Origin of the sequence: Paenibacillus sp. FSL P4-0081 (genome assembly GCF_000758565.1) — a bacterium.
GTDB lineage: Bacteria > Bacillota > Bacilli > Paenibacillales > Paenibacillaceae > Paenibacillus_AQ > Paenibacillus_AQ phytohabitans.
Window position 1 is genome coordinate 1,441,790 of sequence record NZ_CP009280.1, and the last position, 57,671, is coordinate 1,499,460.

At 53.6% G+C, this 57,671-nt stretch carries 51 protein-coding genes (1 of these 51 cut by a window edge); 31 read left to right on the forward strand and 20 right to left on the reverse strand.

The window, feature by feature from the left end:
* The 6 genes from P40081_RS06165 to P40081_RS06195 all read right to left on the reverse strand — a co-directional run.
* Window positions 1-442 carry the beginning of a helix-turn-helix transcriptional regulator gene (locus P40081_RS06165; RefSeq protein WP_042134118.1) on the reverse strand. The gene continues 521 nt to the left of window position 1, outside the view, so 442 of the gene's 963 nt are visible here — the first part of the coding sequence; it begins with the start codon at window positions 440-442; the stop codon falls past the left edge of the window.
* Between the two features lie 113 nt (window positions 443-555).
* A complete protein-coding gene (locus P40081_RS06170) occupies window positions 556-1,653 on the reverse strand; it encodes a GerAB/ArcD/ProY family transporter (RefSeq protein WP_042140797.1) in 1,098 nt (365 codons plus the stop codon).
* Between the two features lie 255 nt (window positions 1,654-1,908).
* A complete protein-coding gene (locus P40081_RS06180) occupies window positions 1,909-3,141 on the reverse strand; it encodes a Ger(x)C family spore germination protein (protein ID WP_042134122.1) in 1,233 nt (410 codons plus the stop codon).
* On the reverse strand, window positions 3,138-4,241 hold the full coding sequence (locus P40081_RS06185) for a GerAB/ArcD/ProY family transporter (RefSeq protein ID WP_042134124.1): 1,104 nt from the start codon (window positions 4,239-4,241) through the stop codon (window positions 3,138-3,140). Before P40081_RS06185 ends, P40081_RS06180 begins: the two co-directional genes overlap by 4 nt.
* The gene (locus tag P40081_RS06190; protein WP_081969842.1) at window positions 4,238-5,860 is read right to left on the reverse strand and encodes a spore germination protein; all 1,623 of its coding nucleotides are present in this window, start codon (window positions 5,858-5,860) and stop codon (window positions 4,238-4,240) included. Before P40081_RS06190 ends, P40081_RS06185 begins: the two co-directional genes overlap by 4 nt.
* A 186-nt stretch (window positions 5,861-6,046) precedes the next feature.
* Window positions 6,047-7,198 carry a phosphodiester glycosidase family protein gene (locus P40081_RS06195; RefSeq protein ID WP_042134127.1) on the reverse strand — a complete coding sequence of 384 codons (1,152 nt, stop codon included), beginning with the start codon at window positions 7,196-7,198 and terminating at the stop codon, window positions 6,047-6,049.
* A gap of 192 nt (window positions 7,199-7,390) precedes the next feature.
* Between P40081_RS06195 and P40081_RS06200 the strand changes: the two genes are divergently transcribed.
* Window positions 7,391-7,972: a histidine phosphatase family protein gene (locus tag P40081_RS06200; RefSeq protein WP_331281707.1), complete on the forward strand. Its 582-nt coding sequence runs from the start codon at window positions 7,391-7,393 to the stop codon at window positions 7,970-7,972.
* A gap of 234 nt (window positions 7,973-8,206) precedes the next feature.
* Window positions 8,207-9,058 (forward strand): GGDEF domain-containing protein, encoded by an 852-nt coding sequence (locus tag P40081_RS06205; RefSeq protein WP_052421692.1) that lies wholly within the window; start codon window positions 8,207-8,209, stop codon window positions 9,056-9,058.
* Between the two features lie 409 nt (window positions 9,059-9,467).
* Here the strand turns inward: P40081_RS06205 and P40081_RS06210 are convergent, their stop codons facing one another.
* Window positions 9,468-10,202: a glycerophosphodiester phosphodiesterase gene (locus tag P40081_RS06210; protein ID WP_042134129.1), complete on the reverse strand. Its 735-nt coding sequence runs from the start codon at window positions 10,200-10,202 to the stop codon at window positions 9,468-9,470.
* Window positions 10,203-10,354: 152 nt separating this feature from the next.
* Window positions 10,355-11,524, reverse strand: a complete 1,170-nt coding sequence (locus tag P40081_RS06215; RefSeq protein WP_042134131.1) for an amidohydrolase — start codon at window positions 11,522-11,524, stop codon at window positions 10,355-10,357.
* 284 nt (window positions 11,525-11,808) lie between these two features.
* Here P40081_RS06215 and P40081_RS06220 point away from each other — a divergent pair, with 284 nt between their 5' ends.
* The 5 genes from P40081_RS06220 (at window position 11,809) to P40081_RS06240 (ending at window position 15,984) form a co-directional block, all read left to right on the forward strand.
* Window positions 11,809-12,876 (forward strand): uroporphyrinogen decarboxylase family protein, encoded by a 1,068-nt coding sequence (locus P40081_RS06220; protein ID WP_042134132.1) that lies wholly within the window; start codon window positions 11,809-11,811, stop codon window positions 12,874-12,876.
* Window positions 12,854-13,696 carry a MetQ/NlpA family ABC transporter substrate-binding protein gene (locus P40081_RS06225; protein WP_042134134.1) on the forward strand — a complete coding sequence of 281 codons (843 nt, stop codon included), beginning with the start codon at window positions 12,854-12,856 and terminating at the stop codon, window positions 13,694-13,696. Before P40081_RS06220 ends, P40081_RS06225 begins: the two co-directional genes overlap by 23 nt.
* Window position 13,697: 1 nt before the next feature.
* On the forward strand, window positions 13,698-14,513 hold the full coding sequence (locus P40081_RS06230; protein WP_042134136.1) for a pyrroline-5-carboxylate reductase family protein: 816 nt from the start codon (window positions 13,698-13,700) through the stop codon (window positions 14,511-14,513).
* Complete coding sequence (locus P40081_RS06235; RefSeq protein WP_042134138.1) at window positions 14,510-15,298, forward strand: VOC family protein; 789 nt, start codon at window positions 14,510-14,512, stop codon at window positions 15,296-15,298. The genes P40081_RS06230 and P40081_RS06235 overlap by 4 nt, the downstream gene beginning before the upstream one ends.
* Before the next feature lie 158 nt (window positions 15,299-15,456).
* On the forward strand, window positions 15,457-15,984 hold the full coding sequence (locus P40081_RS06240) for an NAD(+) diphosphatase (protein WP_042134141.1): 528 nt from the start codon (window positions 15,457-15,459) through the stop codon (window positions 15,982-15,984).
* Between the two features lie 8 nt (window positions 15,985-15,992).
* Here the strand turns inward: P40081_RS06240 and P40081_RS06245 are convergent, their stop codons facing one another.
* Window positions 15,993-16,595 carry a hypothetical protein gene (locus P40081_RS06245; RefSeq protein ID WP_042134142.1) on the reverse strand — a complete coding sequence of 201 codons (603 nt, stop codon included), beginning with the start codon at window positions 16,593-16,595 and terminating at the stop codon, window positions 15,993-15,995.
* A 145-nt stretch (window positions 16,596-16,740) separates the two neighbouring features.
* Between P40081_RS06245 and P40081_RS06250 the strand changes: the two genes are divergently transcribed.
* Together P40081_RS06250 and P40081_RS06255 are read left to right on the forward strand one after the other, a co-directional pair.
* Window positions 16,741-17,193, forward strand: a complete 453-nt coding sequence (locus tag P40081_RS06250; protein WP_042134145.1) for a NanQ anomerase/TabA/YiaL family protein — start codon at window positions 16,741-16,743, stop codon at window positions 17,191-17,193.
* Window positions 17,194-17,402: 209 nt separating this feature from the next.
* Window positions 17,403-18,269 (forward strand): GNAT family N-acetyltransferase, encoded by an 867-nt coding sequence (locus P40081_RS06255; RefSeq protein ID WP_042134147.1) that lies wholly within the window; start codon window positions 17,403-17,405, stop codon window positions 18,267-18,269.
* Window positions 18,270-18,391: 122 nt separating this feature from the next.
* Here the strand turns inward: P40081_RS06255 and P40081_RS06260 are convergent, their stop codons facing one another.
* Window positions 18,392-19,057, reverse strand: a complete 666-nt coding sequence (locus P40081_RS06260) for a sensor domain-containing protein (RefSeq protein ID WP_081969844.1) — start codon at window positions 19,055-19,057, stop codon at window positions 18,392-18,394.
* A 200-nt stretch (window positions 19,058-19,257) separates the two neighbouring features.
* Here P40081_RS06260 and P40081_RS06265 point away from each other — a divergent pair, with 200 nt between their 5' ends.
* The 11 genes from P40081_RS06265 to P40081_RS06315 all read left to right on the forward strand — a co-directional run bounded on the left by P40081_RS06265 (window position 19,258) and on the right by P40081_RS06315 (window position 32,125).
* A complete protein-coding gene (locus tag P40081_RS06265; protein ID WP_042134152.1) occupies window positions 19,258-20,136 on the forward strand; it encodes an AraC family transcriptional regulator in 879 nt (292 codons plus the stop codon).
* 113 nt (window positions 20,137-20,249) lie between these two features.
* Entirely contained in the window at window positions 20,250-20,981 is a 732-nt protein-coding gene (locus P40081_RS06270) for a ThuA domain-containing protein (RefSeq protein WP_042134154.1), read from the forward strand.
* 641 nt (window positions 20,982-21,622) lie between these two features.
* A complete protein-coding gene (locus tag P40081_RS06275; RefSeq protein ID WP_052421693.1) occupies window positions 21,623-23,473 on the forward strand; it encodes a cache domain-containing sensor histidine kinase in 1,851 nt (616 codons plus the stop codon).
* Window positions 23,474-23,476: 3 nt separating this feature from the next.
* Window positions 23,477-24,673, forward strand: coding sequence for a response regulator (locus P40081_RS06280; RefSeq protein ID WP_042134155.1), 1,197 nt, complete (start codon window positions 23,477-23,479; stop codon window positions 24,671-24,673).
* Window positions 24,674-24,855: 182 nt separating this feature from the next.
* Window positions 24,856-26,151: an ABC transporter substrate-binding protein gene (locus P40081_RS06285; protein ID WP_042134157.1), complete on the forward strand. Its 1,296-nt coding sequence runs from the start codon at window positions 24,856-24,858 to the stop codon at window positions 26,149-26,151.
* 350 nt (window positions 26,152-26,501) lie between these two features.
* Window positions 26,502-27,383: a carbohydrate ABC transporter permease gene (locus P40081_RS06290; RefSeq protein WP_039309670.1), complete on the forward strand. Its 882-nt coding sequence runs from the start codon at window positions 26,502-26,504 to the stop codon at window positions 27,381-27,383.
* Entirely contained in the window at window positions 27,380-28,198 is an 819-nt protein-coding gene (locus tag P40081_RS06295; protein ID WP_042134160.1) for a carbohydrate ABC transporter permease, read from the forward strand. The genes P40081_RS06290 and P40081_RS06295 overlap by 4 nt, the downstream gene beginning before the upstream one ends.
* A 93-nt stretch (window positions 28,199-28,291) precedes the next feature.
* Window positions 28,292-29,008, forward strand: a complete 717-nt coding sequence (locus P40081_RS06300) for an N-acetylmannosamine-6-phosphate 2-epimerase (protein WP_042134161.1) — start codon at window positions 28,292-28,294, stop codon at window positions 29,006-29,008.
* A complete protein-coding gene (locus P40081_RS06305; RefSeq protein ID WP_042134164.1) occupies window positions 29,005-29,904 on the forward strand; it encodes an ROK family protein in 900 nt (299 codons plus the stop codon). Before P40081_RS06300 ends, P40081_RS06305 begins: the two co-directional genes overlap by 4 nt.
* Before the next feature lie 8 nt (window positions 29,905-29,912).
* Complete coding sequence (locus tag P40081_RS06310; protein ID WP_042134166.1) at window positions 29,913-30,605, forward strand: copper homeostasis protein CutC; 693 nt, start codon at window positions 29,913-29,915, stop codon at window positions 30,603-30,605.
* 14 nt (window positions 30,606-30,619) lie between these two features.
* A complete protein-coding gene (locus P40081_RS06315) occupies window positions 30,620-32,125 on the forward strand; it encodes an alpha-L-fucosidase (protein WP_042134168.1) in 1,506 nt (501 codons plus the stop codon).
* 803 nt (window positions 32,126-32,928) lie between these two features.
* On the opposite strand, the gene P40081_RS06320 is transcribed toward P40081_RS06315, so the two are convergent.
* Window positions 32,929-34,641, reverse strand: a complete 1,713-nt coding sequence (locus P40081_RS06320; protein ID WP_231575296.1) for a helix-turn-helix domain-containing protein — start codon at window positions 34,639-34,641, stop codon at window positions 32,929-32,931.
* Window positions 34,642-34,785: 144 nt separating this feature from the next.
* A complete protein-coding gene (locus P40081_RS06325; protein ID WP_042134170.1) occupies window positions 34,786-35,793 on the reverse strand; it encodes an ABC transporter substrate-binding protein in 1,008 nt (335 codons plus the stop codon).
* 442 nt (window positions 35,794-36,235) lie between these two features.
* On the opposite strand from P40081_RS06325, the gene P40081_RS06330 reads away from it, so the two are divergent.
* The 3 genes from P40081_RS06330 (at window position 36,236) to P40081_RS06340 (ending at window position 42,002) form a co-directional block, all read left to right on the forward strand.
* Window positions 36,236-39,595, forward strand: coding sequence for an Ig-like domain-containing protein (locus tag P40081_RS06330; protein WP_052421694.1), 3,360 nt, complete (start codon window positions 36,236-36,238; stop codon window positions 39,593-39,595).
* 347 nt (window positions 39,596-39,942) lie between these two features.
* Complete coding sequence (locus tag P40081_RS06335) at window positions 39,943-40,998, forward strand: SPFH domain-containing protein (RefSeq protein WP_042134172.1); 1,056 nt, start codon at window positions 39,943-39,945, stop codon at window positions 40,996-40,998.
* The gene (locus P40081_RS06340; RefSeq protein ID WP_042134174.1) at window positions 40,995-42,002 is read left to right on the forward strand and encodes a diacylglycerol kinase catalytic domain-containing protein; all 1,008 of its coding nucleotides are present in this window, start codon (window positions 40,995-40,997) and stop codon (window positions 42,000-42,002) included. The genes P40081_RS06335 and P40081_RS06340 overlap by 4 nt, the downstream gene beginning before the upstream one ends.
* 119 nt (window positions 42,003-42,121) lie before the next feature.
* Here the strand turns inward: P40081_RS06340 and P40081_RS38920 are convergent, their stop codons facing one another.
* Window positions 42,122-42,685 (reverse strand): hypothetical protein, encoded by a 564-nt coding sequence (locus P40081_RS38920; RefSeq protein ID WP_063779782.1) that lies wholly within the window; start codon window positions 42,683-42,685, stop codon window positions 42,122-42,124.
* A gap of 256 nt (window positions 42,686-42,941) precedes the next feature.
* On the opposite strand from P40081_RS38920, the gene P40081_RS06350 reads away from it, so the two are divergent.
* Window positions 42,942-43,850, forward strand: coding sequence for a L,D-transpeptidase family protein (locus P40081_RS06350; RefSeq protein WP_052421695.1), 909 nt, complete (start codon window positions 42,942-42,944; stop codon window positions 43,848-43,850).
* A 64-nt stretch (window positions 43,851-43,914) separates the two neighbouring features.
* Here the strand turns inward: P40081_RS06350 and P40081_RS06355 are convergent, their stop codons facing one another.
* The gene (locus tag P40081_RS06355) at window positions 43,915-44,895 is read right to left on the reverse strand and encodes an N-acetylglucosamine kinase (protein ID WP_042134177.1); all 981 of its coding nucleotides are present in this window, start codon (window positions 44,893-44,895) and stop codon (window positions 43,915-43,917) included.
* Window positions 44,896-45,096: 201 nt separating this feature from the next.
* On the opposite strand from P40081_RS06355, the gene P40081_RS06360 reads away from it, so the two are divergent.
* Complete coding sequence (locus P40081_RS06360) at window positions 45,097-45,405, forward strand: hypothetical protein (protein WP_042134179.1); 309 nt, start codon at window positions 45,097-45,099, stop codon at window positions 45,403-45,405.
* Here the strand turns inward: P40081_RS06360 and P40081_RS06365 are convergent, their stop codons facing one another.
* Window positions 45,406-46,317: a copper amine oxidase N-terminal domain-containing protein gene (locus P40081_RS06365; RefSeq protein ID WP_042134180.1), complete on the reverse strand. Its 912-nt coding sequence runs from the start codon at window positions 46,315-46,317 to the stop codon at window positions 45,406-45,408.
* Between the two features lie 137 nt (window positions 46,318-46,454).
* Between P40081_RS06365 and P40081_RS06370 the strand changes: the two genes are divergently transcribed.
* The gene (locus tag P40081_RS06370; RefSeq protein ID WP_042134182.1) at window positions 46,455-46,940 is read left to right on the forward strand and encodes a hypothetical protein; all 486 of its coding nucleotides are present in this window, start codon (window positions 46,455-46,457) and stop codon (window positions 46,938-46,940) included.
* Between the two features lie 20 nt (window positions 46,941-46,960).
* Window positions 46,961-47,512: an RDD family protein gene (locus P40081_RS06375; protein ID WP_042134184.1), complete on the forward strand. Its 552-nt coding sequence runs from the start codon at window positions 46,961-46,963 to the stop codon at window positions 47,510-47,512.
* Window positions 47,513-47,605: 93 nt separating this feature from the next.
* On the opposite strand, the gene P40081_RS06380 is transcribed toward P40081_RS06375, so the two are convergent.
* From P40081_RS06380 to P40081_RS06390, 3 genes are read right to left on the reverse strand one after another with little or no spacing between them, the layout of a single operon-like run.
* Window positions 47,606-49,969, reverse strand: a complete 2,364-nt coding sequence (locus tag P40081_RS06380; protein WP_042134186.1) for a carboxypeptidase-like regulatory domain-containing protein — start codon at window positions 49,967-49,969, stop codon at window positions 47,606-47,608.
* Entirely contained in the window at window positions 49,959-50,303 is a 345-nt protein-coding gene (locus tag P40081_RS06385) for a hypothetical protein (RefSeq protein WP_042134188.1), read from the reverse strand. Before P40081_RS06385 ends, P40081_RS06380 begins: the two co-directional genes overlap by 11 nt.
* Entirely contained in the window at window positions 50,300-50,776 is a 477-nt protein-coding gene (locus P40081_RS06390; protein WP_231575297.1) for an RNA polymerase sigma factor, read from the reverse strand. The genes P40081_RS06385 and P40081_RS06390 overlap by 4 nt, the downstream gene beginning before the upstream one ends.
* 464 nt (window positions 50,777-51,240) lie before the next feature.
* On the opposite strand from P40081_RS06390, the gene P40081_RS38270 reads away from it, so the two are divergent.
* The 4 genes from P40081_RS38270 to P40081_RS06410 all read left to right on the forward strand — a co-directional run bounded on the left by P40081_RS38270 (window position 51,241) and on the right by P40081_RS06410 (window position 55,345).
* Entirely contained in the window at window positions 51,241-51,924 is a 684-nt protein-coding gene (locus tag P40081_RS38270) for a YjgB family protein (protein WP_042134192.1), read from the forward strand.
* 233 nt (window positions 51,925-52,157) lie between these two features.
* Window positions 52,158-53,312 (forward strand): winged helix-turn-helix domain-containing protein, encoded by a 1,155-nt coding sequence (locus tag P40081_RS39725; RefSeq protein WP_042134194.1) that lies wholly within the window; start codon window positions 52,158-52,160, stop codon window positions 53,310-53,312.
* Between the two features lie 86 nt (window positions 53,313-53,398).
* The gene (locus P40081_RS06405; protein WP_042134195.1) at window positions 53,399-54,688 is read left to right on the forward strand and encodes an MFS transporter; all 1,290 of its coding nucleotides are present in this window, start codon (window positions 53,399-53,401) and stop codon (window positions 54,686-54,688) included.
* An 81-nt stretch (window positions 54,689-54,769) separates the two neighbouring features.
* Window positions 54,770-55,345 carry a histidine phosphatase family protein gene (locus tag P40081_RS06410; protein ID WP_042134197.1) on the forward strand — a complete coding sequence of 192 codons (576 nt, stop codon included), beginning with the start codon at window positions 54,770-54,772 and terminating at the stop codon, window positions 55,343-55,345.
* A gap of 344 nt (window positions 55,346-55,689) precedes the next feature.
* Here P40081_RS06410 and P40081_RS06420 read toward each other — a convergent pair whose 3' ends face one another.
* Window positions 55,690-56,469, reverse strand: a complete 780-nt coding sequence (locus P40081_RS06420; RefSeq protein ID WP_042134201.1) for a TatD family hydrolase — start codon at window positions 56,467-56,469, stop codon at window positions 55,690-55,692.
* A gap of 25 nt (window positions 56,470-56,494) precedes the next feature.
* Window positions 56,495-57,619 carry a stalk domain-containing protein gene (locus P40081_RS36210; protein ID WP_052421697.1) on the reverse strand — a complete coding sequence of 375 codons (1,125 nt, stop codon included), beginning with the start codon at window positions 57,617-57,619 and terminating at the stop codon, window positions 56,495-56,497.
* Window positions 57,620-57,671: the final 52 nt, after the last annotated feature.

Below are 57,671 nucleotides of genomic sequence, written 5' to 3' on the forward strand. Positions count from 1 at the left end.
TCTCCGCAGTGCAGACTTCCAGTTCTTCAAGCAGCAGCGAAGGGTGCTCTCCAGGGGAGTGGAGGATCGCAAGTCCGCTCTCATGGCGTTCCATCTGCGACAGCTGGGCCTCATTGCTGTAACGCTTAAGCTTGGCAATTGCCCCGTCGAGCGCATCAACGTAAGGGTAGCCGCTCCCCCTGGCAAAAGCAGATGCCTGTACAAGTGCCCGCCGTTCTCCATCATTGAAGAATAGCGGAGCGGTGCTGAAATGCTCGGGCAGCCAAAAGCCGCCGCCCGGCCCGGCATCGGCCTCTACAGGGACACCGCTGGCGCACAGCGCATCGATGTAGCGGTAGATCGAACGGACGCTTAGTTCAAGCTCGTCTGCCAGTTCGGCGGCCGTTCTTTTGCGCTGCTTCAGCATCCAGAGTATAGACAACATATAATCGGCTTTGGCCAATGGCTTGAACCTCCTAGGCAGAATGACTGATCTAACAGCCAGTTTACCTTCAACAACCCGTTTTGCCAACCTTCTGCAGCGCCGCCGGGTAATGTAGCCTGGCTGGGAACGGCTTACGAAGTGGATCTCTTAAACCCGCTGCGCACCAATATGGAAATGGCCAGCAGCAGGGGGATAGCGACCTGGAACACCGGATCAAGCTTGAGGCTGGGGCCCAGGCCGATGGCGATATGCTGCGTGTAGTCGCGCTCCAGAAAGGAAGCTCCATAGATCATAGCGCCTACCGGAAAGACCCACCATTTGGCCGGTTTGCCGGTTAGCTCCGCAATAGCTTTTACCGAACAGAAATAGAAGAGCATCATCTTAATCAGCAGTCCCAGAAAGAGCTGGATGGTCACCAGGATATCGAGCCGTTCCACAAACTTGAGGTTCGACAAGGTCCGGACAGTTTTGAGAAAAGGCAGCTGGCTGCTCCCTGCTATTGCGGGACCGAGAACAGCCACATTGAGCGCGTTCATGAAAATCAGGAACAGGCTGATCAAGAGATAGGCGTTCAACGTATATTTTACCGGCACACCGGGCTTCTCCCATAAGGACCACAGCATCAGGAATACGATCATCTGCCCAAACGGGAACGAGACGATATCCGGCAGCGCGGCTTTGACGATAGGCATCAGTCCGCCCTCCATGACCGGAGCCAGCCGGCCGAAATCAATCGATCCCATAATTCCCAGCAGCACAACAAGCACAATGTAAAAGAAGATCATCACCGGCAGCAGAACCTCCGGCAGCCGGAAAATAACCTCTGCCCCCTTCCAGATCGCATAGAGGGCAAGAAGCACAAAGACTAACATCGTTACGGCCATCGGGGTTCTTGGCAGCATGGTGATTGCTGTGAGCTCACCTAAATCACGGACATTACGCATGGACTGATAAGCAAAATAGAGGACATAGACCCCGCCGATGAATGAGCCGGCAAACCTGCCGAAATGAAATTTCAGCATTCCAATCAGATCTGTATGCAGAGAACGGTGCTGAATCCACATCAGAAGCAGAAGCAGGATGAATCCGGCGGCTGAACCCGTACACATTGCCAGCCACGAATCCTGTTTGGCCTTGCCTCCAAGCAGGAACAGCGGCGTGCTGCCGATTTCAAACAGCATAATCATGAACGCAATTTGCAGGGAGGACACCTGTTCTTTTTTGGGCATAATCAGCATTCAGCCTCCTAACCAATAGATTATTGCCCTGCCGATAGGCTGAAAGAACGCCGTATACAAGATCCCGACACTAATGAAGGGGGTTCTTGTCATTCCGCAAATATTAATATAAGCGCAATAGACAAGAATGCAGCCCAGCCACAGGCGGTGCAACTGGCGGCCCTTTCCGCGCAGCCTGGTGCTGCCCCATAGGAAGGCAAGAATATAGAGTATAAGAGTTATAGCTATTTTCATAGTGAAGCTCCTTTACTCCTGCTGGACAGACTTGAACGATTTATTGCTGAGGCCTGTCCGTTCAATCTGGAACGAGACATGCGGGCGGATCTCAATCTCCTGAAATACACTGTCCCAGCTTTTATCCTTCTCAATCTGCTTCCAGCGCTTGCGGTCGCTGCGGTGGACTCTTACCGCAAAGCCTGTGACGTCTGCGCCGAGCTTCTTAACCTCCGTCCAGGAGTTATTCACGAGATCGAGTACCTGCCGTTCGAGGGATGCTTCCATTTCACTGATCGCTTTACGGTCATTCAGATCCATAACGCTGCCCAGCTCCGTTAATACCCCGCTGCCCTTGATGTCTATATCCATGATGAAATGGTCTTTAGCCCAGACGGGATGTACAGTAGTCCGGGAATTCTGAAGGATGAACGAGGCGTCAAGCTTGTCGCTCTTCCGGGGCTGGGAAGCGAAGGCGATGGTTGCAGTCTTGATATTGTCTGTCATAAAAGACAAGCCAAAGGCCTGTTTCTGGCTGAGCCAGCCCACAAACTTCTCGCCTTTGATTACACCCAGTCTGCCCAGCGCCAGGCGTGAAGGCAAATCTGTACGGCCGGTCTCGCTGGTCTCATCCATAATATCCGGACCCGTAAGCAGAATCTCCGGCAATACGGCACTCCCGGACTCGGAGGAAAGGGCCATCGCCAGCTCAAACAGGCGTGTACCGGGATAAAAGGACAGCAGCCGCGACTCCTGTTCAATCATGAGCTGGATACCGGCGCCCTGGTTTTTGGTCAATTGCATCAGCTGATCCAGGATATCGCCTGCTTCGCCTTTGGAGATGAACACAAATACGGTTTCCCGGGCATCCTGCTTGCGCAGGAACATATCGATCAGCTGATTGATGCCATGCTTGGCCAGACTTTCCCCGATGACCGTAATCCGCGAATGGGAGAAGAACATCTCACGCGTGCTGGTCAGATTGGTCCGCTCGATCGCCTCCATAATCGTCCGCCCTTTTACCGTGAAGGTGACGAACGGCGGTGAGCTTGTACTGCCTCCTCCGCTGCCGCCCATCCCGCTGGAACCGGATGAAGGATTGATGACCTGATAAGTAGCTTTCCACTCGTTATTATCCCAGTCATAAGCCGAACCTGAGGTAACCCCCAGCTCATTCAGTTCGCGGTCATCCCAGCAGCCGGAGAGAAGGGCGGACAGAAGCGGGAGACAGAGGATGAGATACAATGTCTTTCTCTGCAGGTTCATGATTCCCACCCTTTCCGCTTGGACCTAAACTTCCGTGCCCGGTACAGTAGGATAGCCCCCAGCGGTACGAGCACATTGAACAGGAAGAAGACCACAAAACGTCCTTCCTTGTTATAAACGTTGAGCTTGGCCGAACTTTGCCAGGTGAACAGGCATTCCAGTGCAATAAGCAGACCAAGCGCTCCGATAAAAGGCCGGCTGCTGCTCACCCGGAACGTCTGCTTGAAGCACTCTACTGTCACGAACAGGAAGATCGCGAATTTCAGATAGATGGACAGCACCCAATAGGAAATGAACAGAATATCCAGCTTCTCAATGAACCGTCCAATCCTTATAATGCCCACGGTAGAGAAGCCCGGATAGGTGCTGAGCTTGATGAAATCCGGACCGAACACCATCAGGGCCGAGATCAGGGAGAACATCATAAGAGCGGAGACGAACAGAAGTCCGGTCCACCCGATAATCCGCGCTCTCTTCGGATATTGCAGGTAGGGTGCCAGAAACAGCAGCACGGCCACTTCAGACATCCAGGCAGTCGGTGTCAGGCTGGCCAGCGTTAATTCAGCCAGGTTATGATCGAACATCGGCAATAAATTATGCACATTCAGATCGCTGAATAACCCGAACAGGTACAGGGGGACGAAAACGAAATAGAGCAGGATAACCAGGGTATTCACTCTGGCGATGGATTCGATGCCTTGTCTGACCATATAGATGGTGATGAACAGAATCAGGATCACCAGTATGGTAACCGGGGTTTCGACCAGTACATTGTCCTTGATGAAATTGACGAATTCACGCAGGATCGTTGCCGTGGTATCCAGATAGAATTGCAGCATCAGCAGACCGAGTATGGTAGAGACTACCGGAGAACTTTGCTCCCTGACCCAGTCCAGAAAAGGAGCGCCATTGTTATTCTGAATCACAGTTCCGACAATTGCAGCAATAAGCAGCCCGGCCAAGGTGGACATAATAATCGCCATTGGCGCATCTTGCTCCGCATAGGTGCTAATAATGATGGGCAGCACGACGGTAGCCGTCGGCAGAATCGTATTAACAACCAGCATGGCTGCCTGGGTGGTGCCGATTTTTCCATTCATGCTGGACCCTCCCCCTGAGGCTTCGGCTGTTCTGCTTCTCCTTGATTCGCTCCTTCAACGGGCTGAGGCTTCTGGTTCGGCCCTTGTCTGCGGGTTTCTTTGCCGAGATCGGTCTTGGGACGCATGGTCATGCTCCATAGCGGAACGCGGATGAAGATATCCTTCAGATAACGCGGAATCATCGGCGCTACCGGAGACAGATAGGGAACGCCGAAGGAACGCAGTCCCGCCATATGAATCAGGAGCACCATCATGAAGGACATGATGCCAAACAAGCCAAGCGTAGAAGCGATGAACATCATTACAAAGCGGATCAGCCGGATGGAGTTGGCAATCGCCAGTGACGGAATCACAAAGTTCGAGATGGCCGTAAAAGAAACCACAATAACCATAGCCGCCGAGACAAGCCCGGCCTGAACGGCAGCCTGGCCCAGCACCAGTGCGCCGACAATGGAGATTGCCGGTCCGATGGTGCGCGGCATGCGCACCCCCGCTTCGCGCAGCACATCGAAGGTGAGCTCCATGAGCAGCGCTTCCGCCAGCGCGGGCAGCGGCACCCCCTCACGCTGGGCAGCCAGGCTGATCAGCAGGGTGGTCGGCAGCATTTCCTGGTGAAAGGTAGTGACTGCAATATAAAGTGCGGGCAGCAGCATCGACACAAAGAAAGCCCCGTAGCGGATCAGCCGCAGAAAGGAGGAGATATCGTACCGCTGGTAGTAGTCTTCACTGGACTGAAAGAAGTTGAAGAAGGTAGACGGCGCCAGCAGGGCAAAGGGGGTGCCGTCAATAATAATCCCGATTTGGCCTTCCAGAATACCTCCGGCCATAGCATCCGGGCGTTCCGTATTCTGCATCGTGGGGAAGGGCGTCAGACCGCCGTCCTGGATGAATTCCTCGATATAGTTGCTCTCCAGAATGGCATCCGTATTAATGTTATTAAGCCGGCGGCGGATTTCTGTCAGCACCTGTTCGCTGGCGATGCCCTTCAAATAAATGATGGCGATTCCGGTCTGGGTACGCTGGCCGATTTTATATTCTTCGATCCGCAGATCGGTAGTTTTGAGCCGGCGGCGCAGCATGGAGGTTCCCGTGCGCAGACTTTCCGTGAAGCCCTCCTTCGGACCGCGGATGACACCCTGAGAAGTAGGTTCGTTGATGCTTCTTTTCTCCCAGCCGGAGGTATCCGCAGCCAGTGCTACCTGAAGTCCTTCGAACAGAATCAGCGTATAGCCTTCAAAGAGCATAGCCAACAGCACTTCCAGCGTCTTGCCTTCCTTGACGCCCCCGACCGGCAGCATCTGATCCTTGATCATGCTGAAAGCCGCTTCGGCGGTAATTGAATCTCCTTTCAACGTCACATTCTCCATCAAGGGCTGGAGCACCGTCTGGTTGACAGAATCGGCATTCACCAGGCCGTCAATATATATGAACGTAAGGGAAAGGGAGCTCAAGGATTCATTGGTGAAGTTGCGGATGACGATATCCGAGCTGCTGCCGATCCTCTTTCCGATTTCCTGCAAATTCACTTCAAGTGAAGGGTTCAGGGGGAGCGGTGCGGGTACAGAGGTTTCCACGGGATCTTTACCTGTCTTCCGGCCTTTCTGCTGATTCTGCGGCATCTTCGGGGCTCCTTTCTGCTGGATTCTGGATTCTTTGGCTGTATTATCCCCCGCAGTCGGATTCCTTATTCTGCCTGATTTACGGAATCAGTGGATGAATTTCAGGCTGGTGAACGTGAAAAAGGCATTTCTCCAACCTGTTCAGGATGAGAGAAATGCCTCCATATAGATGCTTATAGCCGGATATTATTTGGTCTGGACGACCAGTGCGTTGCTGATCAGGCGGCCGGGTGTAGTCAGATATTTGCCGTTATAGTATAGGCCGCTGGAAGCTCCGCCATCCAGATTCATCGCCTGGTACGCACCTGCCTGCTTCATAATCTCCGCCAGCTGGGGGATGGTTGCCCCGCCGGAGGTCAACAGAATCAGCTTGTGGTCGCGCGTCAGACCCAGCGCACTGCGGGAGCCTCCGCCTGTCAATATCTTAGGGTCCTTGAAGCCCTCGGCGAGCACATTGAGGGATACCTTGCCGTTCACCAGCAGCCGGGGGCCTGCCTGCAATGCTCCTTGAATGGAGCCGCTGTCGAAGCGGTTCTTGAATTCACTGCCCGGAATCAGCTCAGCCAGAAGGTTGCCGTCATAGGCAAAGACCGTCCGCTTATCTCCGGGGCTGTTCTTCAGCATCTTGCCGCCGCTGATAATATAGCCGTAGGGAGCATAATAGGTGCCTTTGGTGTAGGCATCGAAGAAGGTGCCGTTGATGGCGGCTGCGGCATTGCTGCGCTTAGCGATGCTGGCGAGCGCTTCTGTCTTGCCGACAGTATTTCCGGCAAGAACGGCATCCAGCTTCACTGACGGATGCAGCAGGGAGACCGTAACGGTCTGCACGGAGAAGGAACGTCCGCCGACCTTGTATGTATGTTTGCCGCTGACTACAGCAGGCGTACCGCTTTTGATCAGGGCGCCATTCTGCACGGGCAGGGTGGCTGTTGCCTCGCCGCTCGTGAGCTTGAGCGATGCGGAATCTTTATTCCACTGGAGCTGTATGCCAAGCGTCTGGCTGACGAGAGACAACGGAATATAAGTCATGCCATTCTCGCTAAAGGGACGTTCGCCCAGGGTAACGGGCTTGCCGTTGACGGAGGCTCCGGCCGTGCCTGGAGTGAAGGTAACAGACAAATCATCGCGTGTTACCCGGATCTGTCCTCCGGCAGAGCTTACTACAGACTGGATGCCGGCGAAGCCGTTCAGGAATCTTAGCGGAATGAACGAATGGTTCTCCTTATCTACATAGACGGCAAGTTTGGCTGGTGCCGCCGCAGCGGCCCGGGATTGCAATGGGGACAGAAGTACAGCAAGCAGACAGAAAGCGGTGAAGAGGACGGACATTCTTTTCATAGTAAACGAAATCTCCTTCAATTTGTAGCAGTATAACTGCAGTTTAGGATGAATCTGGAACGGACTCCAGAAAGAAGCACTTGAAATACTATAATATAGCGGGCTCTCTTGACCGTCAATGGAACATGCATAGAGCGGGCTGTTCGTTTATAATGAAAACACTTACGGATATTGGCACAAAGGCGGGAAGCGATGATAACAAGAATAGGCTTGATTCGGCACGGCAGCACACTCTGGAATCAGGAAGGCCGGATACAGGGCCATACGGATAATTCTCTGGACGAGGAGGGCTTCCGGCAGGCAGCCGTACTTGCAGAGCGTCTCAGCAGTGAATCGTGGGATTATATCTATTCAAGCGATATGCTGCGGGCCAGACAGACGGCGGAGGTCATTGCCGGGAGACTGGGGATTCCGCTGGCTGGTCTGATCCCGGGGATTCGGGAAATGAACGGCGGGTTAATAGAAGGGACTACGGAGAAGGAGCGGATCGAGCGGTTCGGCAGCGGGTGGAAGACGATGGATATGAAGCTGGAAAGCCGGGACCTGGCCCAGGAGCGGGGTGTCCGGGCTGTTGAGGAGGTTGCCGCCCGCCATCCGGGGCGCAATGTCCTCATAGTCAGTCATGGCGCCATTCTGCGCAGTACGCTGGCAGGACTTGTTCCCTCACTGGATCTCAGTGTAGTGCTGAAGAATACTTCAATTACCCGTATGATCAGAGATGCCGGCGGCTGGACCTGCGAACTGTACAATGGCGTGGAACATATGAACGAATAGACAGTCTGGACGATTCTGGAATACAAGAGAGTCTCCCGTGCAAAGGGCGGCTCTCTTCCATATGTCCCAGAACATACCATCGCAAATCCTGCAGCTTTTGCCGATAATATTCTTAGCATTTATGCAAAGTCTGGCCTTACCTGCCGGAAATGTTCAGAATATGTTCAGACTAACCCTGTACAGTAGCGCTTAAAAGCGATAAATCATATGATTATCAAAGGAGGGCAGAGTAATTTGGAAGAGGCCCGGAATTATATACTGGCTGTATTATCTATTCTCATTGGAGTACTAACGGTGTACAGCATCCTCAGGCTGACGCGGAATTTCTCCAAATGTCACCAAAGAGCCCGCGCGGTCCGCACGAGCCTGGTTGTACTAGTTATTAGTGCAGGTCTTGGCAGCATGCACGTGCTGGGCAAGAGAACTTTGTCAGGGTTCACCGCTGAAGATAGCAATCTGTTTATTACTATGGCACTCTATGTGCTTACGCTCGCCGGAATATTGTACCTGTTCCTGCGTGTGCGTATGCTCCTCGGAGAGCGCGAGCAGCTGAAAGAACTGGCCTACCGGGATACCTTAACCGGACTGCTCAACAAGAATGGAATGGATCATTTCTGGGATCACTGCAAATCAGGCGAACAGCTTGCGGTATTATATCTGGACCTTAACCGCTTCAAATCGATTAATGATACGCTCGGCCATCATGCGGGAGATTTGCTGCTGGAAGCCGTTGGCGGCAGTCTGCAGCAATTTTCGCGTAAAGGCAAACGACATATATTCAGGGTAGGCGGGGATGAATTCGTCATCATCGCCAAACGCTGCAGCCGCAAGGATGCGGAGCAGCTGGCCCTTAAGGTTCTGGAGAATATCACCCGGAATTATAAGTTGGAGACGCATGAATTGTTCGTATCCGCGAGCGTCGGCATCACTATGAGCCAAGGCAGAATTGACCGGAAGCGGCTGCTCCAGGAAGCTGATTCCGCTATGTACAATGCCAAGCAGCTGGGCAGCGGGCGTTATGCGGTCCATAAGCAGGAGAATAGTCTTCCTCCTGTGAAGCTGGTCAGCAGCTCCAGAGCCCAGTAGCTTGTGAAATCCTGCCCAAAATACAACATTTTGCTCATGAAATCGGCCCTAATCATCAAATGTTGTATGAAATACAGCATTTCCCCTCATTTAAGCCGATTACCGGGAGAATTCTTGTATTTCGTGCAATAATTCTCCCGGACAGCTGGGCAGGTGGCAAGCAAAGTTGCAGTACGTACAACATTAATACCGGGGCCAGCAATGAACCTGGTATGAGGCGGGTACGAGCCAGGTGTGAGACAGGTACGAGCCAGCTACGAGCCAGGTATGAGACAGTGATAGCTTTACGCAGAAACGGATACCATCCCTTAGAGGACGGTATCCGTTTCTGTTTGGTACGGCTGCTGCCTGAGTGCTTCAGACGGCTCCTGATCCGGAAGCAGCAGCCACTCCGGCCTTTTTGCCAATACTATAATCCCTGGGCTGCCAGCAGCCCGGCAAGTACATCCGGGTGATCGGTAATGATGCCGGCCACTCCGGCCTCAATCAGATAGGTCATCTGTTCGGGATCATTTACAGTCCAGGGATGATAGACGATTCCGCTCTCCGCTGCATCGGTGACGAACTCCGGCAGAACGGAAGAGTAATGGGCATGCAGCGCATCCGCCTGAAGCGTAGCCGCATAATCCCACGGACGGTATAAGCCTTCGCCATACAGTATGCCGGTGCGGATCTCCGGTGCCAGCGACTTGCAATAAGCAAGGGAGTAGTGGTTGAAGCTGGAGATGACTACCCGCTCACTCATGCCCTGCTCCCGTACAGCGGCTATTACCTTTTCCTCCATACCGGGATAAAGGAATGTGCCGTTCTTCAGCTCAATATTAAGTACTGTCTCACGTCCCTGAAGCAGATCCAGCAGCTCATCCAGTGTCGGAATCCGCTCTCCTGTGAACTCAGGACTGAACCAGGACCCCGCATCGACCTCCAGCACTTCACGAAGCGTCTTATCCTTCACATATCCGCTGCCTGTAGTGGTGCGGCTAAGATTCTCATCATGAATGATTACTATGGCTCCGTCACTCGTCATCTGCACGTCTGTTTCGATGCCGGTTGCGCCAAGCTCAAGACTCTTGCGGAATGCCGCCATTGTGTTCTCCGGGGCGACTGCGGATGCGCCGCGATGCGCGAAATTAATGATGTTCATGTACTGTAATTCCCTCCGTCTCTTGGTTGTGATGATGCCCGTGTTGGACGGGCCCCCTTGTAGTGTATTCCACATAACATGAAGAAACCCTGTCCGCAAGCAGCGAAAAGGGTGTGATTTCTTGGAAATTACCCTTGCACCGGCAGAAGCCATTAGAATGGGGGATTAATTCCCAGCTCATTCAGGGCCGCAGCAGCAAGCTCTGCGAAATACCGTGCTGTCGGCAGCAGCGCCGATTCATCGACGTCAAAGCGCGGGTGATGAAGGCCGTAAACCCCTTCGGTACCGATGTTGACGAATGCGCCCGGCAGCTGCTGCAGATAAAAGGCGAAATCCTCGCCCCCCATCTGCGGATCAAGCTCAAAGACAGTGAGGCCAAGACGGGCCGCAGTCGCTGCGGCAAACCCGGCCCAGCGGGGGTCATTGACCGTTGCCGGCGGTCCGGGTATCCACTCAAGCTGTGCTTCAGCTCCTGCAGCGGCAGCGACCCCTTCGATAATCTGCCGGATCTGCCGTGGCACGGCTTGGCGGATGGCTTCATTATACGTCCGGACTGTGCCTTCCAGCTCTACAACGCCGGGCAGGACGTTCCAGGTGTTGCCGCCCTGTATCCGGGTTACGCTGACCACCACCGATTCAACCGCACTGGTAAGCCGGCTCACGATTGTCTGCAGCGAGGTGATGATCTGCGCCGCTGTTACAATCGTATCCTGGCCGCGTTCCGGCTGAGCTGCATGTCCTCCTTTGCCGAGAACCTTAATGACAAACCGGTCTACACCGGCAGTAAGTGCACCGTTGCGTGTTCCGAATGAGCCTGCTGGCAGGTCCGGGTTATTGTGCAGTCCAAAAATGGCATCTACTCCGCGGAGCCCGCCGGACTCGAGTACGGCTATGGCCCCATGCCCGGTCTCTTCCGCAGGCTGGAACAGTATTCTGACGGTCCCGGCAAGCTCGCTTTCCTGTGCCTTCAGCAAGCAGGCTGCGCCAAGGATGCCTGCCGTGTGGAAATCATGCCCGCAGGCATGCATCCTGCCGGGAATCACGGAGGAGAAGGGCAGCCCCGTATCCTCTTCAATAGGCAGGGCATCGATATCTGCACGGATGGCAACAACCGGGCCCCGGCCGCTGCCGATCTCGGCAATCAGTCCTGTCTGCAGCGGAAGATCAAGCACAGTAATTCCCGCTTCAGCCAGCCAGCGGCGCAGCTTGTCAGTGGTCTGAAATTCCTCGTTCGACAGCTCGGGCTGCTGATGAAGCTCCCTGCGCACCTGAATCAAACGCTGAGCCAGCTGCTGTTCCTGATCTTGAGTTAATGACGGCATGGATGTACAGCCCCGCTTTCTCCAATTAATCTATCATTCCTGTAGATTCCTGATTAATCCGATTGATTTATTTACTGCGCATAATACCTTTAACGGAAAGGCGCTGTCAATGTGTTATTTAACGATCCGGGGATTTATGAAATATTTCATGAAAGTGATGGATATCTCATTGACGTTTCATTTTTCCCCATGCTATTATACGGCCAATTCATTTAAATCCGATAGAATAACTCTTTATTTAATATTTCGGAGACAATGTGTTGCATCCAGAAGGGGGAGAACATATGGGAGAGTGGTCGAGACAGGAGCGTTTTGCGGCCTTGCTGTCAGGGGAGCGGGCCGATCGGCCGATTGTTAGCGGCTGGCGCCATTTCGTAGACCGGGAGAGTAATGCCGGTGATCTTGCAGACAGTACAGTAGCTTATACGAAGCAATTCGATTGGGACTGGGTCAAAATCAATCCGCGGGCTACGTATTATGCAGAGACATGGGGCAACACCTATGATTTCGCGGATTACCGTACGGTATTTCCCAAGCAGACCCGTGCGGTGATCCGGAAGCCGGAGGATGTCTGGAATATACAGGCGCAGCAGGCTGCAGCCGCAGCGCCGCTGGCCGAGCAGTTAGAGGCTGTAAGCCTTATACGCCAGGGCCTGCCGGATACTCCGCTGACCCAGACCATTTTCTCGCCGCTTACCGTGCTGCTGTTTCTGGCGGGCCAGTCGGCTTATGCCGGTGACACGGTTTATGGCAGCCGTGAGCCGGTGACCGTGGAAAGTCTGCTGGAGGAGCAGCGTGCAGGTGTACATCAAGCGCTGAAGGCCATCGCCCTGACGCTGGCGGATTATGTGCAGGAGCTGGGAAAACGGGGGCTGGACGGGATTTTTTATGCGGTGACCGGCACTGCTCATCCGGGGGTTTTTGATGATGCGGCGTTTCAGGAGCTGTCCCGGCCGTATGATGAGATGGTGCTGGAAGCCGCCGGTTATGGCAAAAGGATTCTGCATACTTGCGGTGCCTATTCGCAGCCGGAAAGGTTCAATAATTATCCCATTGAGGGCATCAGCTGGGATACCGCAGCACCGGGTAACCCCGGTTTGCATGCAGAGCTGAGGCCGACGAAGGTGGGGGGAGTGGATCATGCCTTATTCGCAGCACATGATCCCGGGCGCATCCGTGCACAGGCTGAATTCGCCCTGCGCCTTATGGCGGACGAGCCGTTCCTGCTTGCACCCAATTGCGCGATCCCGATTACCGTGGAAGATCGTTCGTTACAGGCATTACGTGATTCTATTCCGCATGAGTCACATATGAAAAGGGGTTCAAATAATGAAAAATATCGTGAAGTTTAAGAAATTGGCAGCTGTGGTTCTGGTGGGGATGTCGGTCGTGCTGGGAGCCTGCGGGAACAAAACGGCTACCGGAGAAGAGAAGAAGGATATCGTTGTCGGCTTTGGCGTGGGCACCTATGAAGAACAGTTCCGGCTTGGTATTGTGCCGATTCTGGAGAAGGAAGGGTACAAGGTGGAGATCAAAACCTTCTCCCAGAACATGCAGGTCAATCCGGCGATGAAGGAAGGCTCCATTGACGCAAGCATCTTCCAGAGTACGGCTTACATGGAAGGCATCAACGCGGAACTGGATGCGGATATGGCTGTGCTGAACTTCGTGCCGAGCGCACCGCAGGGACTCTATTCCGAGAAGCATCAATCGCTTGATGAAGTGAAGGACGGCTCTGTGATTGCCCTGCCGAATGATCCGGTTAACCAGGAGCGTGCGGTACGAATTCTGGAGGATCTCGGCTGGGTGAAGGTCAAGGCGGATGCCGGGACAACAGACTTCAACCTCAGCAGTGTGGAGCCGGACAAATACGATCTGAAGCTGGAGTCGCTGGATTCGGCGCAGATTCTGGTCTCGCTGGCCGATGTGGATTACGGTGTGGTGAACGGCAACTATATCGCCAATGCCAAGCGGCAGATTACCGAAGCGCTCCAGATTGAGAACACGCCGGAGCAGCACCGGGTAACCGTGACGGTGAACAAGGGCGATTTGGATACCCAGTGGGCCAAGGATCTGAAGGCAGCGTATGAATCGCAGGAGTTCGAGGATTACATCAACGCCCAGGATAAATACGACGGCTTCATCCTTCCGGATGCCTGGGAGAAGAACTGATATGGCAGCGGGCAGAATTCATTTCATCGGCGGCGGGCAAATGGCGGAAGCGATCATCCGGGCCGTTGTTGGCAATGGTACTTATAAGGCTGAGCAGATCAGCGTGGCAGACATTCATGAAGAACGGACGGCTTATCTGAATACTGCCTATGGCGTGCGGGCAGCCGGCAAGTCTCAGGAGGCGGAGCTTGCCGGAGCGGAGCTGATCATTATTGCCGTCCGGCCGCAGGATGATCTTGCAGCTGTTGGCGCGGCCATCTTCAGCTATGCGTCAAGCGGAGCGGCGGTCCTGTCCATTGTCGCCGGAGTGACCATCGATAGGCTGGGTGGTTACGTTGGAGCAGAACGTCCGATTATCCGGGTGATCCCGAATACGCTGACCGATACCGGACTCGGCTACAGCGGGGCAGCTCTGAACGCTTTCGCGGATAAGGAGCAGGTGGAGGAGTTCCTGAACGGGTTCGGCAAGGTGCAGTATCTGGAGGAATCGCTGATTGATATCTTTACCGGGTACGGGGTGGCCGGGCCGAATTATGTCTATTATTTCATCGAGTCCCTGGCCGATGCCGGAGTGCTGGCAGGATTGCCGCGCGAACAAGCCTGGACGACGGCGCTGGAGAATGTAGAGGGGGCCGTAGCCATGCTTCGGCACAGCGGACTGCATCCCCGGCAGCTGCTGGACATCAACAACTCTCCGGGCGGAGTTGGCATTCACGCGCTGTATGAGCTGAACAACAGCGGCTTCGCAGCCGGACTTCAGCGCAGTGTCAAGGCTGCAGTGAAACGCACAACGGAGCTGGGGCAGGTGAAGTCATGAGCGTGCTGCAGTGGGATCATACCGTGCATTATGTCAATGATCTTGAACAGGCCATCGGAGCCTTCAGGGACAATGGCCTGGCCGCTTCCTACGGCGGATCGCATAAGCTGTGGGGGACTCATAACGCGCTAAGCTATTTCGGGCTGAACTACATCGAATTCCTGGCGATTGAGAACCGGGAATTAGCGGCAAGTCTGGATACCCCTAATCTGGTAGTGAAGGACGCCGTGAATCTGCTGCCTGATCATGAAGGGTTCAGCAGGGTAGCGATCCGCACCGATGATATTGAAGCAACCGCATCAGCGCTGGAGAAGCAGGGCCTGAAGCTGTCACCCATACTTGATGGCAGACGGCTGAATGCACAGGGACAGTGGGTTGAATGGCGCATGCTGACTATCGGCGGCCATTACCAGGGTCTGGTCTATCCCTTCATAATCGAGTGGAAGGGAACCGATGCCCTGCGGGAAGAGGAGCTGACGGCAGCGGGAATTATCGTTCCCCATCCGGCAGGAGAAGTGACGGTCCGCCGTGCTGTATTCTCCGTACCTGATCCGGCAGCGGCGGCGGCTCACTGGGGAGAAATCTTCGGCTTGGCGGAAGTACAGGCCGGTTCATCTGCAACCCCCGGCGATAGCGTTTCACTGGCGGTTGGCGATAAGGTATTTGAATTCCGGCGCGGGGAAGACCGGCAGATGACCCGGCTGCTGCTAAGCGGCGATGCTCCGGGACTGGCGGGCCGTACGCTCACTATTGCTCAAGGCGAGTATGTGTTTACAGCCGAGTAATGACGAATTGCAAGCCCGTTGCCTGCGCGTGTTGCCGGCAGCGGGCTTTTTTTGCCGGGAAGCGGTCTATGTGCGGTATTGAATTTCGGCTGGTGTGTTCTTCAACAATCGCTTAGAATAAGTCTGAACTATACCCATAACAGAAAGAAGCGATACACTTGAAGTTTTGTCTCGAATGTGGAAGCCGTCTGGTCCTGAAGGAATGTAACGGAGAAGGGGAGGTACCTTACTGTGAGTCCTGTGCCGCGTTCCGGTTCCCGGTGTTCAGCACGGCGATGAGTACAGCGGTGCTGAACAGGGAGCTGGATAGAATCCTGCTCATCCAGCAGTATAACCGCAAGGATTATATCCTGCTGGCCGGTTACGTGAATAAAGGGGAGAACGCCGAGGCAGCGCTGATCCGCGAAGTGCAGGAAGAAGCAGGGCTTGAGATCATCGCTTATGAATACATGCGCAGCCAGTATTTCGCCCCTTCCAATACGCTGATGCTTAATTTCATCAGTGTGGCTGACACGGAGGACTTAAGCGCAATGAGCGCTGAGCTGGATCATGCGGCATGGTTCACGCTGGATGAAGCTGCGGACGCCATACTGAAGGGCAGTCTCGCGGAGAGCTTCCTGCTGACGATCATCGGTAAGCTAAGACAAGGACGGACCTTGGAGAGCTTCACAGCGGCCTCACGTTAAGCATGATTTCAGGCTGAGACGATATTGCGGATTCTCTCGTGCACCTGCTGCGCCTCCAGAAAGGCTGCGGAGTACTGAAGATCTGTTTTTCGGGCCGGCAGCAGCCGGGGCAGGAAGGGAATCGATACGACAGGCGTATCCGCGTTGTTAAAATAGATTTTTAGCGTCAGCTCGCTGATCTCTTCGGCATTGCTTACGGCTTGGACAGCTTCTGCGAACCCGGGGGTGGCGGCTACACTTGGGCGGATTCTCGGCGCACTGGTCGTAATCCGGCTCGTCTTGCTGACTTTGCTGAGCGTTAAGGCATTCTCGACGATCTCCGCTCCCAGAATGGTGTCGAACGTGTAGATGGTGGCTGTCGCCGGCTCCTGCCTGCCGGGATGCAGCAGACCGATGGCCATAGTCTGGCCCGCCTCATCCAAGGCGATCAGATGGGATTCATCAGGTGTGATGAACCGCTGGGGAAATTTAAGATTGAATGCGGACAAGGCATGGATGGCCTCTTTCCGGCCGGGTGCTTGGGGATGGGACCGTATGAACTGAAGCACCGCAGCTGACAGCAGGAGCGAAACGCCAAGCACAGCAAACATGTACATCAGAATAATAAGCACTGAACCGCCTCCTAAAAGGTAACTATTTAATAGATATGCGGGGAGTACGTGAACAAATACATAGACCGGGCCTGCCGGGATCATATATTATTTGGGTATTCTGCAAGGCGGGGAATAATTCAGAGATTCCAGGGGGATTCCAGGCATGATTGTTGATACACTTAGCCATTTGCTCAAAGATGAGGCTGCATACGGAGAGAAGATCCAGAGGGGGCTGCAGTTTCTGCGCGATACCGATTTCACCGGGCAAGCGGCCGGACGCCATGAGGTCAATGATGAGATGTTCTATTTCATCAACGAATATCAGACCAAGGATGCCGGAGAATGCTTCTGGGAAGCTCACCGTGTGAATCTCGATCTGCATTATATTCTGGAAGGTACAGAGCGGATCGGCTATGCTGCGGTTGAGCAGCTTGATGTGAGAGATGACTACAGCGCAGAGAAGGATGCGATCTTCTTCACCGGTGCAGTAGAATCTACGGTAACTGCAGGGCCGGGTGCTCTTGTCGTGTGTTATCCGCAGGACGGACATATGACAGGGATTGAAGCAGGCAAGCCCGAGGCTGTGCGGAAGGTAGTTTTGAAGATTAAGCTATAGTCCTTAGGACAAGGAGCAACGGCTATGCTGACCCTCAGGGACGGTGTAGCCGTTTCTGGTTAAGCTGCAGGAACAACGCTTCCCGTTGTCAAAAGAAAGTAAAGTTGTAGACTGACGATGCTTTTATTAAGCTTTCGGGCAGGATTGTTAGACCAAATGCGGTGAAGAGGACAAGTAGATCTGTGAGCAGATGAAAGGGTGATATTTCAATGCAATTCAAGTTGTATACGGATGTGCATGAGTTTTACCGTGATACCTATGATGTCCTGATGCGTCATGAAGCACAAAATTTGATTCCTCTTGGCAATATCATCATTGGGCATGAAGGAAAAGACAAAACAGACTGGCGTGACCCTGTAAATTGGGTAATGGCAACTATTTCGGATGCTAAGGGCATACAACTTACCGCCATAATGACACCGCCACACAATATTACGCTTTATGCAACAGACAACATCATTAACCCGGAAGCTATAAACTGTCTGATAGACGGGTTGAAGGACCGTGAAATTCCAGGTGTGACAACCGAAAAAAACCTGGCAGAGTATTATGCCAAAGAATATGCCTTGCGCAAGGGAATAACCTGTAATACAACCATGAGCCAGCGTATATATGAACTTACGGCAGTAAACCCGGACATTCAAAAGGTTGGTATCGTTCGATTGCTGAATGAAAAGGATATTCACTTTTTCCCATACTGGGCTGAAGCATTTTATGCAGCGGGGAGTTATGGCCAAACAGAAATGTCCATCCCGCAAGAGGCAGACCCTTACCTCTACCGGATAGCATCGAAAAAAATCTATATTTTAGAAGACAACGGGATACCCGTTTCTATGGCTGGATATACAAGGGAAATGCAGACGGCTATTGGCGTGGCATTTGTATATACCCCTCCATATGAGCGCGGCAAGGGTTACGCTACTTCAATTGTGGCGCAAATAAGCCAGCTTGCCTTGGATAAAGGGTTTACGAAGTGCGTCTTATATACGGACTTAGCAAATCCCATATCTAATAGCATCTATCAAAAGATAGGCTATATACCAATTTGTGATTCGCTCCAGTTAAAATTTGATTAGTAGAATGAGGCGTACATATGCAGAAAAGATACGGCGGCGCATCATGGTGATGTACCGCCGTTTTTTCGTGAACCGGAACAGTACAACAGGTGCAAGCCGTACCTTTGCCAGAAGTGAAGCGTCTAAGCGTTATGTAGGACTTCGAGCGGGGCTTTCACATCCTGGTGTGTTCCAGAGATCATGTTGATCCAGGCAGTATACAAACGTCCAAGGCCCGAAAGCAGTAACGGCAGCATCAGCAGCAGTACAAATCCCATTCCGCATACGATCCAGGAGCGTTCATCCGGTGTTGTACCAGACAGGAACACGAAGACGTCCGGGTCCAGCATATTCTGGTCATATGAGAATACGGAAGAGCTGACTCTCTGGACTACAGGCGACAGGAGGGCACTAATGGCAACCGAGGGCAGGGCAAGAGCAAGGGTGAATCCCAGAATACCTGCGGGCAGCTGCAGTATGCTGTACAGGATTCCCCGGTACGACTGGCCTTGGCGAAGCTGGTATCCTAATGTCCGCAGACCTTCCCAGCGGAAGGCAGACGGATGCTCTGGCATAATATGCTGCGAGGCTTCCCCTTTACCGTGAGACCAGGCTTCGGCAGCCTTCTGTTCACTGATCATCAACGTGCGGCACCAGGTTAGTGTCAGGGCCAGCAGAGGCAGCCCAACCCATATAATTACCAGAGGCAGACTTACACATAGGCCTGTAATGGCAATAACAAAAGCGATTATTCCTTTGGGCAAAGAAAGCATGAGCATTTTCCACGCGTTTATACTTCGTCGTAACATCAGGGCAACCCCTCTCCAAATTTTACCTTCTTCAGTATAAAGGTTAAATCCATACAATACACGCACCCGGAGGCGGGAATAATACTGGTCTTTGGTCTAGTGCGGCTCTCCTTTACTTTAAGTTGGCATGGGCAGGCATATTTCTCTAAAATGAATATAGAGTACGCAATGATCAATATCCCGGACAAGGAGCCGCGCTTATGAATATCTATCTGGAAATTCCGGATGTAGACAAGCATTTTCCGTTTCGCAGCCTGGTCTGCGGAGGAGATGATCTGACCTATCCGCATTGGCATAAAGAAATCGAAATTATCTATGTAACCAAGGGAAGTCTGAATCTGGGAATCAATGATGTGCCGATCCGGATGGAGCAGGGTGAAGTGCAGTTCATCAACGGCGGAGATGTGCATTATTTCCTGGCGTCACCTGACAGTGAGCGGGTAGTGATACAGTTTGATCTGAATTTCTTTCAGGAGGTTGCAGCACTGGGAGGCAATGACTATCCGCTGCGGGATATGTTCACGGAGATGGAATTCTCCAGCTCAAGCTGGCCGGAAGGGGCCGCCGCCAGTATTAAGGCTCTGATTGAGAGCATTTATGAGGAGGATACACAGCGCCGGGAAGGCTACGCTTATCTGATTAAGGCCAGGATGTTCGAAATGCTGACGGTTATTATGCGGGAGGTGCCGAAGAGCAGGGTCAAGAAGCAGCCCAAGTTCTCGGAAGACACATTGTCCCAGTCCAGAGAGACGCTGGAGCGGCTGGAGCGGATCTTCAGCTATGTGGAGCAGCATTATCAGGAAGCGATTACACTGAATGAGGTGGCCGGATACATGGGCTTCAGCCCGTATTATTTCACCAAGCTGTTCAAGAAGAATACAGGTATGACCTTTGTCGCGTTTTTGACGGAATACCGGCTGAATAAGGCCAAGTGGATTCTGCTTAACGAAGACCTGCCGATGTCAGCTGTAGCGGAAGCGGCCGGGTTCGGCAGCGGGAAGACCTTTCACCATTTATTCAAGGAAGCTACGGGGATCTCTCCGCTTAAATACCGCAAGACAATATCCGGGAATAATTGAGCAAGAATGCAGGAAGAAAGCCTGCTTGCAGATTTGTATGATAGAGGTATAAAAAGTAGTCAAAAAATAAAATTAACCGTAAAATTCACCTTTGAAACAGGAGAGTGTCCATAGTGACCAGAGTAACCGTATGGAATGAATACCGCCATGAGCGGCAGGAAGAACGAATCCGCCAGGTCTATCCGAATGGCATACATGTACAGCTGGCCTCTTTTCTGAGTGCAGCGGGACTGGATACAAGAACGGCAACGCTGGACGAGCCGGAGCATGGCCTGACAGAAGAAGTGCTGAATAAAACTGATGTACTGGTATGGTGGGGGCATGTTGCCCATCAGGAAGTGAGTGACGAGGTAGTGAACCGGATTCATAAGCGCGTGCTGGAGGGGATGGGGCTGGTGGTGCTGCATTCAGGCCACATGTCCAAAATCTTCATCAAGCTCATGGGCACAAGCTGTGATCTGAAATGGCGCGAAGCCGGGGAGAAAGAACGCCTCTGGGTGATGGAGCCCAGCCATCCGATTGCCGCAGGCATCGGTGAATATATTGACCTGGAGCAGGAAGAGATGTACGGGGCGCACTTTGACGTGCCTGCACCGGAGAGTCTGATCTTTGTCGGCTGGTTCGAAGGCGGCAATGTGTTCCCGAGCGGATCAACGTACCGGCGCGGCAGCGGGAATATTTTCTATTTCCAGCCCGGCCACGAGTCCTATCCAACCTATTACAACAAGGAAATTCAGCAGGTTATCATCAACGGCGTGAACTGGTGTGCTCCGGTCAAGCGTGATGTTCCGGTGTACGGCCATTCCGAAGCGCTGGAGCCGATTAGAAGCACAGTAGGCGTATAACCTATAGTCTTGCAGTCGATGAAAAAGTTACCCGCCAGACCTAACGGTCTGGCGGTTTTTTGTGCTGACGCGCTAACAGATGGGTTACGCTGTAGAATCCTGCAGAAAATACAACAATTTCTTCAGGATAGCGGCTCTAATCCAGGATTGTTGTACGAAAGGCAACATTTTCTCTCCTGAAAGCGGCCAAGCGGGGGAATTCTTGTATTTCGTACAACAATCCTTAGGAATCCTCCATTATTGGGAGGTTCGAGTTGCAATACGTACAACATTTTCATTTTGAGGCCGGCCTTCACAAGCCGCATGCCTTTCACCGCTGGCCAACACCATCCTCCGCCACATCTATCATTAGCTGGACTGCTTCCGCTATAAGCTCAGCGCTAGGTTCCCGCACTCCCGCACGTCTCCGGTTAGCCATGACCAACCTTACGCTTGTGGCAGATAAACTAACAATGTTGAATTTAAACCAATTAAGTTGCGGCATATATATGTTAGATATAAATGCTTGTATATCAAGGGTTTGGCTATTCTGCCAAGTCTGGAGTGAGAGGATGTTAAATATTTACTCCGTTATTTTCCATGCAGCAGTCTGCAGAATCCTTTATACTGAATAAAATTTAACGGACCAGGAGGAGAGGCTGATGATGCGGCGGTGGAACAACTTAACATACCAGAGCAAGCTGATGCTCGCCTTCTTCATGCTTGGGATTATCCCGTCGATTGTGATCGGCACGATGGCATATTTCAAATCGGTCAGCACGCTGGAGTCGCGGGTGAACGCCGATCTCGGCGTCATTGCCGGACAGCTGAATGCGGCGATCCAGCGCCAGGTGGAGGATGTGGACCGTTTCAGTACTTTTCCTTATTTCACACCGGAAATCTTTCAAATATTGAACCAGCCTTACGTACCCCGCGACCAGTGGGGTTACCGCGAGATTGAAACCCAGCAGCAGTTCGCCAAGCTGCTCGTGACTTACCCTTCGATTTTCTCCACGATTCAGGGTCTGGTATTCTACAGCACCAAAGGCAATATCTACGGCTACAGGGTTAGTGACCGCTCCTCCATTAATGAAGCCGTAAGTCCGGTAGACGAGGAATGGTATAAGGAGACCCTCAAGCGAAGCGGAGGCGTATTCATCTCCGGGCTGCGGCTGGAGCGGCAGTTCAACAGTGCTCCGTTCCCCACAATTACCGCTTCCCGCGTGCTGCTTAATGATGATTTCACTCCGGCCGGAGTAGTAGCCGTGGATATCCGTCCTGACTTCATGGACAAGATTGTCCGCTCCTTCCAGCTGGAGAGCATGCATGTGATTGTGGCCGATGAGAAGGGGAAGCTGATCTATTCCACACAGACCGGAGACAACGAGCGGTTTCTCCGCGCAGCGGCAGAGAAGTCCTCGCACAGCGGGACAAGCCGCGGCCTGATCAATCTGCCCGATCTGGGCGGCGGGCTGGCAGCGGCGACCGGTGTATATGCGCACAGTGAGTATTTGGGCTGGACAAGCTATCTCATGATTGACCGGGAAGAACTGCTCGGCGACGCGAATGTGATCCGCAACTTTACCGTGGTGCTGGTGCTGATCTTCAGTGTGGCAGCCGCTGTCTTGTCGCTCTTGCTGGCCCGGAATCTGTCGAGGCCGATCCGCAGCCTGATCTCTTCCATGCGCGACGTAGAGCGGGGACTGTTCATCACTCCGGCGGCTCCGCCGGTCCAGGGCGAAATCGGCCAGCTGCATCTCAGCTATGTCACGATGGTGCGGCGGCTCGATGTGCTGGTCCAGTCGATTGAAGAGAAGGAGCGGCAGAAGCGGGAGGCCGAGCTGTATGCGCTTAGAGCGAGAATCGCTCCTCACTTCCTGTATAACACGATTAATTCCATCCGCATGCTGGCCGTGCTGCAGCAGTCGGAAGGCATCGCCCGGCTGCTGCAGTCACTGAACAAGCTGCTGCATGCCAATATGAAGCTGGACAGCGAGCTGGTGCCGCTGTCTGCGGAGCTGGAGCTGCTGCATCATTATGTGCGGCTGATGGAGCTGCGCTACACGAACCGCTTTAAGGTGGAGTGGCAGATTGAAGAGAATATCGGGCAGGCGATGGTCCCGCCGATGATTCTGCAGCCGCTGATGGAGAATGCGATCTTTCACGGCTCCTTCGATATCGAAGGCCCGCTGCTGATTGAGGTGGGTGCCCGGATAACAGGGAACGGCGGGGATGAGCTGCTGATCACCATCACGGACAACGGGCACGGTATACCGCAGGATGCACTGGAGGTGCTCAACGGCGAGAGAGAGCATGGCCCAGCCCCTGATGGGGACGGCAACGCGGGTTCAAGCATCGGTGTAGCCAACGTCCGTGACCGTATCCGGCTTAGGTTCGGACCGCCGTATACCTTGACGCTGAAGAGTGGTCCGGGCCAGGGAACCCGGGCAGAATTATATTTGCCTTATCAACCGGAAGACGGAGATACGTCCCGGCCGCGAATGGAGGAATGAAGCATGTGGAATTTGCTTGTAGTGGAGGATGAGACCATTGTGCGGCTGGGGCTGCGCTATATGCTGAATTGGGATGAGCTTGCCATTGCCTGGAAAGCCGAGGCTGCGAACGGGCATGAGGCGCTTAAGGTGCTGGCCCGGGAGGAGATTCACATTGTGATGACGGATATCCGCATGCCGGGCATGGATGGCCTGGAGCTGGCGCGCAGAATCAAGGAACAGTACCCCAGTGTGCAGATTATCTTCTTCAGCAGCTTTGAGGACTTTCCTTATGTAAAAGAAGCTGTCCGCATCGGAGTCGTTGATTATTTGCATAAGCCGACGATGGCGGCCGAGGAGATTGCAGCGGCGCTGCTCAAAGCAGCGGGGACCCTGGAGCAGCTTCATCAGGCGGCAGTGCCGCAGGTGCCGGGATACAGCGATAAGGACCGGGATCTATTCCTGCAGTCGATGCTTGAGACACAGGCCCCCCTGGAGAATTGGCTGGAGCAGTGGCAGCAGTATGGACTGGAGTCCCTGTATGGAGCGGGCTACCGGCTGGCTATTCTGCGCATGGCCGAGAACGAAGAAATTGAACCGCAGGCAGCGCTGGCCCGCTTTATGTCGTTCCGGTATTATCTGGAGGAATATACTTCCCGGGAATGGGGCGGGATATTGCTCAGCCGGGAGAACAAGGAGCTGGTCTGGCTGCTGCCGCAGAAGGCGTCCGTTGACGAAGCGGGAGCCGGTGCGATGCAGGGTTATCTGGATCAGCTGGAACAAGGGTTGTACAAAATGCTGGGCATCCGCATGGCGTATACCTGCAGCGGACTTCACCGGACAGCGGCGGAGCTGCCGGAGGCCTATAGAAGTGCGGCGGAGCGTGAGCCGGTGAGCGGCGGGAAGCTGAGCGGAATTATCCGGCTGGCAACGGCTTATATCGATGAGCATTTGCTGGAGGATGTGACGCTGGCGCGGACCGCAGAGGCGATTCATGTCAGCGTCAGCCATCTGAGCCGCCAGTTTCTTAAGGAGACCGGACAGCATTTCAATGAATATATGACCGCCAAAAAAATGCTCCTGGCCCGCAAGCTGCTGCGCGAGAGCAACCGGAAGGTGTACGAGGTGGCTGAGGAGCTGGGGTATGCCAACCCGCATTATTTCAGCAAGCTGTTTAAAGATGACACAGGTCTGACACCACTGGAATTCCGCAATCAGTGAGTAAAGAGCAAATATTTGACGGAAACCGCAATTCTCGTCTAGTTGGAGGATCAGTCATCCGGCAGAGCGGTCAAGATAAGCAATTAATAGCTATAAAGCAGCAGATCAACCTGGTAGTTAACCTGACACAAACAGAGTACGATTAACTCATGAAACAAACATAATGTCAGGGAGGCTAACACATGAGAAGAAAAGGCGGGTTCTGGTGGTTGTCGGTATTATGTCTTGGGTTGTTGGTCATTCTTGCAGGCTGCGGCAGTAATAATGCGGCATCAAACGGTAATTCCGGAGCGGCTGCTACAAGCGGTTCCGCTGCAGAAGGGGATGCTGAGAAAGAGCCGGTGGTGCTGAAGCTGACCACATGGAACCCGATCAGCCAGACGGTGGTTGATAAATTCCAGGAGAAATATCCCTACATCACGATAGAGCACGACAAAGTGTATGATCAATTCCGGGAAATCATCCGTACGCGGATTGTCTCCAAGTCCGATATGGACATGTTATGGCTGTTCCCGAATCAGGTGGCCGAATTCTCCAAAGAGAATGTCCTGATGGACATCTCCGGCAGCCCTTGGCTGGATAATTATCTTGAAGCTGCGGTGAAGCTGGGCACAGTGGACGGTAAAACCTACGGCGTTCCCTATAACAGCCAGCCGATCGTAATGTTCTATAATAAAACGCTGTTCGACCAGCTGGGGCTTGCGATTCCGACCAATTGGGAAGAGCTGATGGCGGTGAGCGAGACCATCAAAGCCAGCGGCACCGCACCAATGGTCATCGGAAGCAAGGACGGCTGGGCGACCCAGTTCATCACCACTTCACAGTTCGGACTGTATCAGCATGACAATGCAGACGTATTCCCGCAGCTGGCCAGCGGAGACAAAAAGTGGACCGATCCTGAGTTCACCGGCTACTTCGACGGCATGAAGGAGCTGGCGGATAAAGGTTATCTGCTGGAGAACTCCGTCGGCCTCAGCTATGACCAGGTGGCACAGGTATTCAAAGAAGGCAAAGCCGCTATGTGGCCGATGGGCGAATGGGGCTACAGCGAGAACTTTGATGCAGACTTCTCCGCCTTTGAACTCAGTGCCTTCCCGATTCCGGTCAACCGCGGCGATCAGCCGCTCGTAACGAATCTGGTGTCAGACAACCTGCTGGTTGGCGTATCCTGGAGCAAGCATCAGGAAGAAATCAAGCTGTTCATGGAATTCGTGGCCGAGCCGGAAATGGCTAAAATCTGGTCCGATGAAACGAAGCAGGCGGTAACGGTAAAAGGCGGCACGTCCGAAACCTACAGCCCGCTGGCCGCTTCCCTCCAGCCGCTGATTGACGCCAGCGAAGCCCAGATTTTCCCGAGCATGACCTCGTCCATCGAGCCGGTAATGTTCCCGATCTTCCAGCAGATTCTGCTGAAGCAGGGCGTGGACACCACCAAGCTGCTGGAACAAATGCAAACAGCTCAAGATAAGGACATATAGAACATATAAGACAAACAAAACTATAAAGATTGGGTTTGAAAAGTATACCTTTTAGGGAGAGTGGCGGAAGAGAAGTTTGGAACTGTAGGAGCGGTAGCGTCCGCCTTTATGTTTGGATTTCTACCGCGATCAGCGGTCCAAATCAGGAAATCCAAACATAACAGCGGCCGGAGGTCCAAACATTCTCTGCAGTCACGGCTGAACCTAAATGGGAGGAGTTTCAGGCACAATCTTTATAGAACACACACAACACAAGAGAATAAGCGAAAGCTCAGATCAAGGACAACTCTGTCTTTCGCTTAGGTTTCTTTTTTTTTACCCAAATTTGGGGTGAGGGATGGAGGCAGAAGATGAAATTCATGAATTTTCGCAATTACCTGCTGTTTATCGCGCCGGCGCTCCTGATCTACCTGCTGTTTTTTGCCGGACCGATCTTCAGCGGCTTGTACTACGGCTTCACCGACTGGAACGGCTTCTCATTCAAGGCCGACTGGGTCGGGCTGGAGAATTTCCGCGAAGCCTTCCGTGATCCGCTGCTCCTGACGGCGCTGAAGAATATGGCGATTCTCTCCGTTGTAGTCATCGTGCTGCAGCATAGCGCATCAATTCTGCTGGCCGTACTGCTCGACCAGAAGCTTAAGGGCATTGTGTGGATGCGGGCGATTATCTTTTTCCCGGTTATCCTGAACACCGTTGTAATCGGCTATGTGTGGAGCTACATGTATGCGCCGATGGTCGGATTTTTGCCGAAGTTTTTTGCCGCAGTCGGGCTGAATGGTCTGGCGCAGCTGGACTGGCTCGGTGATCCTTCCCTGGCAATCTACGCGATTGCACTCGTCATGGTCTGGCAGTACACAGGCTATTCGATGATGATCTACTTGGCTGGACTACAATCCGTTTCGGGTGAAATATATGAAGCCTCAAGCATTGACGGCGCAGGACCGTGGAACAAATTCTGGAAAGTTACACTGCCGCTGCTGATTCCTTCGGTCATTGTGAACACAGTGCTGTCGGTGATCGGCTGTATGAAAATGTTCGAGCATGTCTTCATCATGACGCAAGGCGGACCGGCCAATTCCACGCAGACATTCGGGATTATGATCTATCAATATGCCTTCAAAACCTCGCAAATGGGCTACGGCACCGCGATGGCGATGATCCTGTCCGTGATGATTCTGGTTGTAACCTTTGTGCAGATGAAGCTGCTCAGCCGTCTGGAGGTGGCGAATTGACGACTACATTACAGAAAACCTCTATTTACACCGTGCTGATTATCGCGCTCATTATTGTACTCGTTCCGATGGCGGTCATGATCTCGGTTTCGCTGCAGACACCGTCAACGATCAATCCGCTCAGCCTGCCCAAAGACCCGCAGTGGAGCAATTATACCGAAGCGTTCCGCACCGGCAATCTGCTGCCGTATTTCGGGAACAGCGTTCTGGTGCTGGTGATGACAACCGCTGCCGCCATCGGCGTCTCGGTGCTGGCCGCTTACGGTCTGCATCATGGCAAAAGATATAAATCGGACGCGATGTCGACCTTCTTCCTGATGGGGCTGATCCTTCCGGCCTTCTCCGGCACGATTCCGGCGTTCCTGGTGCTGCGGGAGATCCATCTGCTCAACACGCATGTCGGGCTGTCGCTGATCCAGATTGCTTCCGGGCTGGCCCTGCCGATCTTCCTCTATGTGAATTTCTTCAAGACCGTGCCAAGTGAAATTGAGGAGGCGGCGCTGGTGGACGGGTGCGGACCTTGGCGGACCTTCCTGAAAATTATTTTTCCGCTGACGCTGCCGATTACGGCGACCTGTATTATCGTGGTGGCGATCAACTCGTGGAATGACTTTTTCAATCCGCTGGTCTATCTGTCTTCGCCGGATATGCGTACGCTGCCCGTGGGCCTCATGGCCTTCAAAAGCCAATACAACACCAACTGGCCGCAGATGTTCGCCGGTGCTGCACTTGTGGCCCTGCCGATCATCATTCTCTACCTGTTCGTCCAGCGCTTCATTATTAAAGGTCTGGTGGGCGGGGCGGTTAAGGGCTAGGAGGCTGGATGGCTAAGGTGCAAGAATGAGAGAATGTTAAGAGGGCAGCCGTGTGATACGCGAAAATGATATGCAGGGAGGGTGAGCGAGGTTATGGGAAAAGGTTCAGGGAGTCTCATTCCCTATCAGGGTCTGGTCGTATCCTGCCAGGCGCTGGAGGACGAGCCGCTGTTCGGAAGCCATCATATGGTGGCGATGGCGATGGCGGCGAAGGAAGCGGGGGCGGCCGGTATCCGTGCCGGAGGGCTGGCGGATATCCGGGCGATTAAGGATGCCGCCGGCTTGCCGTTGATCGGACTGGTCAAAATACAGCATGAAGGCAGTGAGGTCTACATTACGCCGACGCTTGAGGATGCACTTGCCGTCTATGCGGCCGGGGCCGATATTGTGGCCATCGATGGTACCGGACGGCTCCGGCCGGACGGGCGCACGTTGGAGGCGACCCTTGCCGCGCTGAAGACTGCGGGGATACCGGTGATGGCCGATATTTCGACCTTCGAAGAAGGGGTGCAGGCGGCCGGATGGGGCGCGGATTACATCTCGACTACGCTATGCGGTTATACCGCAGAGACGCTGGGAACTCCGCTGCCGAATCTGGATCTGCTGGAACGGCTGTCCGCTGTCCTGGAGGTGCCGGTAGTCGCCGAAGGCGGGATATCCGAGCCGGCGCAGGCGGCTGCGGCGCTGGAGCTGGGTGCGGACTTCGTCGTCGTGGGCTCGGCGATTACCCGTCCGCAGTGGATAGCCGCCCGTTATGTGAAGGCGATGAAAGAGAAGGCGGGCGGCGCAACAACGGAGGCCGAAGGATGAGCCGCTATTATATCGGGGCCGATATCGGCGGAACCGGAATAAAGGCGGCAGTGGTGGACGGGCAAGGGGAGATTGTTGCCCGCCGCAGTACCGCTACGCCTGTGAACGAGGGGGCAGCAGGGATTCTCGCTGCGCTGAAGAAGATTATTGCAGAGCTTGTGTGCTGCGGATACGGGCTCGGCGGCATTGGCATAGGCACCGCCGGGCGGGTAGAACCGGCTGAAGGCGTAGTCCTCTATGCGACGGAGAATTTGCCGGGCTGGACCGGCATGCGCCTGGCGGAAGCAGTGGAGGAGGAGTTCCCGCTGCCTGTGTCGGTTGGCAACGATGCCAATGCAGCCGCTCTTGGCGAAGGCTGGCGCGGGGCGGCTGCGGGGCTGGAGCATTATGTAATGCTGACGCTGGGTACAGGTGTCGGCGGAGCTGTTATTCATAATGCTGAGGCTATCTCAGGCAGACAGGGCGGGGCCGGGGAGATCGGGCACATGGTGCTCCATCCCGGAGGAATTCCCTGCAGCTGCGGGCAGCGGGGCTGCGCCGAGCATTATCTGTCCGGCAAGGCGCTCAGCCGGCTGGCCGCAGAAGCGGCGGAGGGCTGGGACGGCCGCAGACTGCTGGCAGAATTCGCCGCAGGCAGCGCCACAGCGGCTGCACCCATGAAGAGATATATGCACGACCTGAGCCTGGCCGTGCATAATATCCAGTCTTTCATGGACCCGGAGGCGATTATTCTTGGCGGCGGAGTCGCGGAATCCCATGCCTTATGGTGGGATGCCTGGATGAGCGGGCTTGCCGCCGTGTCACCGCTGTCCATTAAGGTGCTTCCTGCCGAGCTTGGCAATGATGCCGGAATGATCGGCGCGGCACGGATGATTATGAACAAGGAAGGGAAGTAGAGTGAACTATGCTGTTAGAGGTTATAGCCACGACAGTAAGTGATGCAGTTACCGCTGAACGTTATGGAGCGGACCGGTTAGAGCTGATTACCGGAATCCGTGAAGGCGGATTAACACCCAGCCTTGGGCTGATTGAAGCGGTGCGGGAGGCAGTCAGCATTCCCGTAAGAGTAATGGTACGGCCGCATGCGCGTTCCTTCCGGTATGACCCATCAGACGCGGAAACGATGCTGCGCGATATCCGGCATATTGCCGGAGTGGGCGGATTGTCCCTGGTCACGGGCATGCTCCGCAGTGACGGGACCGTGGACGAAGAATTGCTGGTCCGGCTGCTTGATGCTGCGGCCGGGATGGAGGTAACGTATCACCGGGCTTTTGATGAGGTGCGGGATCAGCTTGAGGCGCTTGAAGTCTTGAAGCGGTATCCGCAGATTACGGATATATTGACCTCCGGCGGCAGCGATAAGGCTACTTCCGCTGAGGGTATGGCGAGGATTGCCGTATTGGAACGGCTGTCCGCCGGTTCTTCGCTCTCCATCCTTGCAGGCAGCGGCTTGAATGCTGCAGGCCTGAAGGATTTCATCTCCCGGACGGCTGTCCGCCGGGTGCATTTCGGTTCGGCTGTCCGGGAGGACGGCGATCCGCTGAGGCCGGTTGACCCCGGGCGGCTGGAAGCCGTCCGCAAGATTCTCAAACCATAGAAGAGGTGAGTTCCTTGTCAAAACCATCGCTGCATGAGCTGCGCAGACAGAAGAAGCTGGAGATCAAGGATACTGTAGAGAACGGCCCGTTTAGAGCTGAGTGGAAGTCTCTGGAGGAGTACTCCGTTCCCCGCTGGTACGAGGATGCGAAGTTTGGGATTTTCATTCATTGGGGTGTGTATTCTGTTCCCGCCTTCGGGACAGAGTGGTATGCGCGCAATATGTACAGGGAAGGCACAGAGGTGTATGAGCATCATCTGAAGACCTATGGCCCGCCGGACACATTCGGCTATAAGGATTTCATTCCCCAGTTCACGGCGGAGAAATTCGATGCCGAGGAGTGGGCTGCCCTGTTCAAGCGCGCCGGTGCCGCGTTCGTAGTGCCGGTTGCCGAGCATCATGACGGCTTCGCCATGTATGACTGCCCTTATTCGGAGTGGACCGCTGCCAGGATGGGTCCGCGCAGAGACATTATCGGCGAGCTTGGCGCAGCCGTGCGGCGGCATTATATGACCTTCGGCGTCTCCAGCCACCGTGCGGAGAATTGGTGGTACTACAACGGAGGCCGCGAGCTGCCTTCAGATGTGCAGGACCCGAAATACGCGGAATTGTACGGTCCGGCGCAGCCTTGCTACGGTGATCCGGCGTATCCGCTGCCGATTCTGCCGCCGAATGAGGAGTTTCTGGACGACTGGCTGGTCCGCACCTGCGACCTGATCGACCGTTACGGCCCGCAGCTGGTCTATTTCGACTGGTGGATCGAGCAGCCGGTCTTCAAGCCTTATCTGCAAAAGCTCGCCGCCTACTATTACAACAAGGCTGCCGAATGGGGCCAGGGGGCAGTCATAAACTATAAATTTGATGCTTTTGCCGAAGGAACCGCCGTCTATGATATGGAGCGGGGCCAGCTGGCCGATATTAATCCGGAGGTCTGGCAGACCTGCACCTCGGTAGGTGAAACCGCCTGGTGCCATATTGCCGACCACAAATATAAGACCTCGGGAGTTATACTCGGCGACCTGGTCGATATAGTCAGCAAAAACGGCGTCATGCTGCTGAATGTCGGGCCGCGTGCGGACGGGACCATTCCTGAAGAAGAGCAGCAGCTGCTGCTGGAGGTAGGGGACTGGCTGGCGGTAAACGGGGAAGCGATCTACGGAACGCGGCCCTGGAAGGTATATGGCGAAGGGCCGACCCAGATCGTCAGCGGAACATTTAACGATACGAAGCGCAGCCCGTTCACCCCGCAGGATATCCGCTTCACCGCCAGAGGCGGGGAGCTGCTCTATGCGGCGGTTATGGGCTGGCCCGAGGGCGGAACGACAGTGATCGAGACCTTGGGCATCCGCTCCAAGCAGCTTGCCGGAGAGATTCTGCAGGTGGAGCTGCTGGGCTGGAAGGGGGAGCTGAAATGGAGCCGGGCCGGAGAAGGCCTGATTGTAGAACTGCCCTCTGACATGCGCAGCCGGGGCATTCTGGTATTGAAGATCAAGTATTCTACTCCTGAAGCGGCGAAATAGACATTTGAGCTGTAAAGGAGCGGGCGCAGGAGTTACGGGACTGCTCCGGGTGAATCCGGCAAGCTTCATATTCCGGCCAAGTTGCATATTCTGGGCAAGCTCCGGGTCGCCGGCATGTTTCGAACAAATTCCAAACCAGCTGCAAACCGGTCCAAACCAGCTCCAAACCAGCTGCAACAAGCTCCAAACTGGCTCCAAGCCACTCCGGACTAACCTCACAGCCGGCTGATCGTATTTTGTACAACAGAATCGGGGTTTTAAGGGTCTGCAAAGGCATTCTAATGTATTTACTGCAACAGAATTTAGGGATCGTCCCTAATTGTGGCTGAAAGGAAGAAATCTATTGTACGAACTCTGCCGAGGTACGAATTCAGGCGATCTAGGGCAGCTCCTGGTGTAGCGTCAGATTTATTTAGTGAAAACCATTTTGGTAAATCGCTTGCTAATGGCCTGAGATGATCCGATTACGGTATATGCCTAGGTGTGTGCGGTAAGCGATATGCATAAGTGCACTTTGTACAACTAAATCGTCTGATATACACCCAATTATCCGTTTAGTTGTATTTCGTGCAATTAAATAGCTGTTTGTAGATTGTTTTCACTCATTTGGGTAATTTTAGTTGTACAGATTGCACTTATATGAGGCAAGCCTCTCTTTTCGCTGTTTTTAATTGCACATTATACAACTATCACTGAATTTCCATTTGGAACGGAATACAGCAGTTACTGCATTGTTAAATGGACTCACTTCTTTAGTTCTGATATTGTACCAGGTTCCAGTCACTCTGAATTCCCGAACCCGCCTACCCGCCCGCTCCCCCCAGCAGCCTGGGCAGCAGGGTCAGCAGCCGCTCGCGGGTCAGGGCATCGCCGGAATTCCATTTGGCGCCGTCGAGCATATAGACGCGGCCCTCCTGTACGGCGGGCAGGCTGTTCCACAGCGGCGTCAGCAGCAGCTGCTCCATGGCTTCCCGCGAGTCTTCGCGCTCCGGGATGAGCATGAAGACGCGGTCCCCCGCGTAGCTGTGCAGCTTCGCCGGATCAACCTCGCCGAAGCCAAGCCCCTGGTCCAGCAGGCCCTTAATCTCTGCCGTCGGCTGCAGGCCGCCGGGAGCATACAGGGCCGTGGACAGTCCGGTCATCGCCATAGCGAACAGGCGGTTGCCATGGTCGTAGACCAGCGCGGAGGCGGTTTCTCCCGGCTGGAGCCCCTCTGCGTACAGACGCTGCCACATGGCAGCGTTTTTGGCGTGGTAGGCCTCCAGCCAGGCTTCCGCTTCGCGCTGCCTGCCGAGCCACCCGCCAAGTATCCGCAGCCGATGCTCAAGCGGCGCGAACGAATCGAAGGTGAGGGTCGGGGCGATACCGGAGACGCGCGTATAGGCGCGCTCGTCCGAATTCGCGATAATAATCAGGTCAGGGCTGATCAGCCGGGTCAGCTGCGGGTCCAGCGGGAAGCCGACATTGGCCAGATTCTTGACCCGGTGCTTATAGACGCTGTTCCGGGCAAAGGCCTCATCGCCTCCGGCAGGCTTGACTCCCAGCGCCAGCAAATCTCCCAGTGTCTCCCCGTGGTAGACAATCCGCTTCGGCCGCTCCGGAATTTCCACTTCATGCCCCGTCCAATCCTTGACGGTAACTTTGCGCTGCTGGGCCTGGGCATACTGCCCGGGCGTGACTCCCGTCTTCTGCCGGAAGCGGCGGCTGAAGTAATATTCATCGGAGAAGCCGACCAGCCGGGCGATTTCGCGCAACGGCTCGGCCGATTCCAGCAGATAGTTCTTGGAGTGCCCGATGCGCAGATCGGTCAGATAATCGAGCGGCCGCTTGCCGGTCAGCTTCTGGAAGATTGGGGTGTATTGCCAGGGAGAGACCTGTGCCAGCTCCGCAAGCTGCTTCACCGTAATGCTCTCCATATAATGATCCTGCAGGAATTGGATCGTACTCTCCACGGATTGCGCGGGACTGGGCAGCTGGCGGGTGGAGTAATTATGTTCAAACAGCAGGAGCAGCAGCTCCTGGAACTGCAGCTGCTGTCTGAAATACTGGAGCTCGTCCCCGCTGCCCTGGTTCGCAAGCAGCTCTTCCGCGAGCCGGATCACCCGGGTGAAAGGGTGGACGATTAGTTCTTTCCGGCCCGGCAGCAATTCAGCTGTATGGGAAGCAGGGGAATCTCCAGCCGTAATAGCGGCAAAGGATATCAAATAATAGTATAGTGTCATTTCCGCGTTATCCGTACTGTAGGAAGTTCCGGGGGACAGCAGACAACACTTGTCTGCATGTACTGAAAGGGCCGGCTGCTCCCCGATACAGAGTTCACCGCGGCCTCCGGTAAAGATCAGAAGTGTATGCTGACCGGCAGTCTGCACAGCGGACACAGTGTCGGCACTCTGGATTACCAGCTCAATGCCCTTCAGCTGAAACAGCAGGGAGCGGAGCGGAACTGCCGGCAGGGCCGGAGCCGCTGCAAGTGCGGGGGCAGGGGGGAGTCCCGGGTTCAGGGCATTCTGTCTCAAGGCTCGGCACTCCTTTCAGGGGATCAATTGATGTACATACTGAGAACGATTATCAATAAACCTCATTGTATATAAAATAAAGCAGCTTATCAACATTAGTTGATAAGCTGCTTTTAATATTCGTCCTGTCTGCATGCGTAATCGTTACTTATTCAGCATTGCGGGGATTTCGCCCAGCAGCCATTCTCTGGTGGCGGCATCACTGGAGGTTTTCATGATGTCCTGCGTGTAGACATAGCCGTTCTTAACGGCCGGCAGGCTTTTCCAGACTGCACTTTCCAGCAGCTTGTCGGTCGATGCTTTGGCTTCGTCAGCTACCGGCGTCAGAAGGAAAATACGGTCCCCTGCGTATTCCTGGATAACCTCCATCGAAATCTCCTGGAAGCCCATGTCGGCGTCAAGCACCTTTTGGATCGCCGGAGTAGGCTTGAATCCGTTCTCTCCATACAGTACCTGTGACAGGCCGGTTGTAGCCATTACAAACAGTCTGTCGCCCGGATAGTAAGTGAAGACTGCGGCGGTTTCGCCTTCCTTCATGCCTGAAGCTCTAAGCTGGGCCCACATGGCGTCTTCCTGCGTCTGGTACTGGGCCAGCCAGGCTTCTGCTTCTGTTGTTTTGCCCAGGATACCGCCGATTTCCTGCATCCGTTCCTTCAGCGGGGCGAAGGTATCGAAGATAATGGTTGGAGCGATTTTGGACAAGGCATCGAAATCAGCCTCTTCAATTCCGGCATAGATGATCAGATCCGGCTGAAGCTCAAGCGTCTTCTCCAGGTTGATCGGGAAGCCGACATCTTCTACCCCGGTCAGCTTGTCCTTGAACACCTGGCCTTCAGCCATGGAGAGCGGATAGCCGATGGCCTGTACGCCCAGGGCAATCAGATCGCCGTAAGTTTCCCCGGAGTAGATGATCCGCTGCGGGTTCACAGGAATCTCAACCGTATGGCCTTTGTAATCGGTGTAAGAGCGTGTTGTAGCTGCCGGTTCTGCAGTAGCTTCTGCGGTTGGAGCGGCGGTTGCAGCGGTATTGCCGGCAGCAGTGTTAGCCGCAGCGTTGCCTTCATCATTCTTGGTGCTGCTGCAGGCGAGCAGTAAGGTGCTCATCAGGAAGATGATGCACAGGATTGCGAAAGGTTGTCTTGCCTTGTTCATTGTAAGTATGCCTCCCATGTGTATATCGATTACCAATAATGATAATCATTCTCGTTGAAATGATCATAGATGATAACCATCCGTTACTCAATGGACAAAACGCAAAGCTGGAATTTAGTTTGTGCAAAGAAGAATCGAGTTTGTGCAAAGGTGATTAGAGTTTGTGCAAAACCGGATATCCGCTGTGAATTTTCAGGTTTTAAAAAACGAATGAGGCTATTCAGACTACATTCAGTTTGGGTTGTTATGATGCATTCAGCCTATCTCTTGAGCAGGGTGTATTTAGAGGTGTTCTTTTTCTGCGGATTGTGTAAATACATAGATAAATAACTGATTTATTATCGTTGTTATAAGAAAAAAGTTAAGTCTTTAGTACCTGAATTAAAAGCCGGGATATGTCGATAAGAGATTCAAATCATAATTCACCAAGGAGGATAACAGATTGAAGAAAAACAGCTTTTTCCGGTTTTTGCTGATGGCATTGCCGCTGCTTCTGGTATTGACTAACGGGGGATTGGCGCTGGCAGCCACCACGGTAACGGTCTCCAAAATTGTGCTGAATGTAAGTGAACTTACGCTTGCGGTGGAAGAGACTTCGGCTCTAACAGCTACTGCGGTCTATTCCGACAGCGCCTCAGGCGACGTGACGGTTAACAGTGACTGGTCCAGTGATAAGCCGGCGGTAGCCACCGTATATAACGGGATTGTGACGGCCAAGGCGGAAGGGACAGCCACGATTGTTGTGGTATTTACATATAGTGACGGCACGAAGTTCTCCCAGGCCGCAACGGTTACTGTAACCAAGAAGGTTAAAGCGCTGACGCAGAATGTCCAGAGCCTGGATCTCCGCAAAGCCGAATCGGGCAGCATTATTCTGACCGCAACGTATTCGGATAATACAACGGACGCCACGGTGGCGAACAAGGCAGTCTGGAGCACAAGCGATGCTGCGGTAGCTACCATGGTGAACGGTACAGTCAAAGGGATCTCCTCCGGGACAGCCACAATCACAGGCGTATATGGCAAAAAAACCATCACCGTCACAGCGAATGTAGAGGTAGCCAAGCGGATCGAAGCGGATCAGCCCGAGCTTGCGCTTTTGCTGAAAGACAGCTCTGCTGTTAAGCTTACAGCTACTTTCCAGGATGGCACGCAGGAGAATGTAACGTCCCTGGCCGCCTGGTCCTCCAGTGATGAAGCGGTTGCCGATGTCCTTAAGGGCGTCATTACCGGCTACAAGCAGGGAACGGCAGTTATCACCGCCAAATACGGCACCAAGACTACCACAGTAGAGGTAACGGTTGACCAGACCAGCAAGCTGGTTGTGGATGATCAGAGTGTTTTTCTGAAGACGGAAGAAGCTCAGCAGCTTAAACTCACCGCCGTCTACCCCGATGGGACGACCAAAGATGTGACCGGCACCGCAGTCTGGAGCTCGAGCGATTCCAGTATCGCTTATGTATACAAAGGCAAGGTTTACGGCTATACAGCCGGAACGGCGACGATTACAGCAGCCTATGGCGATAAGTCTGTACAGGTGGATGTGGATGTTGCGGTGGCCCGGTATCTGGATCTGAGCGAAGAACAGCTTGGCCTGAAGACAAGCTCCACCCATGCGCTTACCCTGACGGCGACCTATGCCGATGGCAGCACCGAGGATGTCACTTCTAAGGCGGCATGGAGTTCGAGTGATGAGCTTGTGGCTTTTGTCAAAAAAGGATCCCTCACTACTTATAAATTGGCTGGAACCGCAACAATCTCTGCCGTCTATGGCACACTTGAAACGTCGACGGAGGTGGAAGTTGGAGCCGTAAGTAAACTGGTAGCCAGCGATGATAATGTATTCCTGCAGATCAGCGGGACGAAGCAGCTTGTGCTGACTGCCGTAGCAGGCGACGGGTCCTCATCGGATATTACAAGCAGTGCGGTATGGACCACAAGCGATAAGAGCATCGCTCTGGTCAGCAAAGGCCTGATCACCGGTTATTCCGTAGGTACGGCGACCCTTACAGGAACTTATAATGGAGCGGCGGCCACGGTTACCGTTGATGTGGGAACAGCAAGACATCTGGCCTTAAGTGAAACCAGTCTGAATCTTGCGGTGGATGCTGCTAAGGTGCTTGTGCTCAAGGCGACTTTTGCGGACGGTACGGTAACAGATGTAACCAGCAAGGCAACCTGGACCTCCAGTGATGAAGCTGTGGCTTATGTGGATAAAGGAAGTATTACAACCTACGCAGAAGGCAATGTGACGATAACGGCGGTCTATGGCGGGAAGACAGTCACTGCAACAGCTGCTGTAGGTAAAAGCAATAAGCTCAGCGTCGATAACGACAGCCTGAACCTGCGCCTGAACGGAACTCATCAGCTTGTGCTGACCGCCCTGGATGCAAGCGGCACCCCAAGCACGGTGACAGACAGCGCAGTCTGGACCACCGCTGACGAGAATATCGCTATCGTGAACAAAGGTCTGGTTACAGGCTACAAGTCCGGCAAAACTACAATTACCGCCGTTTATGGCGGCAAAACCCTCACCATTGCGGTGAGTGTCGAAACAGCTGCGCGCCTGAATCTTACGGTCAGCAAGCTGAACCTCGCCAAGGACCAGAGCAAAGCGGTAACGGCTATGGCCAGTTATGAAGACGGAACGTCACAGGATGTCACAGAGAATGCAGTGTGGAGTACGGATAATGCGGATGTAGCTGACGTTAGCAAAGGAACCATTACCGCCTATGCCACAGGCAGTGCTGTAATTACGGCCTCTTACGGCGGCAAGACGGCAACGGTCAAAATCACGGCAGGCACACCGGACAAACTGGCGCTGCAGGCCAAGACCATTGAACTGAAGGAAGACGAGACTTATCAGGCCGAGGCTACCGGCAGTTACAGTGATGGCAGCGACAAGACGATCACCAGTGATGTGGAGTGGAGCTCCAGCGATGAGAAGATTGCCGAGGTTAAGGACGGTCTGATTACCGGCCTCTCTGCAGGAACAGCGGTGATTACCGCCAAAATAGGTACGGAGAAGGCGGCCATTACCGTGAATGTGGGCCTTGTGGATGAGCTGGCTGCCAATGTGAGCCTGATTACGATGTCTGCCGGAGACAAGGAGCAGATTACACTGACTGCCACGGATTCCGCAGGTGTAGAGAGTGATGTAACGGCTGATGCAGACTGGAGCTCGGCCAAGACTACAATCGCTACGGTCAAGAAAGGTCTTGTAACCGGAGTGCTGAAGGGCAAAACGGCGATCACCGCCTCCTATGGAGGGCAGAAAGTGACGGTCAACATTGAAGTGGATCAGATCACTGTCATCGAAGCATCGGTGACCAACCTGGCGATGAAATCCGGCGATACGGCCAAAATCGCAGTAAGCATCACTTATAGCGATGGCAAAACGAAGGATGTGACGGACAAGGCGGAGTGGAAAAGCGGAAGCTATAAGATCGTCACAGTTACCGGAGGCTCGGTCAAGGCAGTGGCTTACGGCAAATCCTATGTGACGGCCAAATACGGCGGCAAAACCGTCAAAGTCCCCGTAACCGTTGATGTGCTGAAATATCTCGAGGTCAGCCAGATGAATCTTACGCTGAGTGCAGGCCAGTCTGTGCAGCTGGCGGCAACGGCTACTTTTGAGGACGGCAGTGAATCGGATGTATCCAAGACAGCAGTCTGGACTTCCACCAAGGAGCTTGTAGCTACCGGCAAAAACGGCCTGATTAAGGCCAACAGTAAAGGTACTGCGAGCATATCCGTGAAATACGGCGGCAAAACCGTGAAGATAAAGGTCACTGTAAAGTAACTTACTTACACCAAAGCAAGAGAGGGGCGCAAAGGAGGGGGATTTTGGAACTGGAGGAGCGGTAGCGTCCGCCTTTGTCTACGGATTTCAACCGCTACTGCGGTAAGGATCAAGAAATCTGTAGACAACAGCGGCCGGAAGTCCAAATATTCAACGTAGTTGCGTTTGACTCTCTTGCATTCCACCGCCTCATTTTCCATTTTGGAGAGTGAGGTGTTTTTTTGCGGATTTTTGTTATTGACATATTGATAATATCATCAAAGTCTGCTAAGATGTTGTTAATAACAAATTAATAATAACATTTCGTTAATATCAATCACTAAAATAAACAACAGGAGGTAATGACCATGTTCGGATTCCGCTTCGTAAAGTTCCAGCCCAGTGAATATGTCCTTAAGGTGAAGAACGGTAAGGTAGTGCAGGAAGGTGTAGGACTTTCTTTCCATTATTACGCGCCTACGACCTCGGTTGTAGTGGTGCCGGTCTCTTCGATTGATGTACCGTTCATGTTCGAGGAAATTACGGCTGATTATCAGACGGTGACCGTGCAGGGGCAGCTGACCTACCGGATCGTGGATTACCGCAAGACTACACAGATTCTTAACTATACGTATAATCTGCGGAAGAATTCCTACCTCTCCGATGATCCGCACAAGCTGGCCCAGCGGGTGATCAATATCGCCAAGGTGCTGACCAAGAAGCAGCTCGGGCAGCTGCCGCTGAAGGAAGCCATTCAGTCGAGTGAACGTCTGGCTAAGACAATTACGCTCGAAATCGGACAGAGTGCGGAGATAGAGAAGCTGGGCATCGAGCTGATGGGGCTGTCCATTCTGGCAATCGTGCCGAATAAGGAAACGCTGCGCGCGCTGGAGGCGCAGGCCCGCGAAGAGATTCTCCGCAGCGCCGACGATGCGCTCTATGAACGGCGCAATGCCTCGATTCAGCAGGAGCGGCGGGTGAAGGAGAATGAGCTGAATACGGAGATCGCCGTGGAGACGAAGAAGCGGCAGATCCGCGAAACCCAGCTCGATGCCGAACGCTCGGTGAAGCAGAAGCAGAATGAGATGAAGGAAGAGCAGCTCAGCTTCGATACTGCGCTGGAGGAGAAGAAGCAGGAGCTGATTGAATTGACAGTGGCGAATCAGAGAGCGGAAGCGGATGCCAAGGCCTACGAGTTATCGGCGGTGATGAATTCGCTCCAGGGCGTAGCACCTGGTGTACTTCAGGCACTGACGAATGTAGGCATGAATCCGGATAAGCTGATTGCCATCGCGTTCCAGGAGCTGGCTGAGAATGCCGGGAAGATCGGGCAGCTCAATATTACCCCGGATCTTTTGCAGGGAATTATGGCCGGGTCGCCGGGTAACGGAGCGGGTGCGGCAAGAGGAGGCAACGGACGATGAGCAGCCCGGTATCCGAGAACAAGATTATTCTGATCAAGCGCAAGACGCGCCTGGAAGAACTGGTGGTCCGCTACAATACGATCCAGCAGGCCCAGTTCTATATTGAACGGCTGGGGGCCGATTTCAGCGATTATCTGAGCGAGGACTTCACTTACCGCAAGGCGGTAGAGGCTGCTGTAACCGAGCTGAGCGCGGTAGGACGGCTGCAGCTTCTGGACCGGCAGCATGTGCCTAACTTTATATTTGGAGAGCGGGATACAGTAGTTGTGCTGGGGCAGGACGGTCTGGTTGCCAATACGCTGAAATACCTGCGGGAGCAGCCGCTGATCGGTGTAAATCCCGACCCGCAGCGCTGGGATGGTGTGCTGCTGCCCTTCACGGTTAAGGACCTGCGGCAGCTGGTGCCGGAGGTGCTCCGCAGCCAGCGGCAGGTACGCGAGGTTACCCTTGCCAGGGCAGAGCTGAATGACGGCCAGAGCCTGTACGGTGTCAACGATCTGTTCATCGGCCGCCGGACCCATGTCTCGGCCCGTTATCAGCTTGAACTGAACGGCACACTGGAGCAGCAGTCCTCCAGCGGGATTATTGTCTCTACCGGCATGGGCTCCACCGGCTGGCTCAAAAGCGTTCTCGCCGGAGCAGCGGGAATTGTCAGCCAGGCGGCGCAATGGCAGGCAGCGGAACAGGTGACGGTAACGGCGGGCTTGGAAGCACATGCGTCTGTACATGGGGGCAGACCGCAGGAAAACGGGGCGGCGCTCAAGCTGGCCTGGGATCATCCGGAGCTCTACTTTACGGTACGGGAGCCTTTTCCCAGCCGGACGACTTCGGCTGGTCTGGTATTCGGCAGGATCAACAGCCGTATGCCGCTGCGAATTACTTCGCAGATGCCGGAGGACGGGGTAATCTTCAGTGATGGAGTCGAGAGCGACTACCTGGAATTCAACTCCGGCGTAGAGGCGACGATTGGCCTCGCGGAGAAGAGGGGACGGCTGGTAGTCTAACATGCATATGTATGAATGCCCAGGCGCGAAGTGCAGATGCAAAGAAGGGGTTCTCCGCAGTGCCGCTGGTACGGCCTGAGAGACCCCCTTTTGTCTTGAACCGCGTAGTCCGGCTTATATTACTGCTGGAAGCTGCGTCCCTGATTCATCGGTGAACCGTAGGAATGGTTAGTCTGCATGGGTGTATGCAGCGGCTGCGGGTTAAAAGAAGAGTTAATTGAAGAGTTAATTGGGCTATGCAGTGAATTTACCGGCTGGCTATTGGAAGTGAAGGACGGGCTGAAGGAAGAATTATATCCTCCGGAGCCTGTGCTGAAGCTTTGATTTCCAGAGTTACCAGTACTGAAGCTTGGGATTCCTGTATTAAAGCCCTGTTGTTCGGTATTGAATCTTTGAATACCGCCTGTATTGTAGCCGGCAGTCTGCGGAATCTGCTCCAGCTGTCTGATTAACTGTGAGACCTGCTGCAGCTGCTGCATAGCGGTCTGATGGCCCTGTAATGCCTGCTGAATCATCTGAATGGCCTTATTGCTGTGCTGGCTGAGCTCCTGCAATTTGGCGGCATGCTCCTGCTCCTGCTGCAGAAGCTGCTGATAATTCTGCGTGCCCTGCTGGGTCTGTGTCATCAGCTGCTGGATGATTTGCTCGCTTTGGCTGATCTGGCTGGAATGGTTTGAATTCAAAGTAAATGGCCTCCTTGGCGGGTGCTGTAATGGTCATGCGGGCTTATTATCTCTGGCGGAGGCACTTAATATTCATCCTCATGAAACCGCACGCGAAGCACCGCTTGAACGGTTACAATTGTGCAAACTCTGCTTCAAATCCGCAGGGACGAGTTGATAAGAATAGGTACAAGCTGCTGTGCAACTAATGCGGCAGACTGACGTCTATGTAGAAAAGAGTTTCCAGTATCACCCATAACCTGGAGGTGGGGCAACCATGAATCTGCGTGAGCGTATCAGCCTGACTACAACTTATGTTCCAAGGAGCATCAAGCTTATGCTTGTGTTCGCAGTGCTGTTCACAGCATGCTTCACAGGATCAGCCGCAGCAGCGTCATCATCATCCTCAGATCTGATTATTGTGAACAAAAAGACGAATAAGCTGGCCTATTTCAGCGCCGGTAAGCTGGAGAAGGTTTTTCCGGTCGCCACCGGCAAGACCAAGAGCCTGACGCCTGAAGGCAGCTTCAAAATTGTGGTCAAAATCAAGAACAGACCCTATTACAAAGAAAAGATTCCCGGAGGCGATCCGGCCAATCCGCTGGGCGACCGCTGGCTGGGGCTGGAAGTGAACGATACCTACGGCACGACTTATGCCATTCATGGCAACAATAATGAAGCCTCCATCGGTAAATATGTCAGCGCCGGATGCATCCGGATGCATAATGAGGATATCCACTGGCTGTATCCAAGGGTAGCCAATAACACTCCCGTGATCATTACTACTTCAGGACTTGATATGGCAAGCATCGCAGTGAAGAGCGGCTATTCCACCGGGCCGACAATGATTGCGGGCGTCTTTATCATCAATGGAGAAAAGCTGGAGGTTAAGGATTCTTTCCTGCTGGAGAATTCACGGGTATTCGTTCCGCTCCGAGAATCGGTTGCCCTGCTGGGGGGAACCTTGAAGCAGGAAGCGGGAACCGGAGCGCTTATCATTACTATAGGTGAGCATATCGCGGTCCATCAACCGCTTAGCGAAACAGCGAAGGTGAACGGCAAAACGGTGGCCATGCTGGCCTCGCGGACTGTAAACGGGCGATTGTATATTCCCTTAGGCAGCTTGACGCCGCTCTTTGGCCTTCCCGTCATATGGAACGCCAAAGAGGCGGCTGTGGAGCTGTGATGCGCCTATACTAGAAGCTGCCAGATGAAGGTCTATCCGTAGCAATCACGCGCTGCGTATATGCTCACTGAGGCAGCTTGCTGCTATGCTGCAGCCGGCTGATTATATTTTCGGTGACCGGCTGGCCTAATTGCTCCAATGCATATAGGATAGCCCCTGCTTCGGGCGGGAGCTGTGGCGTTACCACCTTATACTGTTTGTTGGCCCCGTTCTTCAGTAAACTGCGTAATTCCGATTGAAAATACCTGCTGTTTGCCACACTGCCGATGAAGGCTACCGGGACGGTCTGCTGCGCAAAAGAAGAAGCCAGCAGACCGATGCCCGTCTTAATCTGCTCTGCAGCCCTGCCGCATACCCGGACGGCGGTGGAGCTTCCCTGCTCCGCTTCTTCCGTAACTATAGGAGCAAATTCTCCAAAGCGTCTGTCCCGGGCTTTCCGGTCATCGTCAAACCCTTCACTTGCAAGCATATATAGTTCAGAGGCTGCAGCAACGTTCCAGTGCGCAAGCATCCGGGCGACAAGCAGCTCATCGCTTGAATCTGTGTGACCGGCCAGCACTTCAAAGACGGTATCATATGAGAGGAGCCGGGCGGCACTTGCGGCATAATGATGGAAATCATAATTGCGTAAATAACGTCCGTCTTCATTAATGGCAATAATGATGGAGCCAGTTCCCGAGATGACAATAATGCCGGGCTGCGCAAGCAGTGCTCCGTAATGGGCGATAAGCGCGTCATTGACGTGCCACCTCGGACAAGTCAGCTCCGGAACCCCGGTGAGTGGCAATATCCAGTTCAAATCCTCCGGCGAGTCATATCCGGCAACCCCGGCAGCCATGCCGATGACCCTGCCGGGCTCGATGCCGCCGCTTTCCAGCGCTTCTATAATCGCTGACCTCACGTTATGCTGAGCGGCAGAGTCCCGGTATGCGGAAGCGCTTCCCTTTTTGCAATAGGCTAGTACATTTCCCTCAATATCGGCGGCTATAACCCGCGTATGAGTTCCTCCTCCATCGATTCCAATTACAACATCTGTTCGCTGCATTCCGGACACCTCTTCACGTTCTTTTCTACAGAATACTATAATCACTCCAGCGTTGGATATAACACAGGCAGATACTGCGAGGGGATAATACTCCTTCACGGCAGCAGCTATACCGGGAGCTTGCTGTTGCTGAAGCAGGATTAACAGGGTAAATATAGAAGTTATAGAAGAGCACTGGAAAACGTTGATTCGGAGGACAAAATGAGTAAACTCGCAAGTTTTATGGCAGAAATGCTGCGTTTAGTGGTTCTGCTGGTTCTGACACTAGGTGTACTCGGGGGTGTGGAGCAGTGGATCTTCAAAATGTTATATGGATGGACCGGGTATTTGTATACTGCAGTAATCGGTAATTTTCTCATATTCTTAGTGATGTACCGGAACTATTGGCAGTTCAAGGGCTGGTACAAATCGGAGAAGAATCAGAAGCTGAAGCCGGTGTGGACCCGGAGTCTGAGTGTCGCCGCGCTGCTGCTGATTCTTGTTCCGTTTGCGGTACCGATCTGGATGTAATTAGTTTTGTACAGAGGATGATGATTCCCCTGGTATTTCAAAGAACTCATTTAGATTCATATTTTGTTGCCCGACCGTTCTGGAGACACCCGTAGCATCAATGAATCCATAGGTTGCCTCCATAACCGGAAGCATCAGATGATAGAACGCGAGGCTTCCCTTATAGGAGGGCATTTTTCCGGCCTGATCCACAATTTTGTACGGTATAAAGAAGAGTCCGGCGGAGGATGGGGCACTATAGTCTATTTTGGCAGACCAGATCTCTTCCGCATAATTACCTGTAATTTCATAATACGAAATACCAGGCCCGCCTTGAATGAAGAAACGGGCCGCTGTGCCTTCCGGGAAATAATAGTCCTGATTCTGTGACTCATTAATGATAGGGATTTGCTTAAGCGTGCTGACGCGGGGAAAATGAAGGGCTGCTGTACGTGCTTCCCCCAGATTCGCAGATTGGAGTTGAGTGATCAGCGCCTCATCTGCTTTGGCGACGTACACAATCCGGGTGGCAGCATTCCAGGCTACATGCGCATCTGCGGCTTCTGCTATGAAGCGGATCGGCACCATGACTCTGCCTTTAAGCAAAACCGAGGCGACAGGCAGTGCGGTTGGTTTGCTTCCAATCAGGGCAGTCTTGTGACCCGCAACCAGTGTGATTGTTTCCCCGCTGCGGCCAATTGTAACCGTCTTGGTGCCATTGTTCCAAGCGACAGTAATCCCCGGGATATGCTTCACTACATTTAGCGGGACCATGGTTGTGCCTTGTGTGAGATAAGGGGGAATGTCCGTGCTTATCGTGGAGTTGTTTATTTCTACTGTAATAGTTGGAGCTGAAGCAGGGGCGGCCAGGGCAGTGCCGGACAGCAATATTAACAGCAGCAGCGGCAGGCAGATAAATTTGATGACTTTCATCTTGAGTAGTCCTCCTTCGAAAATTTTGTTGGTTTACTAAAATTATACAGTTATAGACGCCGGATCTATTTGAAAGTTGCGTATATGCCAGTTGTACTCCAACAGCTCATAGGAGTTGATAGAAAAGGGGGAGAGCTTTGACCCGGAAATCATGGATAGTGTCAGCAATAACAGTACTGATCGTAGCATCCCTGGGCTATGTATGGTTTCGTCCGCAGCATGTGGAGCGGGTGTACCCTAGTGTGATCTACTCCAATAATGAAGTCGTGAAGCATAGCGCAATCGGGCTGAGGGGTGAAGTATGGAGAGGTGTGCCCGGAAGCAGTGAGTTTACCGGCGAGCTTACACTGGATGGAGGTCTTCATTATGATGTGAAGCTTAAGGATGGCGGCGGATACTACTTGGGAATTCTGACGGTCCTGGATGCAGACCGGTCACGGCGTTCGATTGGCTCTATTATAGCGTCTCAGAAGCTGGATAAGTTCTGGATTATGCTGACCCATCTTGATGAGCGCTACGGGCTTGCAGCCGGAGAGGGATATATCTCGGGTCCGGCTAATACGCTAGAGGAGGCCATACAGACCGGGAAGGATATTATGGGTTCAGCCAGGAATAGCAAGTAGAAGCACTGAGGGGGAACAGTATGGAGCAGCGGATAGAGGAACAGCTCGATTTGGATGACTATGTAGGTTTTTGGAAAAGAGTACTGATCAGCTTCATTGATTTTCTGATTTTGGCCATTCCTACGTATTTTTTGAACAGGTTTTGCGTCTCTGCCGCAGAGTCGGCGGAGTCGGCGTTTCCACTTTTTATTCAGTTTGTGCTGCTGATAGGCTTCAATGTGTTCATGGTTGTCAAATATGGAGGCACTCCGGGCAGACTGCTTCTGGGGGTAAGGATTATTAACGAGGACGGGAGATATCCGGCGCTGAAGCAGGCTTTGATTAGATATCTCTTCTTCATCGTCAACGGCTTTCTTGCGGTTATTGTGAGTTTGAACACTGAGGAATTATCTGCGGTTTCCAGCAGTCTGGCCAACTGGACCCCGCTCGCTACGATTTTGAATGTGTTCTTTGGCTGGGTCGTGGTCGCCGATTGCCTATTCGTTGCATTCACCCAACGCAACCGGGCGCTGCATGATATGATGGCCGGAACCTATGTGGTTAAGAAGAATGCACTGGACCGTCTTGTTTGAGCCAAAAGAATAGAATAAGCCAATTGTAAAGGGGATAGACCAGGCGGCGCTGCCGCTCCTGTTCTATCCCCTTTACCCTGTTCTGGATGTGGATTAGTCCACCTCCAGAATAGCCTTCATGAACGTCTTGAGCGCGTAATCCCCGCTTTCTCTGGTCCATTCCCTGAGCTTCCCGGACCTTGCTGTGTATAGCTTCAGCATCTGTTCCAGCTCCCGGTCAAAGAGCTCCGGCTGTCCCGTACGCTCTGCCTTCATCAGGGTTATCAGCTTCGCCCAGTTAACTGGGCTGGAGCCGGGACTATGCTGGGGATAACGCTGAGCAAGCTTTAGTACGGCATCGAGCGGCTGTCCCGCCGCCAGCTCTGCAGCCAGATAGCTGCCGGTGAAGCGGTGGCTGCCATCCTCCTCCAGTGAGGCGACGAATTGCCTGCGGGCTTCGTCCAATTTCCCCTGGTACATCAGCGCGGTAGCGTTAATTCCCTGATCATAGCTGTGCGGATTCTGATCACGCAGCTCAAGAAACCAGGAATAATAATGATTGTAGCTTTTCCAGTCGGACTGCTCATAGTAGTAATGCGCCAGGTTGAAGACATAGTCTGCAGTCGGACGCAGCTCTACAAGCTTCACTAGCAGAGGTATCGTTGCGGCCTCTAAGGATTTGTCTTTAGTATAGGAAGCCTTGGCTGTCATGAGATGAACCAGCATCTTGAGGGCATGATCATCCTGCGGATCTCCGGCATAGTCGTGGCGGTACGCTTCCAGTGACTGCTCAAGCTTCTGCGCTTTAACCAGCTGATCGGCAGCGGTAAGACTGCGTGAATGTAAATAGAAGAAAGGCAGATTGCCGACGGTGTCCTCGTTCAGCCGGTAGCCATTGCTGCGGGTAATCACCCGTCCGGATTCATCATAGGCTTCGATGCTCCACGAGAAGCGGCCGCTTGGATCGGCGAAGCCGAGCAGAGACGAAGGCTCAACCGATTCCCAGCCTTCTCCGCTGCTGCTGGTGGAGAAGCCGCCGCTGCTATACAGCTCTGTTACTGGGATGGAAATCTTATTACCCGTGATATGCTGGCGGATTACATAACTGAAGCTGCTGCCTTCCGCTGAGACTGTGCCGCTGAGAGTGTATGAGGCGGCATTCCGGACACTTTCCCACTCGAATTCTACAGAATCTCCTGTAAGGATCTGCGAATTTACCGGTGATTTCAGCTCCAGCAGAGGCTGAAGGATAATATTATTAGTCAAACGATCATTTGGTTTGATCTCGATCCAGTCATCAGTCTGCACAGGCCAGGTCCAGCCGTCGATCTGCTCAAAGCTCAGGCCCAGAAATATCTGATAATAGCCGGGAATGACTCCTGAGAAGGAAAAACGGCCCTGTGCATCTGTGACGATTTCATACGGCTCCGAGCCATATAACACACTATGATTAACTTCGCTCTCCGGCCGCAGGAAGATGCCTGCCCGGGAGACCGGAGTGCCGTCGCTGTAGGTTAGTGTCCCTGACAAGGTGGCAGGAGCAGAGTTTCCTGCTTCCGCAGCGGATAATAAAGCGTTCTGCATCAGGAGCAGTTGCCGCTCTGATTCAGAATGTGGCTCCTCCAGAAACTGTGAAGCTGCTGTAAAGGATTCCGGTGCGGATGCAGAGTCCCCCGTGGAGCCTTGGAAGTCTTTGGAGTCTTGGGAGTCCCCGCCACTCCCATCGTTCATCTCCTGATACTTCCGGTCACGGACCTCCTGGTAATTCTCCAGACCGTTGTTTATCAGCTTCAGCGCTCCGCTGCTGTCTCCCTCTGCAAAGAGCAGCCATGCATTCAGCCAGGCTGAACGGGCATCTGATTCTTCTTCGCCATAATGCCCCGGGGAGTCAGCCTGCACGAGCAGCACTTTTGCAGCCGCCCAATTCCCTGCACTCAGTGCCCGCTGTGCCTGAAGCAGGAGCAGCTCTCTGGCCAAAGTGGATTTGCTGCTCATTCTTGCAATAGCCTCTTTAAGGATATTGTCTCCGTCACTTCCGGTGCCAAGCACATCATATTCATAGGCCAGCTGTTTAGCCGCAGTAAGCAGATAGCGGTCTATAGGGCCTTCTAGCACATACTCCTTCAGGAACCGCAGCTTATCCCCGGGAAGCAGTAGGGAAGGGGGTTCTTCGTTATTGTTCTGGCTCCACTGGCTTGAGGAAGAACCGATATATACATTGTACTGATATGGAGGCCTCGCATTGCCGGGCTCAATGATCCTGGTACGGATGAGGGTCTTTCGTTTGCTACCGCTGCTGGCATTCAGAGTGTTCAGCAGTTCCTCGCGTGCCTTGGACACGGTATTTGCAGCTGCGGAGGTTTCAGGCTGAACCGATGGCGCTGCTGCCTGCTGAAGAACACCCGGTAATAGCATCAACAACGTAAGCGGAAGCAGGACGAACAGCACCAGCTGTTTGACCTTAATTCTAATTTTCATGGCGTCTCACCGCCTGTTCATAAATGTCTTTCCAGTACGTATTGCCGCCGGCTTCAATCAGTTCCCGCTGGCCCTGTGCCGGCAGTGTACGGGCCTCATGTTCCGGGGTCCCGCTCTGCGGGTAGCAGAGGATCAGCGCACCTGCGATTAACAGTGCAGATAGCGCACCCAGTGGCTTGAGTGGAATTTCCAGCTCCATATTCCATAGTGCCCGCAGGCGGGCCAGCGGTACGTTAGGGTGAGTCTGCTGCAGAACCCGTTCCTGTCCGCTGAAGGAGAGGCTGCTCAACTCTTCATCCAGACGGCGTTTGATGTGTTCTTGTTCACTGCTCATAGAACATGCCCCTCCTTCTCCAGAATCTGCTTTAGCAATAACCGTCCCCGGGATAACCGGGATTTCACGGTATTGTCAGGTAATCTCAACTGCCCGCTGATCTCACGGATGCTCATCTCATGGTAATAGTACAGCGTCAGGCATTCGCGGTAGATGTAATCCAGACTTCTTACAGCTTCACTTAGCTGCAGATTATGCCATTCTGCTATAAACAGCTCTTCTGCGCCTGCGGAGGCGCCTGCTTCATTCTGTACCCAGGCCCCGCCCTCCGGCGCAGGAAAAATATTTCGCCAGCTCCATGTCCGCTGCCTCATCCGGCAGCGGTTAACCACAATGGTGATCAGCCAGGGTCTCAGACGCTGAGGGTCCTTCAGCTGCCCGATTTTGGCATAGGCCTGAATGAAGGTATCCTGTACGGCTTCCTCGGCAGATTGCCGGTCACGCAGCAGCAGCCAGGCGGTCCGGAACAGCATATCCCCATATTGCTCCATCAGCTGGCGGAGAGCGGACTCATCCCTGGCTTTGATTCTCTCTATAATATCCAGATGAAGCTCCCCTCCCTTTATTAGTAAGATGCGTGCTGCGGGAGGAAGGTTGCGTGCCGCAGGGAAATAATTCCTGAATTAAAGGGCTTGAGCAGCGAATATGCTTCTCAATTGCAGAAAGTGCAATAGAATCGAATTCCGGGTAATTTTTAGGGAGTTCTATTGTACTAAATGCAACAGATCCGGTAATGCAGCTTTGGGGGCGTTCTGCGGTGAGAGCAGCGCTGCAACTTCACGCGGCAGCATCATTCCCCAGCTGCTCCATGCCAAAAATGTTCTATAGAAGGAGCAGCCTGAGAAGGAGCATCGTGCAACCTTTAACGGGGACACTGCGTCATAGGATAACAGTTTAAACTTTAAAAGATGGTACCTATTACGAAGGAGATGGCATCATGATCACATCATTCAAAACGATAGCAGGCATAATTCTACTCGGCGGAATGCTCAGTCTAACGGCTTGTAATTCCGGTAAGCCGGATGCGGCGGATACCGGAGGGGCGGCTGCGCAAGCCTCGGAGCTTCCGGCGTCTGCACAGCCGGAAGGGAGTCCCGCCCCGGCGGCGGGCACGGAGCCGGCTGAAGCTGGCGGCGCTGCAGCAACAGCTGCGCAAGGCGGCACTGGCGCGGCCGCTACGCCGCAGGAGCTGAGCAAGCAGCTGAAAGAGCTGCTGCAGCTAGCCAAGCAGGGCAAGGTGCCCGGCGTGGAATATGCTGCACACAGCGGACTTATTGACGATGTGGAAGCAGCATGGGGAGAGCCGGACACCAAAGAATCGGCAGGCAAAGGCATTTATTCCACGTATGCCGGCAAGCACGTGGTAATCGGCTTTAACAAGGGCAGCCAAATCTTTGATGTGCGTTCAAGCGCCTCCGACTTACAGAAGCTGACGCTGAAGCAGATTGAAGAAGTCCTCGGCAAGCCGGACGCTACCTCCGTGAACGGCAGTGATGACATTTATATATACCAGGCGGGCAAGCAGTATCAGCTCAAGTTCATTATTCCGGATTCAACGGGTACCGTGGATCATATCTCTGTATTCTCCGAACAGGATTCATTCAACAATATGGCAGGCTAGATCAGCCTCTATAGGTGTCCGGATTTACGGCAGCCGCTGTCACATAGGTAGAGCAAGTTTAAGAAGAGTCCCTTCGCAGCGGCAACTGTAGAGGGACTTTTCTCTTCTTGATCATTGGATACAAGTACCGGGCATTTGCCCTTCATGAATGCAGCTGCTGCTATCGTGCGCAGAACTTCTTGCTGATATAATCAGTTTATGGGTTGATCTGTAGAAAGAAGAGAGGCACAGCTATGCATCTGGAGTTGAACGGAAGCGAATATAAAGTATCTGCCGGCGGGTTAACCATAGAGCTGCTGCCCAAGGAGTTTGCGCTTCTGCAGTTTCTGTACCGCAACAGGGGGCGGACCTTCAGCCGCGAGCAGCTTCTCGATAAAGTGTGGCCGATGGAGTATCCGGTGGAACGGACCGTCGATGATCATATCTACCGGCTGCGCAAGAAGCTGCGCGGGCTGGGCGGGATTGATATCAAGACCATCCGCGGGTTCGGTTATAGCCTGGCCGTACCGGGCTCACCGGAAGGGGTAGCAATGACCCCTGCAACGAATGATCCGGAGCTGCGGGATACCATGAGTGAGGTATTCATGAAATTTCATATCTACGGTCAGGGCAAATCGATGCTGACCCTCGCGCGCCAGCAGGATATTCTCGGCTACGAGCTGGACCCGCATTATTCCATGGTCGTTCATTTCGTCCAGGGAGATTTGGAGTGGCTGATCTACACGGATGAGGTTCCGCTGAAGGACCGGCTTTTTTACCTCAACCTGTTCTACTTCTTCATAGGTGACCCCAAGGTGAAGGTGGAATACGCCGAACGTCTGATTGAGCGGAAACTGCTGAACCCCCCTGAACAGATGGAACTGGAGATTCTGACCATGCTGGATCTCTACACATTGGCAGGCCAGCCGGAAAAAGCGCTGGAACGCCTAAAACGTTCCTATCAGGTAATATCCGAACCGGATTATGAGAACTTCGTTCCGGCGACGCAGATTACGGAGCTGTTCATTCATCTGGTGGCGGGAACCGGGGATGAGCAGCTGGATCGTATGGATGAAACCGTCAGCCGGACACTGAGGGGCAAGCCTTTTCTGCGGGAGATCGGCGGTTACAAAGTAGTAAAGGGACTGTGGGCGCTTCGGCGTGCACAGTGGGCAGAGGGAGAGAAACTGATACATGAGGGGTTGCAGGTGCTCGATATGTCCGGCTTTGTGCCGCTGCGCTTCTATTCGATGTACCGGATTTATCATTTCTGCCGGATGTATCTGGCCGGGAGCTCCTTGGCGCGCAAGTATGAGAGCCTGTTTACAGCAGAGCTTGAAGCTTTTGGTCTGCTAAGGCTGGAACTGCCTCTCGAAAATCTGCTGCTGCCGCTGCTCGAATCCCCCTGATAATTCTCTGACAATTCTCCGTTACAGTAGGATCATGAATGTTTCGCACATTCAATGATATTACATGTAACCTGGAGGAATGTCAGATGGAGCTTACAACCAAGCAGGGAACCAGCCTGCTGCATAACAAAACGTACATGCGGGTATACAGTGCATTCGCCACGGCAAGCTTCGGCGACTGGTTCGATGCACTGGCTATTCAGGTGCTGGTCGGCTACCGCTGGCAGGCCGGGCCGCTGATGCTGGCGCTTATTCCGGTAGCGCTGGCGCTGCCGAGCATTCTGTTCGGCTCGATTGCCGGAGTAGCCGCCGACCGGCTGAACAAGCTGAAGCTGATGCGTGTCTGCGATCTGCTGACTGCGCTGCTGACTGTACTGGTGCTATTCGCCCCGAGCATGTTCTGGCTACTGCCTTTGCTGGCGCTGCGTTCAGCGCTATCCACGCTGAATATGCCTGCCCAGCAGTCTTTGACCCGCAGCCTGGTCAGAGAGGATCAGCTGCTGCAAGCCTCGTCGCTCAATGGGCTGGTTAACCAGGGCTCCAAAATTGCCGGCCCTCTGCTCGGAGGTCTGGCGCTCGCCTTCCTTACGCCGCAATGGTGCATACTGATCAATGCTTTGCTGCGCGGCTGTTCTTATCTGCTGCTGCTGTCCGTTAAGAACATCCGTACAGATGAAGAGGACAGCAAACAGCCAGAGGCGCCGGAAGACAAGATTCCGCTGCATACGATGTGGCGGGAAGGCTGGAGCTTCATGCTGCGCAGCCGGATTTTGCTGAATACTATGCTGTTTGGGCTGGCCGGGGCACTTGTACTTCAGGTGGTCGACTTCCAGTTCACCAGCCTGTTCCGGGTATTTGCACCGGAGCGGGAATCCCTGCTCGGCTGGATGGTGGCCGCTACCGGAGTAGGAGCTGTGCTGATCATCCTTCTGCTGAACAAGCTGAATCCCGAAACGGGATATAGCTGGAGGCTCGGCTCGGGATATGTACTGATCGGCGGTTCCATTGCTGCACTTGGATTGCTTCAGCCCGGCGCTTCGATAGTATGGGTTCTGCTGATCGGATTTGTACTGGGGATCGGAAACGGGGTATTCATGGTTACGTTCAATTATTGTCTGCAAAAAGAAACCCCGCCGCATATGACCGGCCGTATCTTCGGCATCCAGAACACCGTACTGAGCACGGTACTTATTGTTGCACCTTTATTAGGCGGCATGCTTGTCCAGTATGCAGGTCCTGCCCGTATTTTTGTCAACACCGGTCTGCTGCAGCTCCTTCTGGGTGTGGCGGGTCTGCTCTTCGGACGGCTGCTCTGGCCTGTGGCCAAGCTCAAGCTGGAAGGTGTACAGCCAGCAGCTGCAATAGAACAGGGGTAGCTTAAAGGCAGACAGTAAGTTTAAGATCAAGCCCTTCGGGGCTTTTTCTGCACTGCCACATTACATATTCAGGAGGAACCAATGACGACTTATATTTACATGGTGAGACACGGGGATTCACTCCGGACCGGGGTGGACGAATGGACGCGCGGCCTATCTCCTGCAGGGGAAGAGGATGCCCGCAGAGTAACAGCATGCCTGCGTAATGAAGGCATTAACGCGCTGTACAGCAGCCCGTATCTCCGGGCCATACATACGATTGCCGATTTGGCAAAGGTACTTGGGCAGGAAATTACCCTCAAGGAGGATCTAAGAGAGAAGGTCTGGATGGAGGGCAACCGGCAACTGCCGGACGAGGATCTGCTTGCTTCACTTCAGGCGATGTATGCCGATCCGGACTATGCCCTGCCGGGCGGGGAATCGAACCGCGAATGCCAGGCAAGGGCGGTAGAAGCGTTGCAGGAAATCCTGCAGGCACATGAAGGAGAAAGAGTTGCCATCGGTACCCACGGGCTCGTAATGGCGCTAATGATGGGCTATTTTGCCCCGGAATATGATCTGGACTTCCTGCTGAAGACCACCAAGCCAGATATTTATGTCATGGCCTTCTCGGCAGGCCAGCTGACCGGGGTGGAGCGTCTTATAGTTAAGGGATGAGCATGGAGAATGGCCGGAAGAACGTACCAAGCCGCGGATGGGCTGGGTGCGTTCTTTGGCGCGAGGGAGGAGAGTGAGCATCTTAAGTTCGCTTGCATAAGCAAAAAAGTTGTACAAATTGCAACTTCGATCCATAGATATCCGGGCAATCCGGAGGATTGTTGTATGAAATACATTAATTGTCCCGCCAAACCGCCTGGAGGAGGAGAAATGCTGCCTTTTCTACAACAATTTGAGATTGCGGCCCATTTAATGCGGGAAATGTTGTAGTTTGTACAGGATTTGCTGGCGGTCGCCGCGGCACGGCGGAGTCCATCATTCACTGGGGTACGGTGACGGCTAAGCTACAGTCCGTAGAACCGCACCGTATTCGCTGTTAAAATAGCCTTCGCCTCGCTCCCGGTATAACCATGCAGCGCTCCCCAGGCGGCGGCAACGTCATGCACCATCGACGGATGGGTGGTACGCCCGGTGAATGGGCCTTCAAAAGGCCACGGACCATCGGTCTCCGCCATGACCAGCTCCGGCGGGTAGCGGCGTGCGAGATCCTGAATCTCCTGTTCATAGAGAATATCGGGAGTGAACGAGATATAATAGCCCCGGCTGATCATACGGTCGACAGTAACTCCCGGGCCCTTGAACCAATGGAAATGGGCCCGGGTAATGTGATGCTGTTCAAGCAAATCACATACGGTCCAGGCATCTTCGTAGACGGCATGCAGCACCACTGGTTTGGCTAATCGTGCCGCCAGACCAAGGAGTCTGTCCAGAAGCCGGATATAAGGTTCCATATCCCATGCTTCCCCGCGTTCTATAGCTTCGGTCCGGGAATAGTAGGGAAGCCCGATTTCACCTATAGCGGTCATATCCGGGGCATGGAGCGTGATCCAGTCCAGCAGCGCGGCCAGATCCTCTTCCGGCGGCAGCGGCTGCTCGGGATGGAAGCCGTAGGCGGGTCTCACCAGCCCGGGATAACGGGCTGCTATCCCCTGAGTACGCAGACTGGAGGCGAGGTTCATCGAGACAGCAATCAGCGCCTCAATGTCCTGCTCTGCCAGGTTCTGCAGCAAAGAGGATAACAAAGTCTCTTCATATTGGTCCAGATGAATATGGGCATCAATCATGCGTAATTGCTCCTTCCTCCGCAGGTTATTTCACTACAAATTGCTGAGTGGTATCATGCGGTTCAAAGGTGATGGATCCGAGCTCCATCCCCGCTGCGCCTGCCTTGTATACCAGCTTCAGCGTCCCCATGCTCTCGGTCATTCCTACCATTAGGCTGGTATCCGCTAACAGCCTGCCGTCCTTCACCGAGTAATAGGTAACCGCACCAATACCGGCAGTCTTGCCGAAATATTTCAATGCTTCTTCTGCACGGTCCGGAATTCTCATTGTTACTTTGGACGGGGTTGCTCCTTGGAGCTCAAGCTTCAGCAGCACATCGTTCTGATCTATTGAAATGCTGGAGGATACTACAGCAGAAGCCGCTTGGTCCGCTGCAGGCACGGAGAGCTCCTTCCATTGTTCAGGCTTGACCACATGTACTTCCTGCACTACCAGCGAAGTTCCGGTACCCACTGTGAACACAACCGTTACTTCAGGCTTCCCGTCAGAATCTATATCAGCATAGAAGAGCTGGGGCGGATTCGAGAAATCTCTGTCTACGGTCCAGTCGAAGCTGTGCTTCTTGCCGTTCACTTCCAGGATGAATCCTTTGTAGGTGTTGCCGTCCTTCAGCGAAGCATACAGCTTGACCTTGGCATTATCCCCGGCCACAACGAGGGGTTCAGCGGGAACCCTGACCGTTGTGCTGAGACTGCCCGGCGTAATCGCAACCCGGGTTCCTCCCGCTTCCAGCTCTGTGGTAGCACCCGTAAGCGAATTCATACTATCTGCCGGAATATATACATGTCCGGCCTTAAGAATAACAGGGGCCTCCAGGCTATCTTTATAACTTCCATCTGTTTGTGTATAGCGGACCTGGATAGAGGAGCTGCCGGGGGTAAGGACTTTATTATCCCAGCCAGTCGTGAGAGTAAGCTGCTTGAGGACATTATTCCATTGCAGCTGGACAGGGTAAAACTCCATCAGGGCAAGAGCCGGTACATATAATATCCCATTGGAATGAAATGGCGGAACTTGGGGAAGAACGGCTTGTCCGTCTACCTTAAGGGATATAGGAGCTGCAGCAGAATGGGCAATATTTATGGATGAAGCCGCCGCATGGCCTGCTAGGAGCAGGGCGATAGCGGAAGCGGCAATTAATTTTTTCATAAGATAACCTCCGGAGTCTGGAAATTCCAATCCATTTTATTATAAATGAAAA

Coding starts and splice junctions, on each gene's coding strand:
- P40081_RS06265 (WP_042134152.1), top strand. CDS start 19,258: ATGAATATCTATCTGGAAATTCCGGATGTAGACAAGCATTTTCCGTTT.
- P40081_RS06285 (WP_042134157.1), top strand. CDS start 24,856: ATGAGAAGAAAAGGCGGGTTCTGGTGGTTGTCGGTATTATGTCTTGGG.
- P40081_RS38270 (WP_042134192.1), top strand. CDS start 51,241: ATGATCACATCATTCAAAACGATAGCAGGCATAATTCTACTCGGCGGA.
- P40081_RS06340 (WP_042134174.1), top strand. CDS start 40,995: ATGAGCAGCCCGGTATCCGAGAACAAGATTATTCTGATCAAGCGCAAG.
- P40081_RS06310 (WP_042134166.1), top strand. CDS start 29,913: ATGCTGTTAGAGGTTATAGCCACGACAGTAAGTGATGCAGTTACCGCT.
- P40081_RS06355 (WP_042134177.1), bottom strand. CDS start 44,895: ATGCAGCGAACAGATGTTGTAATTGGAATCGATGGAGGAGGAACTCAT.
- P40081_RS06185 (WP_042134124.1), bottom strand. CDS start 4,241: ATGAATGGAAAAATCGGCACCACCCAGGCAGCCATGCTGGTTGTTAAT.
- P40081_RS06410 (WP_042134197.1), top strand. CDS start 54,770: ATGACGACTTATATTTACATGGTGAGACACGGGGATTCACTCCGGACC.
- P40081_RS06365 (WP_042134180.1), bottom strand. CDS start 46,317: ATGAAAGTCATCAAATTTATCTGCCTGCCGCTGCTGCTGTTAATATTG.
- P40081_RS06300 (WP_042134161.1), top strand. CDS start 28,292: ATGGGAAAAGGTTCAGGGAGTCTCATTCCCTATCAGGGTCTGGTCGTA.
- P40081_RS06225 (WP_042134134.1), top strand. CDS start 12,854: ATGAAAAATATCGTGAAGTTTAAGAAATTGGCAGCTGTGGTTCTGGTG.
- P40081_RS06210 (WP_042134129.1), bottom strand. CDS start 10,202: ATGAACATCATTAATTTCGCGCATCGCGGCGCATCCGCAGTCGCCCCG.
- P40081_RS06255 (WP_042134147.1), top strand. CDS start 17,403: ATGCAATTCAAGTTGTATACGGATGTGCATGAGTTTTACCGTGATACC.
- P40081_RS39725 (WP_042134194.1), top strand. CDS start 52,158: ATGCATCTGGAGTTGAACGGAAGCGAATATAAAGTATCTGCCGGCGGG.
- P40081_RS06200 (WP_331281707.1), top strand. CDS start 7,391: ATGATAACAAGAATAGGCTTGATTCGGCACGGCAGCACACTCTGGAAT.
- P40081_RS06230 (WP_042134136.1), top strand. CDS start 13,698: ATGGCAGCGGGCAGAATTCATTTCATCGGCGGCGGGCAAATGGCGGAA.
- P40081_RS06360 (WP_042134179.1), top strand. CDS start 45,097: ATGAGTAAACTCGCAAGTTTTATGGCAGAAATGCTGCGTTTAGTGGTT.
- P40081_RS06275 (WP_052421693.1), top strand. CDS start 21,623: ATGATGCGGCGGTGGAACAACTTAACATACCAGAGCAAGCTGATGCTC.
- P40081_RS06195 (WP_042134127.1), bottom strand. CDS start 7,198: ATGAAAAGAATGTCCGTCCTCTTCACCGCTTTCTGTCTGCTTGCTGTA.
- P40081_RS06420 (WP_042134201.1), bottom strand. CDS start 56,469: ATGATTGATGCCCATATTCATCTGGACCAATATGAAGAGACTTTGTTA.
- P40081_RS06280 (WP_042134155.1), top strand. CDS start 23,477: ATGTGGAATTTGCTTGTAGTGGAGGATGAGACCATTGTGCGGCTGGGG.
- P40081_RS06305 (WP_042134164.1), top strand. CDS start 29,005: ATGAGCCGCTATTATATCGGGGCCGATATCGGCGGAACCGGAATAAAG.
- P40081_RS06375 (WP_042134184.1), top strand. CDS start 46,961: ATGGAGCAGCGGATAGAGGAACAGCTCGATTTGGATGACTATGTAGGT.
- P40081_RS06405 (WP_042134195.1), top strand. CDS start 53,399: ATGGAGCTTACAACCAAGCAGGGAACCAGCCTGCTGCATAACAAAACG.
- P40081_RS06380 (WP_042134186.1), bottom strand. CDS start 49,969: ATGAAAATTAGAATTAAGGTCAAACAGCTGGTGCTGTTCGTCCTGCTT.
- P40081_RS06170 (WP_042140797.1), bottom strand. CDS start 1,653: ATGCCCAAAAAAGAACAGGTGTCCTCCCTGCAAATTGCGTTCATGATT.
- P40081_RS06235 (WP_042134138.1), top strand. CDS start 14,510: ATGAGCGTGCTGCAGTGGGATCATACCGTGCATTATGTCAATGATCTT.
- P40081_RS06325 (WP_042134170.1), bottom strand. CDS start 35,793: ATGAACAAGGCAAGACAACCTTTCGCAATCCTGTGCATCATCTTCCTG.
- P40081_RS06215 (WP_042134131.1), bottom strand. CDS start 11,524: ATGCCGTCATTAACTCAAGATCAGGAACAGCAGCTGGCTCAGCGTTTG.
- P40081_RS06180 (WP_042134122.1), bottom strand. CDS start 3,141: ATGAACCTGCAGAGAAAGACATTGTATCTCATCCTCTGTCTCCCGCTT.
- P40081_RS06335 (WP_042134172.1), top strand. CDS start 39,943: ATGTTCGGATTCCGCTTCGTAAAGTTCCAGCCCAGTGAATATGTCCTT.
- P40081_RS06260 (WP_081969844.1), bottom strand. CDS start 19,057: ATGTTACGACGAAGTATAAACGCGTGGAAAATGCTCATGCTTTCTTTG.
- P40081_RS06220 (WP_042134132.1), top strand. CDS start 11,809: ATGGGAGAGTGGTCGAGACAGGAGCGTTTTGCGGCCTTGCTGTCAGGG.
- P40081_RS36210 (WP_052421697.1), bottom strand. CDS start 57,619: ATGAAAAAATTAATTGCCGCTTCCGCTATCGCCCTGCTCCTAGCAGGC.
- P40081_RS06385 (WP_042134188.1), bottom strand. CDS start 50,303: ATGAGCAGTGAACAAGAACACATCAAACGCCGTCTGGATGAAGAGTTG.
- P40081_RS06190 (WP_081969842.1), bottom strand. CDS start 5,860: ATGCCGCAGAATCAGCAGAAAGGCCGGAAGACAGGTAAAGATCCCGTG.
- P40081_RS06290 (WP_039309670.1), top strand. CDS start 26,502: ATGAAATTCATGAATTTTCGCAATTACCTGCTGTTTATCGCGCCGGCG.
- P40081_RS06390 (WP_231575297.1), bottom strand. CDS start 50,776: ATGCTGTTCCGGACCGCCTGGCTGCTGCTGCGTGACCGGCAATCTGCC.
- P40081_RS06350 (WP_052421695.1), top strand. CDS start 42,942: ATGAATCTGCGTGAGCGTATCAGCCTGACTACAACTTATGTTCCAAGG.
- P40081_RS06250 (WP_042134145.1), top strand. CDS start 16,741: ATGATTGTTGATACACTTAGCCATTTGCTCAAAGATGAGGCTGCATAC.